This window comes from Oceanitalea stevensii (assembly GCF_014837105.1).
GTDB lineage: Bacteria > Actinomycetota > Actinomycetes > Actinomycetales > Actinomycetaceae > Oceanitalea > Oceanitalea stevensii.
In genome coordinates this window covers 1-57,671 of sequence record NZ_JACSPO010000009.1, presented here as the reverse complement: position 1 = coordinate 57,671, position 57,671 = coordinate 1, and the positions used below count along the sequence as shown (strand labels likewise).

Annotated in this window: 47 protein-coding genes and 1 pseudogene; 24 read left to right on the top strand and 24 right to left on the bottom strand. The window is 73.1% G+C overall.

Annotated elements, in window-relative coordinates:
• Positions 1-31: 31 nt before the first annotated feature.
• Entirely contained in the window at positions 32-1,570 is a 1,539-nt protein-coding gene (locus H9624_RS13325; protein ID WP_251840380.1) for a PH domain-containing protein, read from the bottom strand.
• Entirely contained in the window at positions 1,567-2,082 is a 516-nt protein-coding gene (locus tag H9624_RS16975; protein ID WP_251840379.1) for a PH domain-containing protein, read from the bottom strand. Before H9624_RS16975 ends, H9624_RS13325 begins: the two co-directional genes overlap by 4 nt.
• A 151-nt stretch (positions 2,083-2,233) precedes the next feature.
• Between H9624_RS16975 and H9624_RS13315 the strand changes: the two genes are divergently transcribed.
• Positions 2,234-2,998, top strand: coding sequence for a histidine phosphatase family protein (locus tag H9624_RS13315; RefSeq protein WP_251840378.1), 765 nt, complete (start codon positions 2,234-2,236; stop codon positions 2,996-2,998).
• On the top strand, positions 2,995-3,861 hold the full coding sequence (locus H9624_RS13310; RefSeq protein WP_251840377.1) for an NAD(P)H-hydrate dehydratase: 867 nt from the start codon (positions 2,995-2,997) through the stop codon (positions 3,859-3,861). Before H9624_RS13315 ends, H9624_RS13310 begins: the two co-directional genes overlap by 4 nt.
• 62 nt (positions 3,862-3,923) lie before the next feature.
• Here H9624_RS13310 and H9624_RS13305 read toward each other — a convergent pair whose 3' ends face one another.
• Both H9624_RS13305 and H9624_RS13300 read right to left on the bottom strand, forming a co-directional pair.
• On the bottom strand, positions 3,924-6,497 hold the full coding sequence (locus H9624_RS13305) for an MMPL family transporter (protein ID WP_251840376.1): 2,574 nt from the start codon (positions 6,495-6,497) through the stop codon (positions 3,924-3,926).
• 44 nt (positions 6,498-6,541) lie between these two features.
• Complete coding sequence (locus H9624_RS13300; RefSeq protein ID WP_251840375.1) at positions 6,542-7,153, bottom strand: TetR/AcrR family transcriptional regulator; 612 nt, start codon at positions 7,151-7,153, stop codon at positions 6,542-6,544.
• Positions 7,154-7,319: 166 nt separating this feature from the next.
• Between H9624_RS13300 and H9624_RS13295 the strand changes: the two genes are divergently transcribed.
• Positions 7,320-7,871 (top strand): AMIN-like domain-containing (lipo)protein, encoded by a 552-nt coding sequence (locus tag H9624_RS13295; RefSeq protein WP_251840374.1) that lies wholly within the window; start codon positions 7,320-7,322, stop codon positions 7,869-7,871.
• Positions 7,872-8,085: 214 nt separating this feature from the next.
• Entirely contained in the window at positions 8,086-10,755 is a 2,670-nt protein-coding gene (locus H9624_RS13290) for an HAD-IC family P-type ATPase (RefSeq protein WP_251840373.1), read from the top strand.
• A 2-nt stretch (positions 10,756-10,757) separates the two neighbouring features.
• On the opposite strand, the gene H9624_RS13285 is transcribed toward H9624_RS13290, so the two are convergent.
• Both H9624_RS13285 and H9624_RS13280 read right to left on the bottom strand, forming a co-directional pair.
• Complete coding sequence (locus H9624_RS13285) at positions 10,758-10,994, bottom strand: hypothetical protein (protein ID WP_251840372.1); 237 nt, start codon at positions 10,992-10,994, stop codon at positions 10,758-10,760.
• 12 nt (positions 10,995-11,006) lie between these two features.
• Complete coding sequence (locus H9624_RS13280; RefSeq protein WP_251840371.1) at positions 11,007-11,834, bottom strand: PhzF family phenazine biosynthesis protein; 828 nt, start codon at positions 11,832-11,834, stop codon at positions 11,007-11,009.
• 50 nt (positions 11,835-11,884) lie between these two features.
• On the opposite strand from H9624_RS13280, the gene H9624_RS13275 reads away from it, so the two are divergent.
• Positions 11,885-13,549 carry a bifunctional 3'-5' exonuclease/DNA polymerase gene (locus H9624_RS13275; RefSeq protein ID WP_251840370.1) on the top strand — a complete coding sequence of 555 codons (1,665 nt, stop codon included), beginning with the start codon at positions 11,885-11,887 and terminating at the stop codon, positions 13,547-13,549.
• A 96-nt stretch (positions 13,550-13,645) separates the two neighbouring features.
• On the opposite strand, the gene H9624_RS13270 is transcribed toward H9624_RS13275, so the two are convergent.
• Positions 13,646-14,356 carry a class I SAM-dependent methyltransferase gene (locus tag H9624_RS13270; protein WP_251840369.1) on the bottom strand — a complete coding sequence of 237 codons (711 nt, stop codon included), beginning with the start codon at positions 14,354-14,356 and terminating at the stop codon, positions 13,646-13,648.
• A gap of 210 nt (positions 14,357-14,566) precedes the next feature.
• On the opposite strand from H9624_RS13270, the gene H9624_RS13265 reads away from it, so the two are divergent.
• Entirely contained in the window at positions 14,567-16,090 is a 1,524-nt protein-coding gene (locus H9624_RS13265; RefSeq protein WP_251840368.1) for an ATP-dependent DNA ligase, read from the top strand.
• Here H9624_RS13265 and H9624_RS13260 read toward each other — a convergent pair whose 3' ends face one another.
• Positions 16,091-17,218, bottom strand: coding sequence for an MFS transporter (locus tag H9624_RS13260; protein ID WP_251840367.1), 1,128 nt, complete (start codon positions 17,216-17,218; stop codon positions 16,091-16,093).
• Between the two features lie 81 nt (positions 17,219-17,299).
• Between H9624_RS13260 and H9624_RS13255 the strand changes: the two genes are divergently transcribed.
• The 3 genes from H9624_RS13255 to H9624_RS13245 are packed head-to-tail and all read left to right on the top strand — an operon-like array spanning position 17,300 to position 18,605.
• Positions 17,300-17,881, top strand: a complete 582-nt coding sequence (locus tag H9624_RS13255) for a TetR/AcrR family transcriptional regulator (RefSeq protein WP_251840366.1) — start codon at positions 17,300-17,302, stop codon at positions 17,879-17,881.
• 32 nt (positions 17,882-17,913) lie between these two features.
• A complete protein-coding gene (locus H9624_RS13250; RefSeq protein ID WP_251840365.1) occupies positions 17,914-18,207 on the top strand; it encodes an ArsR/SmtB family transcription factor in 294 nt (97 codons plus the stop codon).
• Positions 18,204-18,605, top strand: a complete 402-nt coding sequence (locus H9624_RS13245) for a VOC family protein (protein WP_286011223.1) — start codon at positions 18,204-18,206, stop codon at positions 18,603-18,605. The genes H9624_RS13250 and H9624_RS13245 overlap by 4 nt, the downstream gene beginning before the upstream one ends.
• Here the strand turns inward: H9624_RS13245 and H9624_RS13240 are convergent.
• Entirely contained in the window at positions 18,602-20,059 is a 1,458-nt protein-coding gene (locus H9624_RS13240; RefSeq protein ID WP_251840364.1) for an alanine/glycine:cation symporter family protein, read from the bottom strand. The two genes, H9624_RS13245 and H9624_RS13240, sit on opposite strands and share 4 nt — an antisense overlap.
• Positions 20,060-20,155: 96 nt before the next feature.
• Complete coding sequence (locus tag H9624_RS13235; protein WP_251840363.1) at positions 20,156-21,985, bottom strand: S8 family serine peptidase; 1,830 nt, start codon at positions 21,983-21,985, stop codon at positions 20,156-20,158.
• Between the two features lie 136 nt (positions 21,986-22,121).
• Between H9624_RS13235 and H9624_RS13230 the strand changes: the two genes are divergently transcribed.
• From H9624_RS13230 to H9624_RS16970, 3 genes are read left to right on the top strand one after another with little or no spacing between them, the layout of a single operon-like run.
• A complete protein-coding gene (locus H9624_RS13230; RefSeq protein ID WP_372435148.1) occupies positions 22,122-24,779 on the top strand; it encodes a DEAD/DEAH box helicase in 2,658 nt (885 codons plus the stop codon).
• Positions 24,776-25,270, top strand: a complete 495-nt coding sequence (gene ybaK, locus H9624_RS13225; RefSeq protein ID WP_251840362.1) for a Cys-tRNA(Pro) deacylase — start codon at positions 24,776-24,778, stop codon at positions 25,268-25,270. Before H9624_RS13230 ends, ybaK begins: the two co-directional genes overlap by 4 nt.
• A complete protein-coding gene (locus H9624_RS16970) occupies positions 25,267-25,911 on the top strand; it encodes a pentapeptide repeat-containing protein (RefSeq protein WP_251840361.1) in 645 nt (214 codons plus the stop codon). The genes ybaK and H9624_RS16970 overlap by 4 nt, the downstream gene beginning before the upstream one ends.
• Before the next feature lie 95 nt (positions 25,912-26,006).
• Here the strand turns inward: H9624_RS16970 and H9624_RS16965 are convergent, their stop codons facing one another.
• Complete coding sequence (locus H9624_RS16965) at positions 26,007-27,281, bottom strand: glycosyltransferase (protein WP_251840360.1); 1,275 nt, start codon at positions 27,279-27,281, stop codon at positions 26,007-26,009.
• Between the two features lie 101 nt (positions 27,282-27,382).
• Entirely contained in the window at positions 27,383-31,468 is a 4,086-nt protein-coding gene (locus H9624_RS13210; RefSeq protein WP_251840359.1) for a glycoside hydrolase family 97 N-terminal domain-containing protein, read from the bottom strand.
• Positions 31,469-31,920: 452 nt separating this feature from the next.
• On the opposite strand from H9624_RS13210, the gene chvE reads away from it, so the two are divergent.
• The 4 genes from chvE to H9624_RS13190 all read left to right on the top strand — a co-directional run bounded on the left by chvE (position 31,921) and on the right by H9624_RS13190 (position 37,563).
• Positions 31,921-33,090 (top strand): multiple monosaccharide ABC transporter substrate-binding protein, encoded by a 1,170-nt coding sequence (gene chvE / locus H9624_RS13205; protein WP_504740259.1) that lies wholly within the window; start codon positions 31,921-31,923, stop codon positions 33,088-33,090.
• A 79-nt stretch (positions 33,091-33,169) separates the two neighbouring features.
• Positions 33,170-34,711 carry a multiple monosaccharide ABC transporter ATP-binding protein gene (gene mmsA, locus H9624_RS13200; protein WP_251840358.1) on the top strand — a complete coding sequence of 514 codons (1,542 nt, stop codon included), beginning with the start codon at positions 33,170-33,172 and terminating at the stop codon, positions 34,709-34,711.
• Complete coding sequence (gene mmsB / locus H9624_RS13195) at positions 34,708-35,883, top strand: multiple monosaccharide ABC transporter permease (protein WP_251840357.1); 1,176 nt, start codon at positions 34,708-34,710, stop codon at positions 35,881-35,883. Before mmsA ends, mmsB begins: the two co-directional genes overlap by 4 nt.
• Before the next feature lie 81 nt (positions 35,884-35,964).
• Positions 35,965-37,563, top strand: a complete 1,599-nt coding sequence (locus H9624_RS13190) for a xylulokinase (RefSeq protein WP_251840356.1) — start codon at positions 35,965-35,967, stop codon at positions 37,561-37,563.
• A 65-nt stretch (positions 37,564-37,628) separates the two neighbouring features.
• On the opposite strand, the gene H9624_RS13185 is transcribed toward H9624_RS13190, so the two are convergent.
• From H9624_RS13185 to H9624_RS13170, 4 genes are all read right to left on the bottom strand, one after another.
• The gene (locus tag H9624_RS13185; protein WP_504740260.1) at positions 37,629-38,612 is read right to left on the bottom strand and encodes an ABC transporter permease subunit; all 984 of its coding nucleotides are present in this window, start codon (positions 38,610-38,612) and stop codon (positions 37,629-37,631) included.
• Between the two features lie 86 nt (positions 38,613-38,698).
• Positions 38,699-39,763, bottom strand: a complete 1,065-nt coding sequence (locus H9624_RS13180; RefSeq protein ID WP_251840355.1) for an ABC transporter permease — start codon at positions 39,761-39,763, stop codon at positions 38,699-38,701.
• Positions 39,760-41,298 carry a sugar ABC transporter ATP-binding protein gene (locus H9624_RS13175; protein WP_251840354.1) on the bottom strand — a complete coding sequence of 513 codons (1,539 nt, stop codon included), beginning with the start codon at positions 41,296-41,298 and terminating at the stop codon, positions 39,760-39,762. Before H9624_RS13175 ends, H9624_RS13180 begins: the two co-directional genes overlap by 4 nt.
• A 95-nt stretch (positions 41,299-41,393) precedes the next feature.
• Complete coding sequence (locus H9624_RS13170; RefSeq protein WP_251840353.1) at positions 41,394-42,383, bottom strand: ABC transporter substrate-binding protein; 990 nt, start codon at positions 42,381-42,383, stop codon at positions 41,394-41,396.
• Between the two features lie 203 nt (positions 42,384-42,586).
• Between H9624_RS13170 and H9624_RS13165 the strand changes: the two genes are divergently transcribed.
• On the top strand, positions 42,587-43,612 hold the full coding sequence (locus H9624_RS13165) for a LacI family DNA-binding transcriptional regulator (RefSeq protein WP_251840352.1): 1,026 nt from the start codon (positions 42,587-42,589) through the stop codon (positions 43,610-43,612).
• Between the two features lie 66 nt (positions 43,613-43,678).
• Here the strand turns inward: H9624_RS13165 and araA are convergent, their stop codons facing one another.
• From araA to H9624_RS13135, 6 genes are all read right to left on the bottom strand, one after another.
• Entirely contained in the window at positions 43,679-45,187 is a 1,509-nt protein-coding gene (araA, locus tag H9624_RS13160; protein ID WP_251840351.1) for an L-arabinose isomerase, read from the bottom strand.
• 2 nt (positions 45,188-45,189) lie between these two features.
• The gene (locus H9624_RS13155; RefSeq protein WP_251840350.1) at positions 45,190-45,915 is read right to left on the bottom strand and encodes an L-ribulose-5-phosphate 4-epimerase; all 726 of its coding nucleotides are present in this window, start codon (positions 45,913-45,915) and stop codon (positions 45,190-45,192) included.
• A 188-nt stretch (positions 45,916-46,103) separates the two neighbouring features.
• Positions 46,104-48,014 carry a glycoside hydrolase family 127 protein gene (locus tag H9624_RS13150; protein ID WP_251840349.1) on the bottom strand — a complete coding sequence of 637 codons (1,911 nt, stop codon included), beginning with the start codon at positions 48,012-48,014 and terminating at the stop codon, positions 46,104-46,106.
• Between the two features lie 44 nt (positions 48,015-48,058).
• Positions 48,059-48,874, bottom strand: a complete 816-nt coding sequence (locus tag H9624_RS13145) for a carbohydrate ABC transporter permease (protein ID WP_251840348.1) — start codon at positions 48,872-48,874, stop codon at positions 48,059-48,061.
• Complete coding sequence (locus H9624_RS13140; RefSeq protein WP_251840347.1) at positions 48,871-49,806, bottom strand: carbohydrate ABC transporter permease; 936 nt, start codon at positions 49,804-49,806, stop codon at positions 48,871-48,873. The genes H9624_RS13145 and H9624_RS13140 overlap by 4 nt, the downstream gene beginning before the upstream one ends.
• A gap of 52 nt (positions 49,807-49,858) precedes the next feature.
• A complete protein-coding gene (locus H9624_RS13135) occupies positions 49,859-51,115 on the bottom strand; it encodes a sugar ABC transporter substrate-binding protein (RefSeq protein ID WP_251840346.1) in 1,257 nt (418 codons plus the stop codon).
• A gap of 153 nt (positions 51,116-51,268) precedes the next feature.
• On the opposite strand from H9624_RS13135, the gene H9624_RS13130 reads away from it, so the two are divergent.
• From H9624_RS13130 to H9624_RS13105, 6 genes are all read left to right on the top strand, one after another.
• Entirely contained in the window at positions 51,269-52,294 is a 1,026-nt protein-coding gene (locus H9624_RS13130; RefSeq protein ID WP_251840345.1) for a LacI family DNA-binding transcriptional regulator, read from the top strand.
• Between the two features lie 73 nt (positions 52,295-52,367).
• Positions 52,368-53,408: a LacI family DNA-binding transcriptional regulator gene (locus H9624_RS13125; protein WP_251840344.1), complete on the top strand. Its 1,041-nt coding sequence runs from the start codon at positions 52,368-52,370 to the stop codon at positions 53,406-53,408.
• A gap of 57 nt (positions 53,409-53,465) precedes the next feature.
• On the top strand, positions 53,466-54,041 hold the full coding sequence (locus H9624_RS13120; RefSeq protein WP_251840343.1) for a hypothetical protein: 576 nt from the start codon (positions 53,466-53,468) through the stop codon (positions 54,039-54,041).
• 42 nt (positions 54,042-54,083) lie between these two features.
• Positions 54,084-54,377, top strand: coding sequence for an antibiotic biosynthesis monooxygenase family protein (locus tag H9624_RS13115; RefSeq protein WP_251840342.1), 294 nt, complete (start codon positions 54,084-54,086; stop codon positions 54,375-54,377).
• Between the two features lie 122 nt (positions 54,378-54,499).
• The gene (locus tag H9624_RS13110) at positions 54,500-55,159 is read left to right on the top strand and encodes a hypothetical protein (protein WP_251840341.1); all 660 of its coding nucleotides are present in this window, start codon (positions 54,500-54,502) and stop codon (positions 55,157-55,159) included.
• The gene (locus tag H9624_RS13105; protein ID WP_251840340.1) at positions 55,159-55,401 is read left to right on the top strand and encodes a helix-turn-helix domain-containing protein; all 243 of its coding nucleotides are present in this window, start codon (positions 55,159-55,161) and stop codon (positions 55,399-55,401) included. Before H9624_RS13110 ends, H9624_RS13105 begins: the two co-directional genes overlap by 1 nt.
• Before the next feature lie 93 nt (positions 55,402-55,494).
• Here H9624_RS13105 and H9624_RS13100 read toward each other — a convergent pair whose 3' ends face one another.
• Positions 55,495-56,289 (bottom strand): sulfite exporter TauE/SafE family protein, encoded by a 795-nt coding sequence (locus tag H9624_RS13100; protein WP_251840339.1) that lies wholly within the window; start codon positions 56,287-56,289, stop codon positions 55,495-55,497.
• A 37-nt stretch (positions 56,290-56,326) separates the two neighbouring features.
• Positions 56,327-56,905 carry an HhH-GPD-type base excision DNA repair protein gene (locus H9624_RS13095; RefSeq protein WP_251840338.1) on the bottom strand — a complete coding sequence of 193 codons (579 nt, stop codon included), beginning with the start codon at positions 56,903-56,905 and terminating at the stop codon, positions 56,327-56,329.
• A 109-nt stretch (positions 56,906-57,014) separates the two neighbouring features.
• Here H9624_RS13095 and H9624_RS13090 point away from each other — a divergent pair.
• Positions 57,015-57,671 (top strand): annotated as a pseudogene (locus tag H9624_RS13090) (hypothetical protein); the annotation flags it as partial.

Genomic DNA, 57,671 nt, shown 5'->3' with positions numbered 1-57,671 from the left:
CAACTCAGCGCTCGGCGCGAAAGGGGGGCCGTCAGGCGACGACCCGCTCCTCCGTCACCGCCTCCGCGAGCGCCGCGGCGTCGCCGAGGGCCATGTCCACCCCGAGGTAGCCCTGCTCCCCCGCGGCGGTCGTCACCCGGAGGGTCGCCAGCCCGAGCAGCCGCTGGACCAGGGACTGCGTGACGTGCGCGCCGTTGATCCCGCGGACCTGGAGGGCGTCGGTCCGCCGGCTGAACCAGCCGCGCTGGAGGTAGAGGTACTCCCCGTCCAGGCGGTGGCCCAGCGCCCGGTAGTACCCGCGCCCGGCAACCACGCAGACCGGCACGAGCGTCGCCGGTACGAGCAGCAGCCAGGCGCTCCACCCGGCCCAGGCGACGCCGGCGCCGAGCCCGGTGGCCAGCACCGCCGTCGCGAGCAGGTACCGCACGACGGCCCGACGACGGGCGACGGGCGGGTGGGCGCGCAGCGGCCCGCCCACCGGGGCGACGTCGTCGTCCAGCACGGGGTGGCCGAGCAGGACGTTGGCGACCCGCACGGCGACGTCACGCGTGGTGGCCGGCAGCATCGAGGAGCTCTCGCTCATCATCTGCGCGAGGCTCACGCCGGTCATCACCGGGGAGAGCCGGGCGCCCCCGAGCAGCCGCGTGAGCAGGCCCCGGGACACGGTGACGCCGCGCAGGCGCTCCTGGTCTGCGGTGAAGGAGCGGGTGGTGAGCAGCCCGCGGGTGGCGAGGAAGCGGCCGCCGGGCTCGCGTACGAGCCGGTAGCCCCACCACGCCTCGGTGAAGGTGACGGCACCGGCCGCGATCCCCAGGAGCACGACGAGGACGAGGGAGGTGGCGGCCCACGCGGCCCACGGCACCCGGTCGACGACGCTCATCGCCTGCTCCCCGATCCACTCCTCCCGGCCGAACAGGGAGGCGAAGCCGTAGACGGTGCCGATCACCGAGACCGGCCCCGCGAGGAGCCACGCCCCGAACATCTGGTAGACGACCCAGCGCCGGCGCAGCGTCTGCACCTCCTCACCGCCGGCCTCCGCGAGGCGCGGGTCCACGGTGGAGGCGACGTCCTGCCCGCTGCGGCGCAGCAGCTCGGCGCGCAGGCGCAGCGCCGTGTCCCGCGGGAGCCCGTCGAGCGCGACCGTTCCCTCGCGGGTGAAGGAGTTGCCGCCCGTGCCCACCCGCAGCACGGCCAGCCCGAGGAGCCGGTTGCTCAGCGGCGCGGTGATGTCGACGGTGCGGATGCGGTGCAGGGCGATGCGGTTGCTGCGGCGCACGAGCAGCCCGGTCGTGTGCTGCAGCTCCTCGCCGGTGAGCCGGTAGCGGACCTTGAGGTAGTTGAGCGCCTGGTTCAGCGGGTTGAGCACCGCGAGGACGGCGAGCGCGACGACGGTGTACCGCGCGGTGTCGTTGTCGGTGTTGAAGAACCACCAGCCGGCGGCCGCCGGGACGAGCCGCACGAGCATCCGCAGGAGCGCCGCCGGGACGACCCGCAGGCTGAGCCGCTGCCACGGGACGTCGGTGGCGCCGTCGTCGTCGAGGACGTCCTCGTCGGTGAGCGCACCGGTCATGTCGCGTCCCCCTGGGTGCGGGCGACGGCGTCGGTGAGCTGGGTGACGAGATCCTCGGCCACCTCCGCCTGGAGCCCCTCGATCTGGACGGCGCCCTGCGCGGACCCGGTCGTCACCGAGACGGCGGCCAGCCCGAGCGCCCGGTGCAGGAGGTTGCGCTTGGCCTCGACCGTCTGCACGCGCGAGAGCGGCGCGATCCGCCACTCCCGGCCCAGCCACCCGGTGCGGGAGTAGACGGCGGTGCCGGTCGCCTCCCACCGGTGGGTGCGGTACCGCAGCCACGGCGCGAGGACGACGGCGGGGAGCAGCAGGACCGTGAGCGCGCCGGCCGCGACGAGCAGCCACGTCCGCCCGCCCTCCCACAGCGCGGCCGGGACGAGGGTGAGGACCCAGCCGACGACGAGGACGGTCGCGCGCGAGAGCAGCCAGTAGGTGCGTGCCCGCGGGGCGACTCGGTGGCGCGGAGGGCGGGGTGCGCCGGGCGCGGCGGGCGTGGTCTCGTGCTCGGGCACAGGGGCTCCTTGGTCCGGGGATCGGCCACCACACTAGAGAGGTCGCAGTGCCGCTCCATCAGCCTCAAGGCCAGGACGGGTCGTCCTCGAGGCTCGACCCGCGGCCCACCACCGCGAGCGGGCGGCGGACGGCTCGGTTACGTTGCCGCCCATGGGTGCTACCGAGCTGATACTCGTCCGCCACGGGGAGAGCCTGGGGAACGTCGCCGCCGCGCGGGCCCGGCAGACGGGCGCCGAGGTCATCGACGTCCCGGCTCGGGACGCCGACGTCGAGCTCTCGCCCACCGGCGTCGAGCAGGCCCAGGCGCTGGGCCGGTGGCTCGCCGAGCTCCCCGCCGCGGACCGCCCCGACGCCGTGTGGTCCTCCCCGTTCCGCCGCGCCCACGACACGGCGCTGACCGCGCTGGACGTCGCCGGCCTCGACGTGCCGGTGCGCCTCGACGAGCGGCTGCGCGACCGGGACCTCGGCATCACCGACACCCTCACGACCGCCGGCATCCGCAAGCGCTTCCCGGAGGAGGCCGAGCGCCGGGAGTGGCACGGGAAGTTCTACTACCGCCCCTCGGGCGGGGAGTCGTGGGCCGACATCGCCCTGCGCGTGCGCTCGCTCCTCGCCGACCTCGAGCGCCAGCGCCGCCACCGCCGCGTCCTCATCACCTGCCACGACGCCGTGCTCCTCGTCTTCCGCTACGTGTGCGAGGAGATGGACGAGGCGAGCGTCCTCGAGGTCAGCCGCACCCAGTTCGTGCGCAACGCCGCGGTCACCCGCCTCGTCCGCGAGGAGGACGAGGACCGCTGGACGCTCGCCGAGTTCAACTCCGCGGACCACCTCCGTGACCGGGGCGTCCCGGTGACCGCCCAGCACTCGCCGTCCGACGAGCAGGCCGTCGAGCACGAGGCGGGCGAGGTCCGGTGACGACCGAGCTCACGCCCGAGGTCCTGCGCGGGTGGCCGCTGCCCGAGCCGGGGCGCGGCAAGTACGCCCGCGGCGCGGTCGTCGTCGTCGGCGGCTCCCCGGGGTCCCCCGGCGCGGTCCTCCTCTCCGGGCTCGCGGCGCTGCGCGTGGGCGCCGGCAAGCTCTCGGTCGCCGTGGCCGCCTCGGTGGCGCCGGCCCTCGCCGTCGCCGTCCCGGAGGCGGGGGTGACCGCGCTCGAGGAGGACGACGGCGGGACGCTCACCGGCGGCGGGCTCGAGCCGCTGGAGCACAAGCTCGCCCGCGCGTCCGCCGTCCTCGCGGGCCCCGGTCTCAGCGACCCGGACAGCACGGTCACCCTGCTCACCGGGGTGCTCGAGCGCGTGGACGACGACGTCCCGCTCGTCCTCGACGCCTTCGCCGTCGGGGTCCTGCCGCGCCTGGAGGACCTCGCCCCGTCCCTGCGCGGCCGCCTCGTCCTCACGCCGAACGCCGACGAGATCGCCCACCTGCTCGACGTCGAGGACGTCCCCGACGACGACCTCCCGGGCGCCGTCCGCACCGTCACCGAGCGCTACGGCGCCGCGGTGACCTGCGAGGACGTCGTCGCCGCGGACGGGCGGCTGTGGCGCAAGGTGGCGGGCAACCGCGGGCTCGGCACCTCGGGCAGCGGTGACGTCCTCGCCGGCGCCGTCGCCGGGCTGCTCGCCCGCGGCGCCGAGCCGGGGCAGGCCGCCGCCTGGGGCACCCACCTCCACTCCGCGGCCGGGGACCGCGTCGCCGGCACGGTCGGCGGCGTCGGCTACCTGGCCCGCGAGCTCCTCGACGTCCTCCCCACCGTCCTCGAGGAGCTCGGCGGCACCTAGACCGCACGCGAAAGGGTGCGGACCCCGCCTCGGCGGGACCCGCACCCTCGACGAGCGGGGACCTAGACGGTCGCGCGCTCCTCCTGGACCACCTGACGCTCGAGCTTGGCGCCCTCGACGTCGACGTTCGGCAGAATCTTGTCGAGCCAGCGCGGCAGCCACCACGCCTTCTCCCCGAGGAGGCTGAGCACCGCCGGGGTGAGGGTCATCCGGACGAGGAAGGCGTCGATGAGGACGCCGAACGCGAGGCCGAAGCCGATCGGCCGGATCATCGCGAGGTGGGCGAAGATGAAGCCGCCGAAGACGGAGACCATGATGATCGCCGCGGCGGTGACCACCCGCGCGCTCTGGTTGAAGCCACGCACGACGGCGACGCGTGCGTCGGCCCCGTGGACGTGCGCCTCCCGCATCCCCGAGACGAGGAAGACCTGGTAGTCCATCGCCAGGCCGAAGAGCACCCCGATGAGGAGCACCGGCAGGAAGCTGAGGATCGGCCCCGCCTCGTTGACCCCGAACAGGTCGGAGAGGAACCCGAGCTGGTACACCGCGACGACGGCACCGAAGGATGCGACCACCGTGAGGAGGAAGCCCACGGAGGCGAGCAGCGGCACCCAGATCGAGCGGAACACGAGGAGCAGGAGGACGAGTGAGAGGCCGACGACGACGAGCAGGTAGATCGGCAGGGCGTCGGCCAGCTGGTCGGAGATGTCGATGTTCGCGACCGTCTGCCCGGTGTAGCCCATCTCGACGTCGTGCGCGGCCCCGAGCTCGTCCTCGCCGTCGAGCAGCGTGTTGACCAGCGCGACAGTCGACTCCTCGGAGGGGCCGTCGGCGGGCATGATCTGGAAGGCGAGGGTGTCGCCGTCCTCGCTCGTCCCGAAGGGCACGACGTACTGGACGCCGTCGACGGCGAGGAGGTCCTCGGCGATGTCGAGCTGGGTCTCGGTGAGGGCCGCCTCGTCCTGCGTCGGCTCCGCGAGCGTGGCGACGCCGATGATCGGGCCGTTCGCGCCCGCCCCGAAGTTGTCCCGGATGAGGTCGTAGGTGCGGTAGGCGGTCGAGCCAGCCGGCTCCTGGCTGCCGTCGGGCAGCCCGAGGCGGAGCTGGGTGGTGGGGATGGCGAGGAGGCCGGTGATGGCGACGACGCCGATGATCGCGAGCCACGGGTGCTGCTGGACCTTGTAGGCCCAGCCCCGGGAGTCCGCGCCGTTCTTGCGCTCGAGGCGCGTGCGCTGCTTCGCCGGCAGGACCCGCTCCCCGAGGAAGGACAGCAGCGCGGGGGTGAGCGTGACCGCCGCGAGGACGGCGACGACGACGGTGCCCGCGGCGACGTAGCCCATGACGCCGAGGAACGGGATGCCGGTGAGGCCGAGCGCGGCGAGCGCGATGACGACCGTCGCACCGGCGAAGGTGACCGCGTTGCCGGCGGTGCCGGTGGCGAGGGCGATCGAGTCCCGCACGCCCATGCCGTCGGCGAGCTGCATCCGGTGGCGGTTGAGGATGAACAGGGAGTAGTCGATGCCCACGGCCATGCCGAGCATGAGCGCGAGGGCGGGGGTCACGCTGGTCATCTCGACGACGCCACTCAGCGCGAGCGACGCCCCGACGCCGACACCGACGCCGACGAGCGCGGTGAGGAGCGGCAGACCCGCGGCGAGCAGGGAGCCGAGCAGGACGAGGAGGACGACGACGGCGACGACGACGCCCACGACCTCGGCCGGGCCGAGGATGGAGGAGATGTCGGAGACGATCTCCGCGCTGTAGTTCACCTCGATGCCCTCGTCGGCGAGCGTGTCACCGATCTCCTGCACCTGGGCGGTGACCTCGGGGTCGAGCTGACCGCCCGAGGACTCGAACTGCACCTGCGTCATGGCGACGGTGCCGTTCTCCGAGACCTGGCGCAGCCCGGAGGTGAGCTCGGCGAGCCGCTCGCCCTGGTCGAGCTGGGTCTCCCCCGCGGTGATCTCGGCCTCGGCGGCGGCGAGCTCCTCCTCGCCCGCCTCGAGCTCGGCGCGGCTGGCGGCGAGCTGCTCCTCGCCGGCGGCCAGCTCGGCCTCGGCGGCGGCGAGCTGCTCCTCGGCCCCGGCGGCCATGGCCGGCGGCATCATGTCGATGGAGGCCTCGAGCTCGGCGCGCTGGGCCTCGAGCTGCTCCCGGCCCGCGGCGAGCTCGGCCTCGGCGGCCTCGAGCTGCTCGCGCCCGGCGGCGAGCTCGGTGCGGCCCTCGTCGAGCTGCGCACGGCCCGCCTCGAGCTCGGCCCGGCCGGCCTCGATCTCGTCGAGGCTGCCGTCGAGCTGCTCCTGGGTGGCGAAGGGGTCCATCGACCCGACGACGCCGTCGAGCGCGCTCCACTGCTCGGTGACGTCGGCGACGGCGGCCTGCTGCTCGTCGGTGAAGCCGTCCTCGGCGGAGAAGGTGACCGTGCCGATGCCCGCGGCGGCCTCGGGGATCTCCTCCTGGAGGTCGTCGAGCACCACCTGGAACCGGCTGCCGGGGATGCTGAACTCGTCGCTCAGCGGCTCACTGAGCGTGGCGGCGCCCGTCGCGGCGAGCGCGATGACGACGAGCCACGTGATGACGGTCGCCCAGCGGTGCTGGGCGCTCCATCGTCCGAGGCGGTGCAGGAGTGAAGCCACAGGGGTTCCTTCCGGGATGTGGTGGTGCTGGGAGAAAGGGGACGTCAGGACGCGGGCCGGCGCCACCCGGCGTCGGCGTGGGCGAGGACCCGCAGGAGCGTGTCGTTGAAGGCGGCGACGGCGTCGCGCGGGTCGCGGCCGACGGCGGTCGGCAGCCAGGCCCGCTGGACGGTCTCGAAGAGCGCCATGACGGCGGCGGCGAGGGAGCGGACGCGCAGGTCGTCGCCCTCGCCGAGGCGCTCGCGCAGGACGTCGACGAGCCACTCCTCGTGGTGCTGCCACACCCGCAGCTGGAGCTCGCGGCCGCGCAGCGAGCTGCCCGGCGTCGTGGGCAGCCAGCCGAGGAGGATCTCCGCCCCGAGCGGTTCCTCGCGCAGGGCCGCGACGATGGCGACGAGCGGCTCCTCCTCCGCGGGGCGCCGGCGCAGCGCGTCGGCCATCCGCTCGAGCGGCTCGGCCAGGCCGGCGGCGACGACCGCCTCGATGCCGGAGAAGTAGTTGAAGAAGGTGCGCCGGGAGACACCGGCGCGGTCGGCGATGTCCTCGGCCGTCACGTCGTCGAGCCCGCGCTCACGGGCCAGCTCGCGCGCCGCGTCGACGAGGGCGAGCCGCGTGCGCGCCTTGTTGACCTCGCGTCGGCCGGTCGATTCGGACATAAAACCGAGTCTCAGTCGTCGATGCACTGCGTGCAACTTTGCCCGCTGTGCAGTTGCGCACACACTGCCCTTTCGGCCCTTCCGCCGGCCCGGCGTCGGGAGTAGGTTGCGCGCCACCACGAGCAGCACGCTGCCGCCCGCGGTACTCCCTGGAAAGGGGATCGCGATGAAGCGCTTGACCAGACTCCTCCTCGGACTCGTCCTCGGGTTGGCACTCGTCCTCCCGATGGGCGCCTCGGCTCAGGCCGCCCCCTACTGCGGCATCACGTGGGGCTCGCTCGCCAAGGCGCAGAGCCCCGGCTCCGCCCTCACGTCGATCACGAACGTCCGCGCGGGCGAGCACTCCTGCTACGACCGCATGGTCATCGACGTCCGCGGTGACGTGCGCGGCTACTCCGTCCGCTACGTCGACCAGGTGTACGCCGAGGGCAGCGGGGCGCGTGTCCCGCTGCGCGGCGGCGCCAAGCTCGAGGTCGTGGCGCACGCCCCGACCTACGACCCCGTGACGGGGCGCAGCACCTACACCCCGTCCAACCGCAAGGAGCTGCGCAACGTCAGCGGCTACTCGACCTTCCGCCAGATCGCCTCGGGCGGGAGCTTCGAGGGCCAGACGACGATCGGCCTGGGCGTGCGGGCCCGGCTGCCCTTCCGGGTGTTCGTCCTCGACGGCCCGGGCTCCGGCTCGCGACTCGTCATCGACGTCGCCCACCGCTGGTAGCGCACGACGGCGGGTGGCCGGGCATCTCGCCCGGTCACCCGCCGTCGGGAACTGCGCACAGGTTGGCGACACGCGCGCGACACGCCGGGACACCTGACGCTCACCGACACCTCGCGCGGACCTGTGCGCAGATCGGCGTCACCTGCCGGGACAGGCGGCGGCGACACGACGAGACTGGGACCGGCCGTACCGCCTCGCCGATGCGACAGGGACCATGACGCCACCCACCGAAGCCGCTCCCGCCCACGCCCGCGCCGTCGTCGACGTCCTCGCCCACCTCGGCGCCGGCGACCAGGGCCTGAGCCGCGAGGAGGCCGCCGCTCGTCTCGAGCGGCACGGCCCCAACCGGCTACCCGAGCCGGAGCGCGAGTCAGCGCTGCGGCGGCTGCTGCGCCAGCTCCGCGACCCGATGATCTACGTCCTCATTGCCGCCGCCGTGCTCACCGCGGTGCTCGGCGAGTGGGTCGACACGATCGTCATCGCGGCCGTCGTCCTCACCAACGCCGTCATCGGCTACGTCCAGGAGGGCAAGGCGGAGGACGCCCTCGAGGGCATCCGCCAGATGCTCTCGCTGGACGCGCAGGTGCGGCGCGAGGGCGCGTGGCAGACCGTCCCCGCCGAGGACCTCGTCCCCGGCGACCTCGTGCGCCTCTCCTCCGGGGACCGCGTGCCCGCCGACGTCCGGCTCACCCGCGCGAGCACGCTGCGCATCGAGGAGTCGGCGCTCACCGGTGAGTCCGTACCGGTGGACAAGGGCACCGACCCGGTCGCCCCGGACGCGGGCATCGGGGACCGGACCTCGATGGCCTTCTCGGGCACCGTCGTCGCCGCGGGCTCGGGCACCGGGGTCGTGACGGCCACCGGGCAGGACACCGAGATCGGGCACATCACGACGCTGCTCGAGGAGGTCGAGTCCCTCGAGACGCCCCTGACCCGGCAGATGAACGCCTTCGGGCGGGTGCTGTCGCTCGTCGTCGTCGTCCTCGCCGTCGTGATGTTCGCGCTGGGCGCGCTGCTGTACGACGACACGCTCGGCGAGCTCACCCTCGCGGCGATCGGCTTCGCGGTCGCCGCGATCCCCGAGGGCCTGCCCGCCGTCCTCACCATCACCCTCGCCCTGGGCGTGCAGACGATGGCGCGGCGCCACGCGATCACCCGGCGGATGAGCTCGGTGGAGACTCTCGGCTCGGTCACCGTCATCTGCAGCGACAAGACCGGCACGCTCACCCGCAACGAGATGACGGTCCGGACGGTCGTCGCGCCCGCCGCCCGCTTCGACGTCACCGGCACCGGGTACGCGCCCGAGGGCGAGATCCGCCCGGCCGGCGAGGCGACGACGACGGCGCAGCACCCGAGCGTCCTTGCCCTCGCGGAGGTCGCGGCGCGGGCCAACGACTCGACCGTCTCCCACCGTGGTGGGGAGTGGGTGCTGTCCGGTGAGCCGACCGACGGCGGGCTGCGCACCTTCGCGCTCAAGGCCGGCGTGGACGGCGACGACGACGCCCGGCTGGACGCCGTCCCCTTCGACTCCGCCTACAAGTACATGGCCACCCTGGACCGCACCGCGCAGGGCGCGGTCATCCACCTCAAGGGCGCGCCGGACCGGCTGCTGGACCGCTGCGACTCCCAGGGCACCGGGCTGGAGGACGCCGCGCCGCTGGACCGGGCGTTCTGGGAGGCGCAGATCGAGGAGCTCGGCGCCCGCGGGCTGCGGGTGCTGGCCGCCGCGGCCCGCCGCGCCGACGACGGCGCCACCTCGGTGAGCACCGAGGACGTCGACGCCGGCGGCTTCGTCCTCCTCGGTCTCTACGGCATCATCGACCCGCCCCGCGAGGAGGCCGTCGCCGCGATCCGCGCCTGCCGGCAGGCCGGCATCCGCGTCAAGATGATCACCGGCGACCACGCCGGCACCGCCACCGCCATCGCGCGGGAGATGGGGATCGGGGACTCGACCGTCACCGGCGCCGAGCTCGAGACCGCCACCGACGAGGAGCTGCGCATCATCGCGACCGAGCACGACGTCTTCGCCCGCACGAGCCCCGAGCACAAGCTCCGGCTGGTCCAGGCCCTGCAGGCGAACGGCGAGGTCGTGTCGATGACCGGCGACGGCGTCAACGACGCGCCGTCGCTCAAGCGGGCCGACGTCGGGGTCGCCATGGGGATCAAGGGGACGGAGGCGACGAAGGAGGCGGCCGACGTCGTCCTCGCCGACGACAACTTCGCCTCGATCGAGTCGGCCGTCGAGATGGGCCGCACGATCTACGACAACCTGCGCAAGGCCATCGTCTTCATCCTGCCGACCAACGGCGCGCAGGGGCTCGTCATTCTCGTCGCCGTCGTCCTCGGGCTCACGCTGCCGCTCACACCGGTCCAGGTGCTGTGGGTCAACACGATCACCGCGGTCACCCTCGCCCTCGCGCTGGCCTTCGAGCCCTCGGAGCCCGACATCATGCGCCGGCCGCCGCGCACGCCGGGCGGCTCGATCCTGCCGCGCTCGGGGCTGCTGCGGATCGGCTACGTCTCGGTGCTCATCGGCGGCGCGACGATCGCGGTCTTCCTCCTCGGCCAGGAGGCCGGGCGCGGTGTGGCGGAGTCGCGGACGGTCGCCGTCAACACCCTCGTCGTCGCCCAGATCTGCTACCTCTTCGCCAGCCGCTTCAGCCGCACGACGAGCCTGCGCCGCGAGCTCCTCACGACCAACCCGGTCTCATGGGTGTGCGTGGCCGTCATGCTCGCGCTGCAGCTGCTCTTCGTCTACGCGCCCTTCATGCACACGGCCTTCGGCTCCACCGCGGTGGGGCTGACCGACTGGCTGGTGCCGGTGGGCGTCGGGGTGGTGGTGTTCGCCGTCGTCGAGGTGGACAAGGCGCTGCGGCGCCGCTGAGCTCAGAGCGCGACGGTCCGGACCACGAGCGGGACGAGGAACGCGGCGAGGAGGAAGACCATCGCCCAGTCGCCGAGGCGCAGCGCCCCGACGAAGGTTCGCGTCCTCTCCCCCCACGTCACGGGCTCGGCGCCGGCGGCTCGGGCTCGGGCGAGCGCCAGCCACCAGGAGCTGCCGAGGAAGGTGCCCCCGACGACCAGCAGCGCCACCCACTGCACCCACAGCGGCCAGGAGTCCATGTCCACCCTCCGTCAGAGTGCGACGGTGCCGGCGATCGCCGTCGTCGTCCGCCCGCCCACCCACAGCCCGCCGTCGGGGGCGGTGACGTGGACCCGGCCTCCGCGGCCGAGCGCAGTGCCCTGCGCGGCCACGTACGGCACCGTGACCACGCCGGTGTCGGTGAGCCACTGCGCGAGGCCGGCGTTGAGGCTGCCCGTGACCGGGTCCTCGGAGAAGTCGGCACCGAACGCGCGGACCTCGACGGCGGTCCCGTCGCTGCCGGGCGCGGCGACGACGCCGAGGTGGAGGTCACCGAGGTCCGCGTAGCGTGGCCGCACGGCGAGGACGGTCTCCCGCGAGCGCAGCCGCAGCGCCAGCCACGGCGGGCCGTTGTCGAGCCAGGACGCGTCGACGACGTCGCCCGGGTCCAGCCCGAGGGCGTCGGTGGCGCGGGCGAGGGTCTCGTCGTCGGGCGCCTCGTAGCGGCGCAGGGCGGGGGCGGCGAAGGACCAGCGGCCACCGGACTCGCGCAGCTCGACGAGCCCGACGCCGCACTCCTGGACGAGCCGCCCCGCCGTCGCCGCGGTCCCGCCCGAGGCGAGCCACGCGTGGGCGGAGCCGAGGGTCGGGTGCCCGGCGAAGGGCAGCTCGGTGCCGGGGGTGAAGATCCGCACGCGGTAGTCCGCGGCGGGCTCGCTGGGCGGGAGGAGGAAGGTGGTCTCGGAGAGGTTGGTCCACGCCGCGAAGCGCTGCATCTGCTCGGTGGACAGGCCCTCCCCGTCGACGACGACGGCCACCGGGTTGCCCTCGTAGGGCTCCGCGCCGAACACGTCCACCTGGAGGAATCGCCGCTGCAGCATGCCCGCACCCTACGGCGCCCGGTGTCGGTGCGCCGCCGTAGGCTCGGTGCGTGGAGATCGTCGTGGCCGAGGAGACCGGCGGGGTCCGGCTCACCGTCCTCGACGACGGCGCCGCCCCGGCCGCGTCCGTCGTGCCCGCCGACGCGCTGGCCGCCCGGGTGGCGGAGCTCGAGGCCGCCTCGCGCCCGCGCTGGGTGTGGGCCGACACCGCGACCATCTACGCCCGGCTGCTGCGCGCCGGCGTGCGGGTGGAGCGCTGCTTCGACCTGCGCCTGTGCCGCACCATCCAGCGCCGCGCGGTCGACGCGCCACCGCCGTCGGACCTGTGGGACGACGTCGAGGAGCCGGAGGACCGGCCCGACGCCCCACCTACCCTCTTCGAGTCCCTCACCCTGCCCGCCGACGAGGTGCTCGCCGAGCGGCTGCGCCAGCGGGAGGCCGTGACGGCGAGCCGCGAGCCGGGGCGGCTCGCCACCCTGCTCGCGGCGGAGTCCGCCGGGGCGCTGCTCGCCGCGGAGATGCGCCACGACGGCCTGCCGTGGGACCGCGCCGCCCACGACCACCTGCTCACCGAGGTGCTCGGCCCGCGCCCGCCGCTCGGCGCGCGGCCGCCGGTGCTCGAGGCGCTGGCCGAGGACGTCCGCCGCGCGCTCGACGCACCGAGGCTCAACCCGGACTCCGGGCAGGCGCTGCTGCGCGCGCTGCACAGCGCGGGGATCTCCGTGCAGACCACCCGCAAGTGGGAGCTCGAGCAGGTCGACCACCCCGTCGTCCCGCCGCTCCTCGAGTACAAGAAGCTGTCCCGCCTCCACAGCGCCAACGGCTGGGTCTGGGCCGACGAGTGGGTGCGTCCCGGTCCGCCCGGCGCGGGCCGCGAGCGCTTCCACCCCGACTACGTCCCCGGCGGCGTCGTCACCGGCCGGTGGGCCACCCGCGGCGGCGGGGCGCTCCAGCTGCCCAAGCAGGTGCGCGGCGCCGTCGTCGCGGACCCGGGCTGGACGCTCGTCGTCGCCGACGTCGCCCAGCTCGAGCCGCGCGTGCTCGCCGCAATGGCCCGCGACGAGGCGATGGCGCGGGCCGCGCGCGGCGGGGACCTGTACCAGGGGCTCGTCGACCAGGGCGTCATCGACACCCGCGCGCACGCGAAGGTCGCCATGCTCGGCGCGCTGTACGGCGCGACCACCGGGGCGGCCGGGGACCTCGCGCCCCGCCTGCTGCGCGCCTTCCCGCGCGCCACCGCCGTCGTCGAGGGCGCCGCGATGCGCGGGGAGGTGGGCGGCACCGTCCGCACCTGGCTGGGCCGCACCTCCCCCGCTCCCCCGCCCGCGTGGAAGGCCGTGCAGGACCGGCAGCACGAGGGCGAGGCGACCGACGACGACCGCCGGCGCGCGCGCCGTCTGGCTCGCGACTGGGGCCGCTTCACCCGCAACTTCGTCGTCCAGGGCACCGCCGCGGAGTGGGCGCTGTGCTGGCTCGCGGACCTGCGCGCCCGCCTGCGGGTGATGGGCGGCGCCGGCGGCGCGGGCCACAGCCCGCACCTCGTCTTCTTCCTCCACGACGAGGTCATCGTCCACACCCCCGCGGTCCTGGCCGACGACGTCGCGACGGCGGTCCGCGAGTCCGCCGCCGGCGCCGGCCGGCTCCTCTTCGGTGACTTCCCCGTCGACTTCCCCCTCGACGTCTCCGTCGTCGACACCTACGCCGACGCCGAGTGACAGCCCCCGGCGCAGGTCCCACCCCGGCGCAGGGCCCACCCCCAGCGCCGACAGCTGGATTCCGCCCACCTCCTCCCGCCGGCAGGAGGACCGGGTCTAGAGTGCCGGCGCCTCGAGCACGAAGAAGAGGAAGCACAGGAAGGCGCTGCGCTCCCCGCTGACGATGCGCGGCGGGAGGAGCTCGGGCGGCGTGTCCGGCGACGGCTCCGGCTCCTCGACGAGCGAGATGGTGAAGCCCGCGTCGGTGAACGCCCGGGTCATCGCGCGCAGCGGGCGGTGCCAGAACGTCACCTCGGTCGGCTGGCCGTCGAGCTCGAGCGTCTCGACGTACTCCCGCGTGGCGAAGTAGTCCTCCTGCGGGAAGTTGAAGACGCGGACGTTGGGGTGGTTGACCGACAGGAGGAGCCGGCCGCCAGGCCGCAGCACCCGCCTGAGCTCGGCCAGCGGCGCGCTCCAGTCCTCGAGGTAGTGCAGGACGAGGGAGGCCACGACGTCGTCGAAGCTGTCGTCCGCGAAGGGCAGCGGCTCGGCGAGGTCCCCGACATGGAGGGGCACGTCGTCGCCGAGGCGCCGCCGGGCGAGCTCGACCATCGCGGGGCTCGCGTCCAGGCCGGTGACGACGGCGCCCCGCCGGAGCAGCTCGGCGGCCAGCGGACCCGAGCCGCACCCGGCGTCGAGGACCCGGCGGCCGCGCACCTCGCCCGCCAGCGACAGCATCGCCGGCCGCTCGTAGTGCGCGTTGAGCATGCTCGACGCGTTCTCGGCGTCGTACCGGGCGGCGAAAGCGTCGTACTGGGCAGCCTTCATGGGTCTCCTTCGGTGGACGGCCGTGCGAGGCGAACACCGCACGCTAGGTGCTCGAGTCCTGCGCACAGGTCGGCGACACGCGGACGACCCGCCGGGACAGGTGACGCCCACGCCCCTGGCCGCTGGACCTGTGCGCAGCTCCGGCGCACCCGGCCGAGGCCTGCCCACGGACACCGCGCGGCAGCCCGGCCGCGCTGCCACACTCGGCGCATGCTCTTCGCGCGCCTCGCCGAGACCTCCACGGCCGTCGCCGCCACGCGCTCCCGCCTGGAGAAGCGTGCTCTTCTCGCGGCGACGCTGCGGGAGGCCGAGGGGGACGAGATCGACGTCGTCGCCACCTACCTCTCCGGCCGCGTGCGTCAGCGCCGCACCGGCGTCGGGTGGCGCAGCCTCGCCCAGCTTCCGGAGCCCGCACCGGCCCCCTCGCTCACGCCCACCGACGTCGACGCGCAGCTCGAGGCGGTCTCCGCCCTGGCCGGCACCGGCTCCCAGGCCGGGCGCGCCACCGCCGTCGCGACCCTCTTCGGCGCGCTCACCGAGCCCGAGCAGCTCTTCCTGCGCGCCCTCATCCTCGGCGAGGTGCGCCAGGGCGCGCTCGACTCCCTCCTCATCGAGGCGATCGCCGACGCCACCGCCGTACCGGTCACCGCCGTCCGCCGTGCCGCGATGTTCAGCGCGTTCACCGGACCGGTCGCCCGCGCGGCGCTCACCGGCGGCGTCGACGCGCTCGAGGACTTCCGCCCGGCGGTGCTCCAGCCCGTCCGCCCCATGCTTGCCTCGCCCGCCCCCGACCTCACCGCCGCGCTCGCCAAGCTCCGCGACGACGACGGCGGCACCCCCGTCGCCGCCGACGGCAAGATCGACGGGATCCGGGTCCAGGTCCACAAGGCCGGTGACGAGGTCGCCGTCTTCACCCGCTCGCTGGACGACATCACCGAGCGGGTGCCGGAGATCGTCGACGTCGTGCGCGCGCTGCCCGCCGAGGAGCTCATCCTCGACGGCGAGGCGATCGCCCTGGGCCCGTCCGGCCGGCCCCGCCCCTTCCAGGAGACGGCCTCGCGCACCGGGAGCCACGACGGCGCCGCCGGCACCACCCCGCTCACCGTCTTCTTCTTCGACCTCCTCCACCGTAACGGGACCACGCTCGTCACCGCGCCCGCCCGGGAGCGCCTCGCCGCACTGGAGGAGGTCGTACCCGCCTCGGCGCTCGTCCCGCGCCGGGTCACCGCGGACCAGGCCGAGCTCGACGCCTTCTTCCGCGAGATCCTCGAGCTCGGCCACGAGGGCCTCGTCCTCAAGGACCTCACCGCCCCCTACGACGCCGGCCGCCGCGGCGCCGCGTGGGTCAAGGTCAAGCCGCGCCACACCCTCGACCTCGTCGTGCTCGCCGTCGAGTGGGGCAGCGGGCGGCGCCAGGGCACGCTGTCCAACATCCACCTCGGCGCCCGCGACGGCGACGGCTTCGTCATGCTCGGCAAGACCTTCAAGGGCATGACCGACGAGATGCTCGCCTGGCAGACCGAGCGCTTCCTCGAGCTCGAGACGCACCGCGACGGGCACGTCGTCCACGTCCGGCCCGAGCAGGTCGTCGAGATCGCCATCGACGGCGTGCAGCGCTCCCCCCGCTACCCGGGGGGAGTCGCGCTGCGCTTCGCGCGCGTGCTGCGCTACCGCGACGACAAGACACCCGCCGAGGCCGACACCCTCGACACCGTGCGCACGCTGGGCCCCTGATCAGCCCACCGCCGCCGCGGTCCGTCGCTCCCGCTGCATGACGACGACGAGGGTCGCGACCACGCCGACAGCACCGGCGACCGAGAAGGCAACGGCCGCCGAGGTGGCGCCGAGCAGCGCCCCGACGAGCACCGACCCCGCGGCCTGGCCGAGCGCCAGCGCGATGAACAGCACGACCGTCCCGGCGGCGGAGGACCGCGGCAGGACGCGGACGGCCCACACGATGAGGACCCCGGACATCGCGGTGTAGGTCGCCCCGAAGACCCCGACGGCGACGACGGCGGGCACGCCGGACGGCACCAGCCCGAGGGTCACCGTCGCGGCCGCCATCGCCCCGCACGTGAGGGCCCAGGCGGTGCGCAGGTCCCAGGTCTGGACGAGCGGGCCGGCGACCGCGCCGAGCACGCCGCACGCGCCGAGCACCATCCACGCGGCGATCGACCCGCCGTCGGAGGCCGACCCGGCCATGAGGGACCGGCCGAAGGTCCACACCGCGGCACTCGAGCACCCCGCCAGAACCGCGGCCGAGAGCGGCCTCGCGAGCTGGCCGAGCTCGCCCCGGGCAACGCCCGACGAGCGCTTCCGCTCACCGCCCCCGGCCCGGTCGGCGCGGAGGCTGGCGACCGTCGCGACCGCCGAGACGGCAGCGATGGCCACCCAGGCGAGGCGCCACTGGCTCCCCGCGACGAGCGCCATCCCACCGGCGAGGACGATCCCGGCCCCGGTGCCGGCGTTGACGATCGTCTGCGCGGTCTCCTGCCGCTCCGGGGCCACGTTGCGCTCGACCACCGAGACGAGACCCGGCGTCGCGAACCCGGCGCCCGCACCCGCGACGACGACGCTGAGCGCGAGGATCACGGCGCTCGGCGCGAGCGCGACACCGAGACTCCCGACGCACGCCGTGACGCCCGCCCACGCCACGACGGCGCGTGGCCGGCTCCCCATCCGCGACGCGGTCAGCGCGCACAGGCAGTACGCGAGGAAGCTGCCGGCCTGGACCGTCCCGGACACGGCCGGACCGAGGGTGAAGGCCTCCTCGAGCCGCGGGAGGAAGAGCCCGTACCCGAAGCGCGCGAGCCCGTACGTCGCCGCGATGAGAGCCATGCCGCTGAGCACCACACGTGCCATTCGTGCACCTCCTCGAATCGTAACGCTCGTTACGGTATGCCGAAACTGCCGTTCGTGCGGAACGGTCGTTACGGTAGGACCATGCCCACTCGCCCGTCCGCCCGCGACCGCCTCCTCGACGCCGCGGAGTCCGTCCTGTTCAGCAGCGGCATCCGCGCCACCCCCGTCGACGAGCTGCTCCGCCAGGCCGAGGTCTCGCCCGCCACGATGTACGCCCACTTCGGCAGCAAGGACGCGCTCGTCGCGCAGGCGCTGCGCCGGCGCCTCGCGGACTGGCAGCGGGTGTGGGACGCGCACGTCCTCGCGGCGGGCGACGACACGTCGCGGCTGCTGGCACTCTTCGACGCCCTCGCGGCCTACCGCGAGGACCGCACGACCCGCTGGTGCGCCTTCCTCGCGACCGCCGCCGAGCACACCGCGCAGGAGGGGGAGATCGCCGACGCCGTCGCGGCCGACACCGCCCTGCTCGCCGAGCGCCTCCTCCACCTCGCCGGCCCGATCGCCGGCGCGACGGCACAGGAGCTGGCCGACGAGGTCCTGCTCGTCTACAACGGGACCCTCGCGAGCTTCCTCCGCGGCGCCCCGGCCTCCGCCGTCGTCGTCGGCCGCCGGCTGGCCGAGTCGGCGGTGGAGGCGCACCGCAGTGCCGCCGAAAGGTCTTGACACGCAAGTAGTCACTTGCCTATAAAGGAGGGGTGGACGACGACGCCGTCCTGTTCAGGGCACTCAGCGACGCCACCCGGCGGACGATCCTCGACGAGCTGACCGAGCGTGACGGGCAGACCCTCTTCGAGATCTGCAGCCGGCTGGCCATGAAGCACGGCTCGACCTCCTCGCGGCAGGCCATCTCCCAGCACCTCGCGGTGCTGGAGGACGCGGGCCTGCTCCGTACCCGGCGGGAGGGCCGGTACAAGTTCCACCACATCGACACCCGGCCGCTGCGCTCGATCGCCGAGCGCTGGCCCACCCGAGAGGAACCCGTCCCATGATCCGCGTGACCGTGACCAGCGTGCTGGTCGATGACCAGGCCAAGGCCCTGGAGTTCTACACCGAGAAGCTCGGCTTCACGAAGAAGACCGACGTCCCCGCGGGTGAGGCCCGTTGGCTGACGGTCGTCTCCCCCGCCGACCCCGACGGCGTGGAGGTGCTGCTCGAGCCGGACGGCCACCCGGCGTCGAAGGTCTTCAAGGAGGCGCTCGTCGCCGACGGCATCCCCTGGACCCAGTTCGCCGTCGACGACGTCCACGCCGAGGTCGAGCGCCTCAAGGCCCTCGGGGTGCAGTTCACCCAGGAGGCGACGGACTACGGGCCGGTCGTCGTCGCCGTCCTCGACGACACGTGCGGCAACCTCATCCAGCTCGCCATGATGAAGCCCGCCGAGGGCTAGCTCGCCCGGTCCGCCGTCGGGACCTCCTCGCGCGAGACCCACACGTCGCCCGGCAGGTCGCCGGGCAGCAGCGGGTTGCCCCGGCCGAGGAAGACCCGCGCCCTGCCGCTGCGGGACTGCTCGAAGTCCCGCAGCGCGCCGAGCGCCCACTTCCCGAGGTGGAGGATCGCGACGAGGTTGACGATCGCCATGAGCCCCATGGCGATGTCCGCCACCGTCCACACGAGGGCGAGCTCGGCGAGCGCGCCGACGAGCACGGCGAGGGTGACGAGCGTGCGCAGCGCGATCGGCGCCCACCGGCGGCGGGCGAGGAAGTCGACGTTGACCTCCGCGTAGGAGAAGTTGCCGAGGATCGAGGAGAACGCGAAGACGAAGATGAGGATGGTCATCGGCAGCGTCCCCCAGTCCCCGAGCGACGCCGCGGCGGCCGACTGGGTGAGCGCGGCGCCCTGGTCCTCGGTCGTCTCGCCGGGCGTGTAGATGGACGGGCCGGCGAGCAGCACGATGAAGGCGGTCGCCGAGCACACGACGATCGTGTCGACGAAGACCCCGAGGGACTGGATGAGCCCCTGCTGCGCCGGGTGGCGGACCGTGGCGGTCGCTGCCGCGTTCGGGTCCGAGCCCATGCCGGCCTCGTTGGAGAACAGGCCGCGCCGCGCACCGTTGAGGACGGCCGCGAGCAGCCCGCCGCCGGTGCCGGCGAGCGCCTCGTCCAGCCCGAAGGCGCCCCGCACGATCATCCCGAACGCCTCGGGCAGCGCCCCGATGTTGAGGACGATGACGGCGAGCGCGACGAGGACGTAGACGGCGGCCATGAGGGGCGCGAGGAGCTCGGCGACCCGTGCCACCGCCCGGATCCCGCCGAAGACGACGGGCGCGGTGAGCAGGACGAGGAGAAGAGCGGAGACCCACGCCGGCACGCCGTGGCCCGAGTCGAGGGTGGCCGCGATCGTGTTGGCCTGGACCATCTCGAAGGCGAAGCCGAAGACGAAGATGAGCAGGACGGCGAAGACCGCGCCCCAGCCGCGCGAGCCCAGGCCCTGCTGGATGTAGAACGCCGGCCCGCCGCGGAAGGTCCCGTCACGCCAGCGCACCTTGTACATCTGGGCGAGCGTCGCCTCGATGAAGGCCGTGGCCATGCCGACGAGCGCGACCATCCACATCCAGAAGATCGCGCCGGGCCCGCCGAGGGCGAGCGCGATGGCGACACCGGCGATGTTGCCGGTGCCCACCCGCGAGCTGAGCCCGATGGCGAAGGCCTGGAAGGAGCTGATGCCGCCGTGGCTCTCGCCGCGCGACCGGGCGATGACGGCGATCATCCGCGGGAAGAGCCGGACCTGGACCGCCCGGGTGCGGACGGTGAAGTAGATGCCGGCCCCGACGAGCAGCGCGACGAGCACGTAGGTGTACAGGCCGTTGCTGACGTCTCCCAGCACGCTGTTGAGCGAGTCCACGTTCCACTCCCGACGGCGATGGTCACCCGGGCGGGCGATGCGACGCGCGCACGTTACTCCTCGTCGCGGACGACGGCGCGCGGGGGCACCGCCCGCTCACGGGCCGGTGTGGAGCTCGGCCGGCCGCTCGAGGACGACGGCGCGCACCACCTCCCTCAGCTGCTCGGGCAGCGTGTCGAGCGGCAGCGAGTCACCCCGCCCGCTGGTCCACCCGCCGTCGTCCGCGCGCACCGGCTCGGTGGCGAAGACCCGCGCGAACACGGCCGGCGGCGCGGCGATCGACAGGGTGGGGCCCGAGGCCGGGCCGACCGTGAACCCGACCCGCCGCAGCGCCGCAGCCACCTCCCGGACGGTGCCGGCAGCGGGCACCCACTCGCTGCTCGTCGCCGCGCGGAACGAGGCCGGCTCCTCACCCGACGGCGACCGGAGCATGACGAGCGCCACAGCCGTCCCGCCGGTCCCGGAGCCCTCCCCCAGCGCGGCGAGCGCCGCGGCGGCGTCCACGAGCCCGGGCCCGGTGGCGAGGTCCGGTCCCGGCCCGGCGGGCTCCCCGAACTCGGGGTGGTTGGTCCCGGCGGTGACGTCGCGCGCCGTCGCGGCGAGCACCTCCCGCACCCGGTCCGGCGCGGTCCCGGGTGCCGCCTGGGCGAGCAGTGCGCACACCCCGGCGAGCTGCGGGGCGGCCGCGGAGGTGCCGCTGAAGGCCGCCCACCCGTCGTCGGGCCCCGTCTCGTCGCCCTCGGGGTGGGTGCCGCCGGCGAGGTCGCGGTCGATGGCGCAGCCCGGCGGCACGGGGAGCATGAGGTACATCGCCGCGGGGAGCAGGCCGACCAGTCCGCTGACGTCCGGCACCCGCCGGCCCGGGTAGACACGGGAGACGAAGCCGCTGGAGTAGTCGGAGGCGCGCAGCTCGCCGCCGGGGCCCTGGTAGACGCCGCCGGCGGAGATGACGTCGGGGTGCTGCCCGGGGAAGCCCCAGGAGCCGTTGCCCGCGGAGAAGACGACGACGACGCCGTCGGCCACCGCCGCCGCGACCGCCGCCGCCAGCGCCTGGTTCGCGGCGCTGAGCGGCAGGCCGGGCTGGTCGGAGCCCCAGCTGTTCGTCACGACGTCCGGCCGCAGGGCCACCGCGGCCGTGAACGCGGCCGTGACGTTGACGAGCGCGCCGGAGGCCGTGGCCGCCTTGACCGGCAGCAGCGTGACGTCCGGGGCGGCGGCGAAGACGTTCGCCGCCTCGCCGGTGCCGTGCCCGTTCTCGTCGACCTCCGGGTCGGCCGTGCCGGGGCCCAGGACCGTGGGCTCCACCCGGTAGCCGCGGGAGGTGAAGAAGGGGTGGGACTGGAAGCCGGTGTCCACCATCGCCACCCGCACGCCCGCACCGGTCACGCCGTCGCGGTGCGGCCCGTCGGCCCGCAGCGCGGTGGCGAGCTGGTCCGGCAGCGTGAGGTGCCAGTAGTCCGCCGCCGGCGGGTCGGCCGACGGCACCGGCCCGGGCAGCACGGACGCCGGGTAGTACGGCTCCTCGATCGCCACGGCCGCGACGACGTCGGCGAGCGCGGAGCCCGCCGTCTCCAGCAGGCCGGGGACCGCGCCGCCCTCGGAGTCGATGAAGGTGCCCGTGCCCCGCACGGACCCCGGCTTGACGACCTCCCGCTCCTCCGTGTGGAGCCGCCGCCCGAAGACCTCCTCGAAGAGCTCCGGCGGACCGGCGACGTTGACGAGGAGCCGGGAGGTGTGGAGCACCTCGAAGCCGGCCTCCGTCAGCGCCGCGGCGGTGCGCGCGACGTCCTCCTCGGAGGCGTAGAACCGCTCCACCGTCCGGGCCGTCACCACCTGCCCCGGCGCGAAGAGCGAGGCCGGTGCCCCGCCTGGCTGGCAGAGCGCGTAGACGCGCTCCGGGAAGTCGCGACCGGTCATCGTCGCCATGGCTGCCCCCTCAGGTCGGTGCCTCGTTCCCGAGCGTAGGAGCGACCACCGACAACCGCCGCCGGTGAGGCCGCGGGCGGGACCCGGCTCCCGGCGGGAGGGGTGGCGTGTCGTCGCCCTCTGCGAGACTGGCGGCGTGACCACCCACGAGCTCAACGCCCTGCTGGACCGCCTCGAGGACGAGGCGGCCGCCGACGGCGCGCTCGACGCCGACGCGCTCTACGAGGGCTTCACCACCTGGGCGGAGGGCACCGGGCGCGCGCTCTACCCCCACCAGGAGGAGGCGCTGCTCGAGATCACCACCGGCTCCCACGTCATCGTCTCCACCCCCACCGGCTCGGGGAAGACGATGATCGCGCTCGCCGCGCACACCGTCGCCCTGGCCCGCGGCGAGCGCACGTACTACACCGCCCCGCTCAAGGCGCTCGTCTCGGAGAAGTTCTTCGACCTCGTCGCGCTCTTCGGCTCGCACAACGTCGGCATGGTCACCGGGGACTCCGCGATCAACCCCGAGGCGCCGATCATCTGCTGCACCGCGGAGATCCTCGCCAACCAGGCGCTGCGCGAGGGCGCCGGGCTGGACGTGGGCGTCGTCGTCATGGACGAGTTCCACTTCTACGCCGACCCCCAGCGCGGCTGGGCCTGGCAGGTGCCCCTGCTCGAGCTGACGAACACCCAGTTCGTCCTCATGTCCGGCACGCTCGGTGACGTCTCCTTCTTCGAGCGGGACCTCACCCGGCGCACGGGCCGCGAGGTGGCCGTCGTCTCGGGCGCCGAGCGTCCCGTCCCGCTCACCTTCGACTACTCCCTCGAGCCGATCCAGGACCTCCTCCAGCGGCTCGTCGAGCAGGGCCGCTCCCCCGTCTACGTCGTCCACTTCGCGCAGAAGGACGCCGTCGAGCGGGCCCAGTCGCTCACCTCCGTCACCGTCGCCTCCCGCGAGCGCCGCGACCAGATCGCGACGGCGATCGGCGACTTCCGCTTCGCCAAGGGCTTCGGCCAGACCCTGTCGCGGCTCCTGCGCCTGGGCATCGGCGTCCACCACGCCGGCATGCTCCCGCGCTACCGGCGGCTCGTCGAGCGGCTCACCCAGTCCGGCCTGCTCGCCGTCGTCTGCGGCACCGACACCCTCGGGGTGGGGATCAACGTGCCGATCCGCACCGTCGTCCTCACCTCGCTCACGAAGTTCGACGGCGAGCGCTCCCGCCACCTCACGGCCCGGGAGTTCCACCAGATCGCCGGTCGTGCCGGGCGGGCCGGCTACGACACCACCGGCGAGGTCGTCGTCCAGGCCCCCGAGCACGTCATCGAGAACGCCAAGGCGCTGGCCAAGGCCGGGGACGACGAGAAGAAGCGCCGCAAGATCGTCCGCAAGAAGGCCCCGTCCGGCGTCGTCAACTGGACCGACAAGACCTTCGAGCGCCTCCGTGACGCCGAGCCGGAGCCGCTGACCAGCCAGTTCTCCGTCACCCACACGATGGTGCTCTCGGTGCTCGCCCGCCCGGGCGACCCCGTCACGGCGATGTACCGGCTGCTCACCGACAACCACGAGCCGCCCACCACCTGGAACGCCCACCTGCGCCGCGCCGCGGAGATCTATCGCTCGCTGCGCACCGCGGGCGTCGTCGAGCACCGCGACGCCGCCTGGCGCCGCGCCCACCCCGGCGAGCCCTACGTCCACCTCACCGTGGACCTGCCGCGCGAGTTCGCCCTCAACGCCCCGCTGTCCCCCTTCGCGCTGGCCGCCATCGACCTCCTCGACGAGGACTCCCCCGACTTCGCCCTCGACGTCGTCTCCGTCATCGAGGCCACCCTCGAGGACCCGCGCCCGCTCCTGTACGGCCAGCAGCGCCACGCGCGCGGCGAGGCCATCGGGGCGATGAAGGCCGAGGGCATGGAGTACGAGGAGCGGATGGAGGCGCTGGAGGAGATCACCTGGCCGCGCCCCCTCGCCGAGATGCTCGAGCCGGCGCTCGCCACCTACCGCCAGACCAACCCGTGGGTCGGGGACCAGGAGCTCAAGCCGAAGTCCGTGGTGCGCGAGATGGTCGAGAACGCGATGACCTTCTCCGAGCTCGTCTCCCGCTACGACGTCGGGCGCAGCGAGGGCGTGGTCCTGCGCTACCTCACCGACGCCTACCGGGCGCTGCGCCAGGTCGTGCCCGAGCGCGCCCGCACCGAGGAGGTCGAGGAGATCATCGGCTGGCTCGGGGACCACATCCGCTCGGTCGACTCCAGCCTCCTCGACGAGTGGGAGTCCCTCATGGGCGCCGGCGAGCCCACCGCGCCGGCCGACTCCGCCGACGGCGTCGAGCGCCGCTTCGGGGAGGGCGAGGACGGCGAGCCGGTCGCCTTCACCCGCAACCGCCACGGCTTCCGGGTCACCATCCGCAAGGCGCTGTTCACGCGCGTGGAGCTCCTCGCCCGCGAGCACTACGAGCCGCTCGGCGCCATGCACGGCGCCGACGGCTGGGACGCGGAGCGCTGGGCGCAGGCGATGGACCCGTACTGGCAGGACTACGACTGGCTCGGCACCGACAACGCCGCCCGCGCCGCCGCGCTCGTCACGATCGACGAGCGCCCCTCCCGGGAGGACCTCCTCCGCGCCGGCCTGCCGGAGGATGACGACGCCGCCCTCGCGCTGGCGGGCGACGGCCGCCTGTGGCTCGTGCGCCAGACCCTGGACGACCCGCAGGGCGAGCACGACTGGGGCATCTGGGCCGTCGTCGACCTCGACGCGAGCGACGCGGCGCAGGGCGCCGTCGTCCGGGTGCTCGGGGTGGGGCCGCGGTGAGCCGCCGGGCCGCGCCGTCCGGCACGCCCGCACTCCGGGTCCTCCAGGAGGCCGGGGTGGTCCACACCGTGCGCGAGTACGTCCACGACCCGCGCAGCGAGCTGTCCTTCGGGATGGAGGCGGCCCAGGCGCTCGGCGTCGACCCCGCGCGCGTGCTCAAGACGCTGCTCGCCGAGGTGGACGGCGCGCTCGTCGTCGCCGTCGTCCCGGTCACCGGCGAGCTCGACCTCAAGGCCCTCGCCGCCGCCGTCGGCGGCAAGCGCGCCACCATGGCCGAGCCGGCCGCCGCGGAGCGGGCCACCGGGTACGTCGTCGGGGGCATCTCCCCGCTGGGCCAGCGCCGCCACCTCCCCACCGTCGTCGACGAGTCCGCGCTGGCGCACGACACCGTGCTCGTCAGCGCCGGCCGCCGCGGTGCCGACGTCGAGCTCGCCCCGGCGGACCTCGTCACCCTCACCGGTGCCACGACCGCGCGGGTGGGACGGCCGTGAGGCGCCCCCGGCACGCCGTGCCCGAGCCCGACGTCCCTCCGCACCTCGAGCCGGGCGACGTCACCACGCTCGACGACGCGACCACGGCCGGTGTCGACCTCACCGGCGCCGTCCTGCCCGGGCTCTCCGAGGCGCAGGTGGAGAACAGCGACCTGTCCCGCGCGCGGGCGGGCGGTGGCCAGTGGGAGCGGGTGACGCTCGCGGACTGCCTGCTGGACGGCGCGGACCTCGCCAACCTCGTGTGGCGCGACGGCTCGCTGCTGCGCTGCTCGCTGCGTGAGGTCCGGATGACCGGGGCCCTCCTCGCGGGGGTCCGGCTGCGCTCGGTGCTGCTCGAGGGGGTGCAGGGCACGCTGACGAGCTGGCACGGCGCCGAGCTGCGCGGGGTCGTCCTGCGCGGCTGCGACCTGTCCGAGGCCACCTTCACCGACACCGTCATGGACGGTGTGCTCCTCGAGGACTGCACCCTCACCGGCGCGCAGCTGTCCGGCCTGCGCTGCCGCGACGTCCAGCTGCGCGGCTGCCGGCTCGACGGCGTCGGCGGGGTCGGCGGGCTGCGCGGCGCGCGCGTCGCCGAGGAGGACGCGATCGCCCTGCTGCCCGCGCTGGCCCGCGAGCTCGGCATCACTCTCGGCGGCTGAGCCGCGTCGGCACGACCGTGCGCCCGTCGGGCTCACCGTGCGCCCGCCAGACCGGCCGCACGGTGGCACCAGGGGGGGCGCACGGACGTCGCGCGCTACCGCAAGTGCCCCTCGAGGAGGTCGGCGGCGGCGCGGGTGCCGCCGAGCGCGCGCAGCTCAGCCCCGAGGCGGCCCGCCGTCGCCCGGTACCGCGGGTCGGCGCTCACCGCGTCGCAGGCCGCGGCGACCGCGGCGGGACGCGGACGCCCCGTCCGCAGGTTGACCCCCGCGCCGTGCCAGCCGATCCGGGCGGCGATCTCCGGCTTGTCGAGGTCACCACAGGCGACGACGAGCGGGACCCCGTGCCGCAGCGCCTGCAGCACCCCGCCGAACCCACCGTTCGTCACCATGACGTCGGTGAGCGGCAGCAGGTGCGGGTAGGGGACCATCGGCGCGACGCGCACGTTCGCCGGCAGGCGCCCGGGCAGCGGCGGCGTGCGGTGGCCGAGCCCGACGACGACGAGGACGTCCCGGCCGGCCAGCGCCTCGACCGCCGGCAGGATGAGGTCGCGGGGGTCGACGTTCGCGGTGCCCTGGGTGACGTGGACGACCGGCACGGTGGCGCGGGTGACGTCCTCCCACCACTCCGGCAGCGGCCCGGGCGGGGGCGGCGCGCCGTCGTCCATGAGGTCCCCGACGAGGCGGATGTGCCCGGGCAGGTCGCTGCGGGGGTAGTCGAGGCCCGGTGAGCCGGCGCCGACGACCAGCTGCGGGGAGTACCACATCGTCGCGAAGGTCTCGCCGTCGCCGGCCAGCCCCACTCGCCGGCGGACCGCCTGGTAGCGCCGGGTCAGCACCCGGGTGCCCGCGCCGGCGACCGAGCCCAGCGCGAGGTCGCGCACACGTCCGAGCGGCCCGGTGGCCGGCGTGAGGCCGAGCCCGGTGGGCGGGATGCCGGGGCCCGGGAGCCAGACGGCGATCGGGGAGACCGTGGCCCAGCGCGAGCCGGTGCGCTCGGCGGCGAAGCGGGTGCCCAGGGCCATCGGGTCCCCGGCGAGCAGGTCCCAGGGCTCGGCGGCGTGGGCCCGCTCGAGGTCGCGCGCCTGCGCCGGCGCCGTGCCGAGGAAGAGGTCCTCGAGGTTGACGAGCACCTGCCGGAAGCCCTTGCGCCCCCGCAGCCGGGGGAAGGTGGCGGCGAGGTCCCGCTCGTCGAGGTCGGGAGCCTCCTGCCACGGCACCCCGCGGGCCCCGACCTCCTCGAAGAGCCCCGTGTAGGAGCGGCCGGTGTACACGCGCACGTCGTGGCCGCGCCGCACGAGCTCGCCCGCGACGGCACGGACCGGACGGGCGTGCCCGGCGAAGGGCATCGCCGTCAGCATGATCGAGGCCACGGCCCAGTCTCCCGCACCCCCGTCCCCGCCGACAGGGGCCGGGCGCGCGGAGCGCCGGCAGCCTGGCCCCGTGAGGAGCCGGGCTGCCGGCGCTCGCGGCGTCAGCCCCACTTGGCCGCGGCCGTCACCTCCTTGGTGGCCGGCGTGGCGAGCCGGCGGATGCCGAGGGTGTCGGTCCCGTTGCCGTCCCAGTCACCCACGTGCACCTCGTCGCCCTCGCGACCGAAGGTCAGCACGCGGTCCGCGTCCCCGCCACGCAGGGAGTTGTTGACGTGGAAGACCCGGCCACGCTGGATCGTCAGGGTGTCGGTGCCGTTGCCGTCCCAGTCACCGGCGAGGGTGACGTCGGCGGCCCGGCCGTAGGTGAACACCGTGTCGGCGTCCCCGCCACGCAGGGAGTTCTTCACGTGGTACGTCGCGGCCCGGCGCACCGCGAAGGTGTCCGTCCCGCTGCCGTCCCAGTCACCGACGAGCACGGCGTCGTTCTCGCGGCCGTAGGTGAACACGGCGTCCGCCTGCCCGCCGAGCAGCGAGTTCTTCACGTGGTACTCCGCCCCGCGGCGGACCGTGAAGGTGTCGGTGCCGTTCCCGTCCCAGTCACCGACAAGGATGACGTCGTCGGGCCGGCCGTAGCGGAGCACGACGTCGGCCTCCCCGCCGCGCTGGGCGTTGGACACGTGGAACTCGTTGGCGCGCCGCACCGCGATCGTGTCGGTCCCGTTGCCGTCCCAGTCACCGATGTACACCTCGTCGGCGAAGCGGCCGTACTGGAAGCGGACGTCCGTGGCCCCGCGCCAGGTGGTGGACAGGTGGAACTCCGCGCCCCGGCGGTCCGGCTGCGGGTCGGGGCCTGGCCCGGGCTGCCCGCCCTCGGCGGAGAACGTGTGGCTCCACCGCGCCTGTGCGCCCTCGGCGAGCACGAAGCCGTCCAGCGCACGCGCCGTCACCGTGACCGTCCCCGAGCCCGTGTGGCTCCCGGCGGGCACGACCTCACCGTCGACGACGTACTCGACGCCCTCGACCGCCGGGACCGTGTAGGCGTCGTCCTCGGTGCCGTCCTCGTCGGTGAAGGTCACCGCCGCGGGCGTCACCTCCACCGGCGGCGCCGCGATCGTGAAGCTCACGCTCCCCGCCTCGGACACGTTGCCGGCGACGTCGGTGGCCCGGTAGCTCACCGTGTGCGCGCCGGGCTCGTCCACGACGACGGGAGCGTCGTACGCGGCCCACTCCCCGCCGTCGACGGCGACCTCGACGACGTCGACGCCGGACCCCTCGTCCTCGGCCGTCACGGTGACCGTCACCGGGCCGACGTACTCCTCGCCGTCCCGCTCACCGCCAAGCTCGGCCGAGACGGTCGGCGCGGTGACGTCGGGCGGGCAGTCCGCGGCGAGCTCGAAGCTCTCGAAGGCCGCCTCCGTCGTGTGCTGCGCCCCGCCGCCGCTCACGGCGATGAGGCCGAGCCCCGCGCCGTCGAGGTAGGCGATGTCCGCCGGCCGTCCGAAGGGCCGGAAGGTCTCGCCGTCGGCGGAGTAGGACGCCGTCACGGTCTCGCCGTCGCTCGTCAGCCGCACCGAGTAGGTGTCGGGGAAGTCCGACGGCACGGTGAACCAGTCGTCCGCGGTGTAGCGTGGCGAGCCGTTCTCCTCGCGGACGAACTGAAAGCGCCGCTCGGTACCGCTGCGGGCGTTGAGGTTCACCGAGACGTAGTTGCCGCGGCCCTCGTAGATGACCAGACCGGCCTGCTGGAAGCCCGCGTTGAGGTCGGCCGTGATGCGCGCCGTCGCCTGCCAGCCGCCCTCGGGCATGTCCTGGAGGACGATGTTGCTCGCCGCGCCACCGGCGTAGAGGTCACCGGAGCGGGTGTCGATGCGCAGCGCGCCGTCCTCGACGCGCAGGTCCGCGGCGACCTCGCCCTCGACGCGCCAGCGGTCCCGGTCGAGGGCGTCGCCGGTGAAGTCGTCCGAGGCATCCTCGAGGAGGCACAGGGAGTCGCTGCCGGGCTCGACCCAGAAGGAGACGGGACCGGAGTACCCGACGTGGCCCTCGTCGTCGGTCGCCGCGGCGACCACCGAGTGCAGTCCCACGCCCGGGTCGGTCCACGTGGCCGTGTACGGGGCGTCGTCCACGGAGGCGACCGTCTCGCCGTCGACGAGGAAGTCCACCCGCACAACCTCGCCGTCGACGTCGTCCGCCTCCGCCGTCAGGGTGACGTCGGCGCCGCCGGTGACGACGTCGTCGGCCGCCGGGGCGGTGACGACGACCTGCGGCGGCAGGGCGAGGGCGGGCAGCTCGGCCGACTCCTCCGCCGTCGCCGGACGCAGGCGGACCGCGAGGCCGCCGTTGTCGGCGAGGCCGAGCGGCAGGACGGTGGTCGCGTCGACGAGACCGCTCGTCGCGGCGAGGGCCGGCTCGCCGTCGTCGTCGAGGCCGTCGCGGTAGACGTCGGCGACGTAGTCGCCCTCCCCGAGCATGTCGAGGGCCACCTCGCCGCGCATCGCGGCGGTGCCGCTGATGACGCCGAGGTACCAGTCCTCACCGGACCGGCGGGCGAGGGCGGCGTACTCGCTGGGACGGCCGGCGACGAGCTCCGTCCGATCCCACGTCGTCGGCAGCGCGGAGAGGAGCGGCAGCGCCGCGGCGTTCGCGCGGTAGCTCTCCGGGGAGTCGGCGAGGTGCTGCAGGGCCGACTCGAAGACGATGCCGGTGGCGAGCTCGTGCGCGAGCGTCGTCTGCCGGTTGCGCGTGGAGAACACGACGGGCGTGTAGTCCATGGAGCCGGTGACGTTGCGGGTGAAGACGAGGTCGACGTTGTGGCTGGCCGGGAAGGAGCCCCAGTACTGCTCCGCGCCCCACACGCCCTCCATCGTCATGAGGTGCGGCCACGTGCGCGACCAGCCCTGCTGGGAGGTCGAGCCGTGGTAGTTGAGGAGCAGCTCGTGCTCGGCGGTCTCCTCGAGGACCGTCTCGTAGAAGCTCATCCGCTCCTGCGTGTCGGCGTCCATGAAGTCGACCTTGATGCCGGCCACGCCCCAGGACTTCCACAGGGCGAGCTTCTCGTCGCGCTCGGCGGCGGTGTCCAGACCGGTCCAGTGGCTCCACAGGAGGATCTCGACGTCGCGCTCGGCGGCGTACTCGACGAGGCGCGGCACCCACTCGGCGCTCCAGCCCTCGTCGACGAGCACGTACTCCCAGCCCGTCTCGCCGGCGAAGTCGACGAACTCGCGCTGGCGCGCCTCGTCCCGCGGGCTGCCCGCGTTGGACCACCACGACCACGCGACGCGGCCGGGCTCGATCCAGCTCGTGTCCTCGACCCGCGACGGCGGGTTGAGGTCGAAGATGCGCGTCGACTCGACGACATCGGCGGCGTCGTCACCGAACATCGCCAGGCGCCACGGGGTCTGCCAGGGCAGGGTCGAGCTCACCGAGTCCTCCGGCAGGGTGAGGGCGAAGCGGCCCTCACCGGCGGAGGTGACGCGGCTGACGGCGAAGGTGTCGTCGACGGCGGCCTCGGAGAGCATCATCCAGCCGCCCGAGGCCTGCTCGACCATCATCGGGAAGCCGTACTCGCGGCCGGCCGGGACGTCGGAGACCGCGAGCTCCTCGTAGAAGCCCTCGTAGTTGTTGCGGTACGGCTGCAGCCACCCGGTCGCGCCCTCGGGCACGCGCAGCTCGGTGGCCTCGCCGGTCAGCTCGGCCTCACCCTCGCCGGGCAGGACGTAGCGGAAGGCGGCGGCGTCGTCGTAGGCCCGCACGACGAGCGCGAGCTCCGTGCCGCCCTCCCCCGCGAAGGTGAAGGTCGACTCGGTCGCGTGGTCGCGGGACGTGGAGGCCTTGCCGGTGAGGAGCTCGTAGGTCTCGTCCACGACGCGGTCCTCACGGCCGACGAGCTCGAGCCCGCTCGTGAGGTCCGCTCCGGTCAGCGTGACGCCGAGCGGCGCGGGGGCCAGCACCTCCTCCCCGTGGTGCTCGGCGTGGTAGCTCAGCGCCCCGGCGTCGTCCAGGCCGAGCGTCAACGTCACGTCGCCACCCGGCGACTCGACGCTCCACTCCTCGGTGGCGAGCGGCTCCGGTGCCTCGCCGGCGGCGGACGCGGCCGGCGCCACGGCGCCGAGCGACACGGTCGCCGCGGCGATCACGGCGGTGGCGGCCCTCCAGGCGCGCCCGTGCCGTGCTCTTGACTCGATCATCCTCGATCCCCATTCCACAGTCACAGCTGCTTCACGGTTCGCCCCCGAACGCGGACGACACCGTCCAACGGCTCGCACGGTACCCAGGTTGTTCGATATTGCCAACGCATGATCGGACGTGAGTGGAAGGTCCGGCGTCGGTCTCCGCCCGTTCCGCGCGCTACGTCGTGCGAACGTGGGGGCTTGTGATCGAGTGCGCGTGACGGCTACCGTGGCCGCGACGAGGTGAGACCCCGGCGCCCGACGCTCGTGGTGTTACCGAATCGCAACCCGGCCTAGGACCAAGGATGTGACATCCACCGCCTCGAAGGTTCAGAATGTTAGCGTGAACATTCGCCGCGACAGCGGCACCTGAGGGCGCAGCGGCCTCACCGCCCGACTACGCAGTCGGGCACAGACAGGGCCTGCCGTCCGGCGGGCCAGAACAACCTCCACTCTCGAAGGAGAGAACATTGCGCACACGGAAGTTCGCAGCAGTAGCAGCGGGGCTCACCATGACCTTCGCCCTGGCTGCCTGCGGTGGCGGCGGGGCCGGTAGCGGCGACGAGACCACCGAGCCCGCGGGCAACGGCGGCGACACCGCCGCCGCCGGCGACCAGACCATCGGCGTCGCCATGCCCACTCAGACCTCCGAGCGCTGGATCGCCGACGGTGACGCCGTCAAGAGCCAGCTCGAGGAGGCCGGCTACACGGTCGACCTGCAGTTCGCCAACGACGACATCCCCACGCAGACCCAGCAGATCGACCAGATGATCCTGCAGGAGGTCGACCTCCTCATCATCGCCTCGATCGACGGCACCGCGCTGACCAGCCAGCTCGACGCCGCCGGCGCCGCGGGCATCCCGGTCATCGCCTACGACCGCCTCATCAACGGCAGCGAGAACGTCGACTTCTACGTCACCTTCGACAACTACAACGTCGGCGTCCAGCAGGCCACCTCCCTCCTCGTGGGCCTGGGCCTCCTCAACGCGGACGGCTCGGAGAACCCCGACGCCCCCGAGGGCCCCTTCAACATCGAGCTCTTCGCCGGCTCGCCCGACGACAACAACGCGGGCTTCTTCTTCAACGGCGCGATGGACACCCTCAAGCCCTTCATCGACGCCGGCACGCTCGTCGTGCCCTCCGGCCAGACGGACTTCGACACCGTCGCCACGCTCCGCTGGAGCCAGGAGGCCGCCCAGCGCCGCATGGAGGACCTCCTCACCTCCACCTACACCGGTGGCGAGGAGCTCCACGGGGTGCTCTCGCCCTTCGACGGCATCTCCCGCGGCATCATCACCGCACTCCAGGGCGCGGGTTACGGCCCCACCCTCGAGGAGGGCCTGCCGGTCGTCTCCGGCCAGGACGCCGAGATCGCCTCGGTGACCCTCATCGACCAGGGCGTGCAGTTCGCGACGATCTTCAAGGACACCCGCAAGCTCGCCACCGAGTCCGTCCGTGCCGCGCAGGCGTTCCTCGAGGGCAACGAGCCCGAGGCGAACGACACCGACACGTACGACAACGGCGTCAAGGTCGTCCCGTCCTACCTCCTCGAGTCGGACATCGTCTACGCCGACAACATCACCGAGCTCCTCGTGGACACCGGCTACTACACCGCCGAGCAGGTCGAGCAGGGCTCCTGACCTGACGGTGCGGGGCCGGGCCACGCGCCCGGCCCCGTACCCCCCCTCCACACCGCACAACCACGAGAAGTGAGGCGGCATGACCGACAACATCTTGGAGATGCGCTCCATCACCAAGACGTTCCCCGGCGTCAAGGCGCTCCAGGACGTCACCCTGGAGGTCCGGCGGGGTGAGATCCACGCGATCTGCGGGGAGAACGGCGCCGGCAAGTCGACGCTGATGAAGGTCCTCTCGGGTGTCTACCCGCACGGCACCTACGAGGGCGAGATCCACTACGACGGCGCGGAGGTGCAGTTCGGCTCGATCAACGACTCCGAGGCCCACGGCGTCGTCATCATCCACCAGGAGCTGGCCCTCGTCCCGCACCTGTCCGTCGCCGAGAACATCTTCCTCGGCAACGAGGAGCGCGGCAGGGCCGGGCTGATCGACTGGAACGAGACGAACTCCCGCGCCGCCGAGCTCCTCGACCGCGTCGGCCTCGCCGAGAACCCGACCACCCCGGTCGGCCAGCTCGGCGTCGGCAAGCAGCAGCTCGTCGAGATCGCCAAGGCCCTGTCCAAGGACGTGCGCCTGCTCATCCTCGACGAGCCCACCGCGGCGCTCAACGACACCGACTCCGAGCACCTGCTCGGCCTGCTGCGCCAGCTCAACGCCCAGGGCATGAGCTGCATCATGATCTCCCACAAGCTCAACGAGATCGCCGACATCGCGCACCGCACCACGGTCATCCGTGACGGCCGCACGATCGAGACCCTCGACATGGCCTCCCCCGAGGCCACGCAGGACCGGATCATCCGCAGCATGGTGGGCCGCGACCTCGAGCACCGCTATCCCGAGCGCACGCCGGAGATCGGCGAGGAGGTGCTGCGGGTGGAGGACTGGACCGTCCACCACCCCACGCAGGCGGGACGCGTCGTCGTCGACAACGCGAGCTTCGACGTCCGGGCCGGTGAGGTCGTCGGCATCGCCGGCCTCATGGGTGCGGGCCGCACCGAGCTGGCGATGAGCCTGTTCGGGCGCAGCTACGGGCGCGACATCTCCGGGCGGGTCTTCCTCCACGGCAAGGAGATCAAGGTCCGCACGGTGAGCGAGGCGATCGAGAACGGCATCGCCTACGTGAGCGAGGACCGCAAGCGCTTCGGGCTCAACCTCATCGAGAACATCCGCCGCAACATCTCCGTCGCGGGCCTGCGCAAGCTGGCGCCCCGCGGCTGGGTGGACGCGAACGAGGAGCTCAAGGTCGCCGAGGAGTACCGGACCAACCTCAACATCAAGACGCCATCGGTGCTCGCCACCGTCGGCAACCTCTCCGGCGGCAACCAGCAGAAGGTCGCGCTGTCGAAGTGGCTCTACACCGAGCCGGAGGTCCTCATCCTCGACGAGCCGACCCGAGGCATCGACGTCGGCGCCAAGTACGAGATCTACACCATCATCAACCGCATGGTCGCGGCGGGGAAGGCGGTCGTCGTCATCTCCTCCGAGCTGCCCGAGCTCCTCGGCATCTGCGACCGCGTCTACACCCTGGCCTTCGGCCGCATCACCGGGCAGCTCCCGGTCGAGAAGGCGACGCAGGAAGAGCTCATGGCACTCATGACCATGGAGAAGGAAACGGCGAAATGACCGGCATCACGAACATCCGGGAGCTCATGTCCCGGAACATCCGACAGAGCGGCATCCTCATCGCCCTGGTGGCGCTCGTGGCGCTGTTCACGATCCTCAACCCGAGCTTCCTCAGCCCGGGCAACCTCACGAACATCGTCCTGCAGTACTCCTACATCCTCATCCTCGCCATCGGCATGGTCATCGTCATCATCGGTGGCCACATCGACCTGTCGGTCGGGTCGGTCGTCGCCCTCGCGGGCGCCGTCGCCGCGGTGCTCGTCGTCAAGAACGGGATGCCGTGGTGGGTCGGCGTCCTCGCCGCGATCGGCGTCGGCCTGGCGGTCGGCGTGTGGCAGGGCTTCTGGGTCGCCTACATCGGGATCCCGGCGTTCATCGTCACCCTGGCCGGCATGCTGCTCTTCCGCGGCATGACCTACCAGGTGCTCGACAACGTCTCCCTGTCCCCGTTCGGTGGCACGTACTACCAGATCGCCAACGGCTTCCAGAACGGTCTCCTCGGCGGCTACGGCTACGACGCGCTCACGCTCATCGTCTTCGGCCTGGCCGTGGCGGGCTACGCCTTCACCCAGGTCCGTGCCCGCCAGGGCGCCCTGCGCTACAAGCAGGCCGTTGAGGCCTTCCCGCTGTTCATCCTCAAGATCGTCGTCGTCGGCGCGGTCGTCATGTGGTTCGGCTACCAGCTGGCCACGAACCGCGGCCTGCCGAACGTCCTCGTCATCCTGGCGATCCTCATCATCGTCTACACGGTGATCACGCAGCGCTCGGTCTTCGGCCGTCACGTCTACGCGATCGGTGGCAACCTGCCGGCCGCGCAGCTGTCGGGCGTCAAGGTCAAGAAGGTCAACTTCATGATCTTCGTCAACATGGGCCTGCTCTCCGGCATCGCCGGCGTCGTGTACTCCTCGCGCATGAACAGCGCGCAGCCTGCTGCGGGCAACATGTTCGAGCTCGACGCGATCGCCGCCTGCTTCATCGGTGGCGCCGCCGTCACCGGTGGTGTCGGTCGCGTGACCGGAGCGATGATCGGCGCGCTGATCATGGCCGTCATGACCAACGGCATGCAGCTCATGGGCGTGCCCACCTCCACCCAGCAGATCGTCAAGGGTCTCGTGCTCCTCCTCGCCGTGGCCTTCGACGTCTACAACAAGCGCCGCGCCGGGGCTCGCTGAGCCCGCGCGCACACGAGGGGCCGTCCACCCGGGCGGCCCCTCGTCGCAGTTTCCGCCCCCGTACGCATGGAAGGACCACCGATGGACCACTCTCAGGACCTGGCCGACGCGATCCGTGAGGGCCGCACCTCGCTCGGCATCGAGCTCGGCTCGACCCGGATCAAGGCCTGCCTCGTGGGCCCCGACCCGACCCAGGTGCTGGCCGTCGGCTCCCACGAGTGGGAGAACGAGTTCTCGGGCCGCACGTGGACCTACTCGCTGGAGTCGGTGTGGGCGGGCCTGCAGGCCGCCTACGCCGACCTCGCCGCCGACGTCGAGCGCCGCTACGGCGTGCGTCCCACGACCTTCGGCGCGATGGGCGTCTCGGCGATGATGCACGGCTACCTCGCCTTCGACGGCGACGACGAGCTCCTCGTCCCCTTCCGCACGTGGCGCAACACGACCACCGGCCCGGCCGCCGCCGAGCTCTCGGAGCTGCTCGGCGTCAACATCCCGCTGCGCTGGTCCGTCGCGCACCTCCACCAGGCCGTGCTCGACGGCGAGGAGCACGTCCCGCAGATCCGCTTCCTCACGACGCTGGCCGGGTACGTCCACTGGCGCCTCACCGGGCAGCGCGTGCTCGGCGTCGGCGACGCCTCGGGCATGTTCCCCATCGACCCGGCCACCGGCACCTACGACGCCGGCATGCTCGAGCGCCTCGACACGCTCCTCGCGGGCCGGCTGCCCGTCGCGCACGCCGTCGAGCTGCTCCCCGAGGTGCTCGCCGCCGGCCGGCCCGCCGGTGCGCTCACCGCCGACGGCGCCGCGCTCCTCGACCCGTCCGGCACCCTCCAGGCCGGGGTGCCGCTGTGCCCGCCCGAGGGCGACGCCGGCACCGGGATGGTCGCGACGAACGCCGTCGCCCCCCGCACCGGCAACGTGAGCGCGGGCACGAGCATCTTCTCCATGGTCGTCCTCGAGCGGCCGCTGGAGGGGATGCACCACGAGATCGACCTCGTCACCACGCCGGCCGGGGACCCGGTCGCGATGGTCCACTGCAACAACGGGGCCAGCGAGCTCGGCGCGTGGGCCGGCCTGTTCGGCCGCTTCGCCGAGGCGGCGGGCACCCCGATGAGCGGCGACGCCGTCTTCGCCACCCTCCTGTCCGAGGCGCTCGACGGCGAGGCGGACGCGGGCGGGCTGCTCGCCTACAACTACCTCGCCGGGGAGCCGATCTCGGGTCTCGACGAGGGCCGCCCGCTCGTCCTGCGCACGCCGGACAGCCGCCTCACCCTGGCGAACTTCGTCCGCGCCCAGGTCTACGGCGTCTTCGGCACGCTGAGCATGGGGATGCAGGTCCTCGCCGGTCAGGGCGTGGAGATCGACCGGATGCTCGCCCACGGCGGGATGTTCCGGACCGCCGGCGTCGCCCAGCGCTTCCTCGCGGGGGCGCTCGACGCGCCCGTGTCCGTCGGGGAGACGGCGTCCGAGGGCGGGGCGTGGGGCATTGCGGTCCTCGCCTCCTACCTCGGTGCTGCGGAGAGCACCGACCTCGCCGGCTACCTCGACGGGCAGGTCTTCGCCGGGGCCTCCTTCGACACCGCGCAGCCCGACCCGCAGGACGTCGCCGGCTACGCGGCCTTCCTCGAGCGCTACCGCGCCGGGCTCGCGGCCGTGGGGGCCGCCGTCGAGGCGCTCTGACCCGAGCACACGGAAGGGGGCCGGCCCCGGGGGGGGGGGCCCTTCCGCGTACCTACTGGGTGGGGTCAGCTCTTGCGTCGCACCGAGATCGCGCGCTGCAGGATGACGAAGGCGAGCAGGACGATCCCGATGAACACGCGGGTCCACCACGAGTCGAGCCCCTCGCGGGCGATGAGCACCTGGATGAGGCCGTAGACGAGCACGCCGACGCCGGTGCCGAGCACGAAGCCCACGCCGCCGGCGAGGAGCGTGCCACCGATGACGACGGCCGCGATCGCGTCCAGCTCCATCCCGATGCCGGTGAGGTTGAACCCCGAGCGGGTGTAGAAGGCGAAGAGGATGCCCGCGATGCCGGCGCACGTGCCGCTGATGACGTAGACGAGGATCCGCGTCCGCTCCCCGCGCAGCCCCATGAGCCGGACGGCCGAGCCGTCGTCCCCGCTGCCCAGCCCGTAGACGGTGCGGCCGAAGCGCGTGTAGTGGAGCAGGTAGAACGCGAGGAGCAGGACGACGACGGCGACGACCATGCTCGAGTTGATCCGCCAGAGGCTGCTGCCCTCACCGAACTGGATGCTCCAGGAGGCGAGCGCGGCGAAGCCGGGGTCGTCGATGGCGAGCGACTGCACGCTGACGACGTTGGCGAGCCCGCGCGCGAGGAACATGACCGCGAGCGAGGCGATGAAGGGTTGGATGTCGAACACCTGGACCATGACGCCGATGAGCAGGCCGCACAGGGTGCCGATGAGGACGCCGACCGCGAGGACGACGGGCAGCGGCACCCCGGTGATGAACAGCTGCGCGACGGTGAGCCCGACGAGGGCGACGACGGCCCCGACCGACAGGTCGATCCCCCCGGTGAGGATGACGAAGGTCATCCCGACGGCGAGGACGAGCAGGTAGGAGTTGTCGACGAGCAGGTTGGAGAACAGCCGCATGCTGACGAAGCTCGCGTTGTCCGTGCTGTACCTCGCCTGGCCGACGCCGAGCATGACGACCAGCGTGGCGACCGTGCCCACCACCGGGAGGAAGCGCCGGTCCAGCCGGCCCATGCGTGCCCGCAGCGACGCGCCGGCCGCGGGGGGCGTGGCGTTCGGTCCCGCCGTCGTCGTCGCCCGGGTCTTCGTCTGTGATCGCATCACGCTGCCACCTTCTCGGGGTTGACGTCTGCCCGGGCCCGCCGCAGCTGCGCGCGGTCGCGCAGGATCGGCGACGCCGCGACCGTGACGGCGATGAGGACGATCGCCTTGAACAGCGGGGTCGTCTCGGAGGGCAGCTGGAAGATGATGACGGCCCGCTCGATGGTGCTGAGGATCAGTGCACCGACGACGACACCGCCGAGGTAGAAGCGGCCGCCGGAGAGCTTGGTGCCGCCGAGGACGACGACCATGATCGCGTCGAGCTCCCGCATGAGGCCGATGTTGTTCGCGTCGGCCGCCATCGTCGGGGCGCCGTAGACGATGCCCGCGAGCCCGGCGAGGAAGCCGGCGATGACGTAGACGATCCACGTCGTGCTCCGCGCCTTGACGCCGGAGAGGCGGGAGGCCTCCCCGTTGATGCCGATGGACTCGAGGAACATGCCGAGCGCGGTCCGCCGGACCACCAGGCTGAGCAGCACGAACACCGCGAGCGCGATGACCACCGGGGTCGGGATCCCGAGCACGAAGCCCGAGCCGATCGACTTGAAGGGCGGACTGGTCACCGTGGTGATCTGTCCCTGGGTGATGAGCATCGCGATGCCGCGCCCGGCCACCATGAGGATGAGCGTCGCGATGAAGGGTTGGATGCCCAGGACGGTGACGAGGAAGCCGTTGAAGACGCCGACCAGGGTGGCGACGAGCAGGCCGAGGCCGACGGCGGTGACCGCCGTGGCGACGCCGGGGTCCGCTGCGCCGTCGATGTACTCGAGGGAGACGGCGAGCGAGATCGCCATGACCGCACCGACCGAGAGGTCGATGCCGCCGGTGGCGATGACGAGACACATGCCCAGGGCGAGCAGGAGCGGCGTCGCGCTGTTGCGTGCGATGTCGACGAGCTGGCCGAACAGGTGCCCGTCCCGGACGGTGATCTCGAGGAAGCCGGGGCTGCGCAGCCCGCAGGCGAGGACGAGGAGGACGAGGGCCACGACGGGCCAGAACATCCCGTGGCTGGAGACGTCCCGGAGCAGGGAGCGCCCGGTCCGTCGGTCGGTGGACGCGGTCATGACTCCTGCGCTCCGCTCGTGGCGATGGTCTCGAGGATTGCTCCGGGGGTGACGTCGTCGTCGTTGGCGACCTCCGCGATGACCTGGCGGTCACGGAGCACGAGGATCCGCTCGCTCAGGCGCACCACCTCCTCGAGCTCGGAGGAGATGAAGACGACGGACATGCCGTCCCGGGAGAGGTCGGCGACGAGCTTCTGGATCTCGGCCTTGGCCCCGATGTCGATGCCGCGGGTGGGCTCGTCGAGGACGAGCAGCCGCGGGGAGGTGGCGAGCCAGCGCGCGAGGAGCACCTTCTGCTGGTTGCCGCCGGAGAGGTTCTTGATGAGGGCGTTCGGGTTGGGCGGGTTGATGTCGAGCGCCGCGATGTACTTGGCGACGATCGCGTCGAGCTCCTTGCGCGGGATGGGGCGCCAGGTGCCCCGGCCGGCCTGGATCGCCAGCGCGATGTTCTCCCGGACGGTGAGGTCGCCGACGATGCCCTCCTTCTTCCGGTCCTCGGTGGAGAAGGCGATGTCGTGGCCGAGGGCCACCCGCGGGGAGCTGAGCCGCACGGGCTTGCCGTCGACCTCGACGCTGCCGTGGTCGGCCCGGTCGACGCCGGCGAGCAGCCGGCCCGCCTCCGTGCGCCCGGACCCCAGCAGCCCCGCCATGCCGACGATCTCCCCGGCGTGCAGCTCGAGGTCGAAGGGCTCGATCGAGCCGTCCTTGCCCAGGCCGACGACCCGCATGAGCGGCGTGCCGCCGCTGAGGTCGCGGGCGGCGACCTGGCGGGCCTCCTGCTCGATGTCCTCGAAGGCGTCGCTGGCGCGGCCGATCATCTTGGAGATGAGCTCGAGGCGCGGGAGGTCGGCGGTGCGGTGCTCGCCGACGAGCCGGCCGTTGCGCAGCACGGTCATCCGGTCGGAGATCTCGTAGACCTGCTCGAGGAAGTGCGAGACGAACAGGACCGCGACGCCGTTGTCCCGCAGCTGGCGGATCACCCGGAAGAGCTCGGCGACCTCGGCCTTGTCCAGGCTGGAGGTCGGCTCGTCGAGGATGAGGACCTTGGCGTCGACGACGATCGCGCGGGCGATGGCGCACAGCTGCTGGACGGCGATGGTGTGGGACGCGAGCGGCGAGCGCGGGTCGATGGAGAGGTTGAGCTCGCCGAGGTGGCGGGCCGCCTCCCGGTGGGTGGCACGCCAGTTGATGAAGGGGCCGGTGCGCACCTCGTGCCCGAGCATGACGTTCTCACCGACGGTGAGGTTCGCGCAGAGGTTGACCTCCTGGTAGACGGTGCTGATCCCCGCCGCCTTTGCCGCGCCGGGGTCGCTGAAGCGCTGCTCGTGGCCGGCGACGACGACCCGGCCGGCGTCGATGCCGTAGACGCCGGTCAGCGCCTTGATGAGGGTGGACTTCCCGGCGCCGTTCTCCCCCATGAGGGCGTGGACCTCACCGGGGAACAGCCTGAAGTCGACGGCGTCGAGCGCCTTGACGCCGGGGAACGTGATGGTGATCCCGGTCATCTCGACGACCGGGGTGGGTGCAGCGGACATCGCCGACCTTCCGTGTGGGGGTGGGTGACTGACGCCGGCCCGCCACCGTGGCGGGCCGGCGGTCGGCGCCGGGAGGCTCCCGGCGCCGGCCTGCGTCAGTACGGCCGCTCGTCCACGAACTCCTGCGTGATGGTCTGGTCGAAGGCGCTCTCCTCGACGAAGGTCTGCTCGGGGACCTCCTCGCCGGCGTGGACCTGGTTGATGAGCTCGGCGAGCTGGTCGCCGAACACCGGGTTGCACTCGACGACGAAGTTGAACTTGCCGTCGACGAGGGCCTGGAGGCCGTCCTTGACGGCGTCGACGGTGACGATGGTGATGTCCTCGCCGGGCGTCATGCCGGCGGCCTCGATGGCCTCGATGGCGCCGAGCCCCATGTCGTCGTTGTGGGAGAAGATGAGGTCCAGGTCGGGGTAGGCCTGGAGCGCCGCCTCGACGGCCGTGCGGCCCTCGGCGCGGGTGAAGTTGCCGCTGGCCTCGCCGATGATCTGGTCACCGACGATCTCGCGGAAGCCCTCCTGGCGGTCGACCTGCGCGCCGGAGCCCATCGTGCCCTGGAGCTCGAAGATCTGGGCGTCGGGGTGGTTCTCGGCCACCCACTCCCCCGCGGTCACGCCCTCGGCCCGGAAGTCCGAGCCGATCCACGTGACGAAGGGGTCCTCGACCGTCGTCTCGACGGTGCGGTCGACGAGGACGACGGGGATCCCGGCGTCCTTGATCTCCTGGAGGACCTGGTCCCAGCCCGTCTCGATGACCGGCGAGAACGCGATGACGTCCATGTCCTGCGAGACGAAGTCCCGCAGGGCCCGGATCTGGTTCTCCTGCTTCTGCTGGGCGTCGACGAAGGTGAGGTCGATGCCGTTCTCCTCGCTCAGGCTGGCCTGGACCGACTCGGTGTTGGCGGTACGCCACCCGCTCTCGGCGCCGAGCTGGGAGAAGCCGACGCGGATGAGCTCGTCACCCCCGCCACCGGTCGCGCCGTCGTCGCCACCGTCGCCGTTCCCTCCGCCACAGCCGGCCAGGGCCAGCATGGCGGCCGTTGCCAGTGCCGCAGTCGCCCGCAGGCGTGCGCCTCTGCTACTGAACATGTCTCCTCCTCGAGAGCATCGACTTCGATGCCTGTCGCACCTAGTGTGCGTGTCAGTGTGTTAGCGCTCTCATTGTGGGCGCTAACATTTGCGTCGGTCAAGGGGTTCGGCGGAGGTACTCGGTCGAGGCAGACCGGTGAGCCGCCACCCCGCCCGGACCTGAGCAGTCGCCGCAGACACCGCTCTGACCTGCAGAGGTAACGATGAACGCACCACTGACGCCACGCCGTCCCCCCGTCATGGCGGACGTCGCCGCGCGCGCCGGGGTGTCCCACCAGACAGTCTCCCGCGTGCTCAACTCACCGGCGCTGGTGCGGCCGGCGACGCGTGACCGGGTGCGCCGGGCGATCGCCGAGCTCGGCTACCGGCGCAACCTGTCCGCGCGGGCGCTGGCGACGAACCGGAGCCAGCTCATCGGCGTCGTCACCCCCGGGGTGACGCTCTTCGGCCCGAGCCACGCGACGACGGCGATCCAGCACGCCGCCCGCGCCGCCGGGTACGCCAGCGTGACCGCCGCGATCGAGGACGCGGCGACGAGCCCGCACGAGGTGCTCGAGTTCTTCCTCGACCTGCGCGTCGACGGGATCGTCGTCGTCGCCCCGACCGTCGGGACCGCGGAGGCGGCGCACGGGCTGGCCGTCTCGCTGCCCGTCGTCATGATCTCCGCCGACCAGCCGGCCGCGGGGCCCCTGCACGTCGTCACCATCGACCACCGCCAGGGCGCGCGGGACGCGACCGCCCACCTCGTCGCGCTCGGGCACCGGCACGTCGCGCACGTCGCCGGTCCGGCCGAGTGGTTCGACGCCCGCGCCCGCGTCGAGGGCTGGCGCTCCCAGCTCCTCGACGCGGGGCTGCCCGTCCCGGACGTCGTCGAGGGCGGGTGGGACGCGGGCCAGGGGTACGCGGCCGGGCGGCGTCTCCTCGCGCAGCGCGAGGTCCCGACGGCGGTCTTCGCCGCGAACGACCAGCTCGCCCTCGGGCTGCTGCGGGCCTTCGACGACGCCGGGCTGCGCGTCCCCGACGACGTCGCCGTGGTCGGCTACGACGACGTCCCGGGCTCGGCCTTCTACGGGCCACCCCTGACGACGGTGCGCCAGCCCTTCGACGACGTCGGCCGCCAGGCGATCGACACGCTCGTGGCGGTCCTCGCGGGCGAGACCCCCGCCGCCGCGTCGAGCCGGCCGGAGCTGGTGGTCCGCGCGTCCTCGGGGCGGCACGTCACGCGCTGAGAGCGCCCGGTCAACGCGAGAGGGGCCGGCCCCGCCCGGGCCGGCCCCTCTCTGACTGCGGTCGCGCTACAGGCCCTGGGCCAGGCGGTAGTACGCGAGGTTGAGGCGCAGCTCGTCGCGGAACGCCCGCGCCGAGGTGTCCTCGTCGATGACGGCGAGCTCGATGCCGGCGATGGTGGCGAGGTCGTCGAAGACCTCGATGCCCAGCGCCGTCGACATCACGGTGTGGTGGGCTCCCCCGGCGGTGAGCCAGCACTCCGCGGAGGTCGCGAAGTCCGGGCGCGGCTCCCACACGGCGCAGGCGACGGGCAGGTTCGGCAGGTCCTCGTCCGGCTCGACGACGTCGACGACGTTCGCGGTGAGACGGAAGCGCTCGCGCAGGTCGGCGAGGGAGACGAGGACGGCCGGGCCGGGGTCCGCGGTGAACTTGAGGCGGACCGGGTCCTCACGGTCCCCGATGCCGAGCGGGTGGATCTCCAGGGAGGGCCGGTCCTCGGTGAGGCTCGGGCAGATCTCGAGCATGTGCGCGCCGAGGATCTTCTCCCGGCCCGGGGTCAGCTCGTAGGTGTAGTCCTCCATGAGGGAGGCGCCGCCGGGCAGGCCGTAGCCCATGACCTTGGCCGCGCGCACGAGGACCGAGGTCTTCCAGTCGCCCTCGGCGCCGAAGCCGTAGCCGTCGGCCATGAGCCGCTGGACGGCCAGGCCGGGCAGCTGGCGCAGCCCGCCGAGGTCCTGGAAGTTCGTCGTGAAGGCGGTGAAGCCGCCCTCCTCGAGGAAGGCGCGCAGGGCGAGCTCCTGGCGGGCGCCGTAGCGCAGGGACTCGCGGCGCTCACCGCCGGCCCTGAGCTCGGGCGCGACGTCGTACAGCTCGTCGTACTCGGCGACGAGCGCGTCGATCGCGGACTCCTCGACGGCCTCGACCTTCTCGACGAGGTCGTTGACGCCCCAGGTGTTGATCGAGACGCCGAGGGCGATCTCCGCCTCGGTCTTGTCGCCCTCGGTGACGGCGACGTCGCGCATGTTGTCCCCGAAGCGGGCCACGCGCATGTGCTGCAGCGCGTCCCAGCCGGCGGCGGCGCGGGCCCAGGTGGCGATCTTGTCGCGCACCGGCTCGTGGCTCGCGTGCCCGACGACGGTCTTGCGGGCCACGCCCATCCGGGTGGCGAGGTAGGCGAACTCCCGGTCCCCGTGCGCTGCCTGGTTGAGGTTCATGAAGTCCATGTCGATCGTGGACCACGGCAGCGCGAGGTTGGCCTGGGTGTGGAGGTGGAGGATCGGCTTGTCCAGCGCGTCCAGGCCGAGGATCCACATCTTCGCCGGGGAGAAGGTGTGCATCCACACGACGACGCCGAGGCAGCGCGGGTCGGCGTTCGCGGCGCGGGCGGTGTCGCGGATCGTGTCGCGGTCCTTCATCGTGCCCTTGAGCACGATGCGGACGGGGATCTGCGCGGCCTCGTTCAGCGTCGCGACGATCTGCGCCGACTGCTCGGCCACCTGGGCCAGGGTGTCCTCGCCGTAGAGGTCCTGGCTCCCGGTGAGGAACCAGATCTCCTTGCCCTCGAAGGGGTTGTCCATGTTCAGCTCTCCTGCTCGTCGTCGTCGGCGTGCTGGCCGTAGACGTTCTGGTAACGGTCGTAGAGGCGGTCGATGTCGGCCTGGTCCATCGGGATCGGCGTGCCGAGCTGGCGGGCCAGGAACGTCGTCCGGGCCACCTCCTCGACCATGACGGCGGCCTTGACGGCGGCGCGGGCGTCCTTGCCGATGGTGAAGGGTCCGTGGTTCTGCATGAGCACCGCCGGGGAGCGCGAGTCGCGCAGCGTCTCGACGATGCCGCGGCCGATCGAGTCGTCACCGATGAGCGCGAAGGGGCCGATCGGCACCGGGCCGCCGAACTCGTCGGCCATCATCGTCAGCGTGCACGGCACCGGCTCGCCCACCGCCGCCCACGCCGTGGCGTAGGGCGAGTGGGTGTGGACGACGCCGCCGACCTCGGGCATGTGGCGGTAGACGTAGGCGTGCGCGGCGGTGTCGGACGAGGGCTGCAGGTGGGCCGCGGTGCCGTCGTCGATCTTCGTGCCGTCCAGCTCGCACACGACCATGACGTCCGGGGCGAGCTGGTCGTAGGACACGCCGGAGGGCTTGATGACGAACAGGTCGGTGCCGGGCACGCGCTGGGAGACGTTGCCGGCGGTCCACACGACGAGCCCGTTGCGCGGGAGCTCGGCGTGGAGGGCGGCGACGATGCCGCGCGTGTTGGCCACGGCCTCCTGCTGCTCGGCCGTGAGATCGGTCAGCGCTCTCATCGCGCGTCCTCCCTCGTGCCGGTGACGGAGGGGGTTGTCCTGGGGCTCATGCGTGTCCTCACGTTTCGTCGTCATCGACCCATCGCCGACGATGTTACCGCTCACATCGCGATTTGCCGAGTACGCACACCCGGTCACTGCACACGCCCCGGGGCGGGCGTGCGGGTGACCGGGTGTGCGTCCCTGGCTCAGGCCTGCGGGATCCAGACGCGCATCGTCGAGGGCCCGCGGTTGCCCCAACGGTGGTAGGGCACGAGCGGGACGAGCCCGGCGTCCGCCACCGTGTCCGGGTGGGCCGGCTCGGCGGGGAAGGGCCAGTCGCGCTCGGTGGGCGCCGCGGTGCGGACCCGGACGAGCACCTGGCCGTCACGCTCCACCGGCGCCGCCTCGACGTCGACGGCGGCGAGGTTGACGTCCTCGCCCAGGTCCGTGGACTCCAGGGCCATGACGAGCGGCCCGCGCTCGACGGCCACCTGGCCGCGCACGGCGTCCACGCGCGGGTCGGCCCACGTCCAGCGGGCACGCACGGGCAGGTCGAGCTCGACGACGTCGCCCGCCCGGAAGGCGCGGCGCACCTCGGCGTAGCCCGGCAGGACGGTCGTCTCCTCCCCGTCGACGCGCAGGACGGCGCCGGCGGTGGCCCAGCCGGGCACGCGCACGCGCAGGGTCCAGGGCCGGGTGGCGTCCTCGCGGACGGTGACGCGCACCCGCCCGTCGTGGGGGTAGTCCGTCTCGACGTCCAGGGCGACGGGGCAGCCGTCGGGCAGCGTGGTGCGGACCTCGGCGGTGGCGAGCTGCTGGAGCTGGACGCCGTCGTCGTCGGCCGTGGCCACGTAGGTGCCGAAGGAGGCGACCGTGCGGGCGACGTTCGTCGGGCAGCACGAGACCGCGAACCAGGGCGCCCGCAGGCTCGAGGCGGCACGAGCGGCGACCTCGTCGGTGGCCGCGGTGGTGCCCGGCTCCCGCTGGTGGAGGGTGTTGGTGTAGAAGAAGCCGTGCCCGTCCTCGGACGGGGAGGTGGCGACGACGTTGAGCAGCACCCGCTCGACGAGGTCGGCGTGGACGGGGTCGCCGGTGGCGAGGAGCAGCCGCTCCCCCACCATCGCGGCGCCGACGCCGGCGCAGGTCTCGGAGTAGGCGCGGTCCGACGGGAGCTCGAAGTCGTCGCCGAAGGCCTCGCCCTCGTGGTGGGCGCCCATGCCGCCGGTGAGGTAGGTCCGGCGGGCGACGGTCCGGCTCATCTGGCGGGTGACCGCGCCGATCAGCTCCTCGTCGCCGGTCTCCACGGCGACGTCGATCGCGCCGGCGGCGAGGTAGAGCGCCCGCACGGCGTGACCGCGCAGCACCTCGGCCTCGCGCACCGGGACGTCCTCCTGGAAGTACTCCGGGCCGAACCAGATCTCCCCGAGGCGCCCGTGGCCGCGGCGCTCGACGAACAGGCGTGCCTGGTCGAGGTACTTGCGCTCCCCCGTGTAGCGGGCGAGCTCGGCCAGGGCCGGCTCGATCTCGGGGTGCCCGCAGATCGTGTCGAGCCCGTCGGGGCCGAAGGTCTCGCACACGTGGTCGGCGGCGCGGATGGCGATCTCGACGAAGCGGTCACGCCCGTGCGTGCGGCCGCGGGCGACACCGGCCTGGATGAGGTGGCCGAAGCAGTAGAGCTCGTGGCCCCACTCCATGTCGCTGTAGCGCGGCTGCTGGCCGGGCCGGCCGAAGTGGGTGTTGAGGTAGCCGTCCTCCTCCTGGACCGGCTCGATGCGGTCGACGAGCGCCTGGAAGCGGGCCTCGAGCTCGGCGTCGCCGGTGCGCCCGATCTCCCAGGCCATCGCCTCCATGAGCTTGTAGACGTCGGAGTCGGCGAACTCCCGGCCCTGCCGGTCGGCGGGCAGCCGACCCTCGACGGCCGCGTCGAAGTTCCCGATCCACCCGACCCGCTCCATCCAGTCCTCGGCGTGGCGGATCATCACCGTGGCGTTGAGCTGCTGGAAGTCGCTCCAGAACCCGCCGGTGACGCGGACCTCGTGCAGGTCGAGCGGACGCAGGGCGCCGGTCGAGGGGGAGACGGGCAGCGCGCGGACCTGCGCGTCGTGGCCTGTGGGCATGGCGGAACCAACTCCTTGTGAGAAGGGGCGTGCAGCGGGTGGGGCTACTTGACGGCGCCGACGGTGAGGCCGTCGCGGAGCAGGCGGTAGCTGAGGGCGTAGACGACGAGGATCGGCAGGGACGTGAGGACGGCCAGCGCCATGAGGCCGGGCCAGTCGATCCCGAAGGCGCCGACCTGCTGCGCGACGAGCGCGCTCAGCGGGTAGGTGCCCGGGGAGAGGAACAGGTTGACGGCGTAGAGGAACTCCCCCCACGCGAGCATGAAGACGAGCGTGCCCGTCGTCGCGACACCGTTGCGGGCCACGGGCAGGACGATCCGCCCAAAGGTGCGCAGCAGGTTCGCGCCGTCCAGCGAGGCCGCCTCCTCCAGGGAGACGGGCACGGCCCGGAAGAACGGGCGCATGAGCATGACGGCGAAGGGCGTGAGGAGCGCGGTGTCGGCGATGATGACGCCGAGCGTGCTGTCGAGCAGCCCCCAGCTGCCGAAGACCTGGAACAGCGGGATGACGTTGGCCGTCTGCGGGAGCATCTGCAGGACGATGAGCAGGGCGAGGCCGACGGAGGTGATGAACCCGCTCGTGCGAGCCAGTGCGTAGGCCGCCGGGATCCCGATGAGGAGGACGAGCGCCGTCGTCCCGACCGCGATGATCACCGACTGGCGCAGCGCGACCGCCAGGTCCGGGCCCAGCACGTTGACGTACGCCTCGGTGACGGGACGGAACAGGAGGGTGGCGTCGCTGCTGAAGACGTCCCCGCTGGACTTGAAGGACGTGAGGACGATCCACACGAGCGGGATGCCGTACAGCAGCGCGAGGAGGATCTTGATGCCGGTGGTGACCGGACCTGCCTTCATGCTCATGACTCGCTCTCCTCCCGGCGGATGCTGCGGACGTAGACGAGGGCCAGGACGACGACGAGGAGCACGGTGATGACCGACGTCGCCGATCCCAGGCCGAAGTCGTAGCGCCCGAAGGCCTGGAGGTAGCCCAGGAAGGGCAGGGTGGTCGTCGCCGAGCCCGGCCCGCCGTAGGTCATGACGTAGATGTAGTCGAAGCTGCGGAAGCCGAAGACGATGGTGAGGACGAGCAGCACCATGGCCGTGGGGCGGGCGGCGGGGATCATGATGTGGCGGATCTCCTGCCACCTGTTCGCGCCGTCGAGCGAGGCGGCCTCGAAGACCTCCGGGGAGATGTTCATCAGCGCGGCTCGGAAGACGAGGGCGTTGAACGGGATGACGGCCCAGGCGTTGACGAAGGCCACCGCCCACAGCGCCCACTGCGGGTCGTAGAGGAAGGGCAGGGCCGTCTCCGTGAGCCCGAGCGCGCGGGCCGCCATGTTGACGAGGCCGGCGTCGGCGAGGAGGAACTTCCACACGCTGCCGTTGACGACCGGCGGCAGCGCCCAGACGAAGACCATGACGGCAAGGACCGCCGCGGACCACCAGCCGGTGGTCCGCAGCGCGATCGCCGCGGCAAGGCCGCCGACCATGCCGACCACCGTGACGAAGAGGACGAAGACGAGCGTGCGCAGCAGGGCGGCGGTCGTCTCGCCCGACTCGAAGCCGGCGCGGAAGTTCTCCAGGCCGCTGAACACCCAGTCGGTGTTGAGCGTCGCCGACGTGACGTCGCTCAGGCTCATCGACACGAGCGTGACCAGCGGGTAGATCGAGAACAGGGCGAAGAAGATCGCCGCGGGGACGAGGAAGGCGTACCGCGTGTTCCGCACCCGCGCGGGCCGCGCGGAGGTGCGGCCACGGCGGCGGGGAGGCGCCGGTACCGGGGTGATCGTCATGTCAGTCCATGCCTCTCACGTGTTGTTGTCGACATCAGCGCCTCCCCCTCCGTCAGCCGATGAGGCCCTGGAGCTGGCCGACGACCTGCGCCGCGGCCGCCTCGGGGGCGGTCTGCCCGGCGAGCGCCGCGCTCCAGGCCTGGCCCACGGCCGCCTGGACGTCGGCGACGGCCTCCGGCGGGATGACCTGGGCCGGGTAGTTCGTGCCCATGTCGGCGAGCGTCTGGGCGAAGGGCTGGAGCAGCGGGTCGCTCGTCACGCCCTCCTCCTGGGAGGCGTCGGCGCGGGAGGGGATGGAGCCGACGTTCTCCTGCGCGATGAGCTGACCGTCGTAGTCGAGGTAGGTCGACTGGAGGTACTCCCAGGCGAGGTCGGGGTTCTGGGCGTTGGCGCCGATGGCCTGCCCCTCACCACCGAGGTACACCTGGCCACCCTCGTCGAGGGGCAGCGGGACGACGCCGTACTCGAAGTCGGCGTCCGCCGCGGCGGCACCCATCTGCCAGTTGCCGTTCTCCGCAAAGGCGACGCCACCGGCGGTGAACTGCTGGAAGGGGACGGTCTGGTCCCAGGTGACGGCCTCCTGGGAGAGGTAGCCCTCCTCGATCCAGCCGCGGACGCGGCCGAAGCCCTCGGCGAGGGCGGCCTCGTCGAGGTTCTCGTAGTCGAACCCGGCGCTGCTCAGCCAGGGGTAGGCCTGCCACTCGCCCTGCGACTGCGGGAGGGCGGACAGCGTGATGCCGCGGTGGCCGGCCTCGACGGCGGCGGCCATGGCGGACTCGAGCTCCTCCATCGTCGTGGGCGGCTCGACGCCGATCTCCGCGAGGATGTCGGCGTTGTACCAGAGGCCGAGGAGGTTGACGTAGCCCTGGACGGCGTAGGTGGACCCGTCCATGCCGTGGAGGACGGCGTCGGGGAACTGGTCGGCGCCCTCGAAGTCGGCCCAGTAGTCGTCGAGCGGGGCGAGCGCGCCGGCCATCGCCAGGGTGCTCCACTCCGCGCCGTTGAAGACGATGACGTCGGGGCCCTGCCCGGCACCGGCGGCGGAGACGACCTTGGAGTTCATCTGGTCGTAGGGCTGGAACACGTTGTTGACGGTGACGCCCTCGTGCTCCGCCTCGAACTTCTCCGCGTACGCGTCCATCAGCGCGACCTGGTTGTCCTCGCTGAAGTAGTGCCACACGGTGAGCTCGTTCGAGCCACCACCGGTGGCCGCGTCGTCGGCGTCCTCGCCGCCGCCGCACGCCGCCAGGGTCAGTGCCAGGACAGCGGTGGCCCCCACCATCGCGCGCCTCGTGAACTGGGTCGTCATTGCACCCTCTCCTCCTCCGGGCGCTGTGGCCCGGATCCCATGTGGGGTCGGTACGGAAACGTACCGAAATGGTTTTCGGGTGCACCGTAGCACGAGACCTGGGTCCGAATTCAAGGCTAGGATGACGACGGTTTCATCCCGTGAGGAGGCGAAATGGACGATGGGGACGGTACGCGCTCACGCAACGTGACGCTCAAGGACGTCGCGCGGCTGGCGGGCGTCTCGGTCGCGACCGCGTCCAAGGCGCTCAACGGGCGGGCGAACGTCCACCCCGACACCCGACGCCGGGTGGTCGAGACGGCCGAGCGGCTCTCCTTCACGCCGAACACGCTCGCGCAGAACCTGCTGAGCGGGCAGAGCGGCACCGTGGGCCTGGTGACGAACGACCTCGAGGGCCGCTTCTCCATCCCCATCCTCATGGGCGCGGAGGACGCCTTCGGCGCCGGGAAGACCTCGATCTTCCTGTGCGACGCCCGCGAGGACCCGATCCGCGAGTCCTACCACCTCCAGGCGCTCCTGGGGCGCCGGGTGGACGGGCTCATCGTCGTCGGGAGCCGGACCGACCCGCGGCCCCCGGTTCCGGACGTGCCGGTCCCCGTCGTCTACGTCTACGCCCCCTCGGAGGATCCCGCGGACCTCTCCTTCGTCCCGGACAACGTCGGTGCCGGGCGGCAGGCCGCCGAGCACCTCATCACGCTGGGCCGACGGCGGATCGCGCACATCGCCGGTGACCCCACCTACGCCGCGGCGCGTGACCGCGTCCAGGGCGTCGACGAGGCGATGGCCGCCGCCGGCCTCGAGCTCGTCGACGGCCGCGCCGTCCACGGGACGTGGTCGGAGTCGTGGGGGCGGGCCGCCACCCGCACGGTCCTGGACCGCTCCCCCGACGTCGACGCCATCGTCTGCGGCAGCGACCAGATCGCCCGCGGGGTCCTCGACACGCTGCGCGACCTCGGCCGGGACGTGCCGCGCGACGTCGCCGTCGTCAGCTTCGACAACTGGGAGATCCTCGCGACCGGTGCGCGGCCCCAGCTCACCAGCGTCGACATGAGCTTCGAGCGGCTCGGTCGCCGCGCGGCGCAGGCGATCTTCGACGCGATCGACGGCAAGGCGGCGTCGGGCGTCCACACCGAGCCGTGCCGCCTCGTCGTCCGTGGCTCCTCCCTCGAGGGGGCCTGACACGCCGGCTGTCGCACCGAAGCGGTGGCCGTAGACGGCACAATGTGCCGAGAACCCGATAGGAGAATCCCCAGTGGACAACGTCGTGCCAGGGAAGGCCAGACGACTGCCGGTGATGGCGGACGTCGCCGCGCGTGCGGGCGTCTCCCACCAGACCGTCTCTCGCGTCCTCAACTCCCCCGACCTCGTGCGGCCCGCCACCCGCCTGCGGGTGGAGGAGGCGATCGAGGCGCTCGGCTACCGCCGCAACATGTCGGCCCGCGCACTCGCCACCCGCCGCTCCCACCTCATCGGCGTCGTGACCCCGGCGGTGACGCTGTTCGGGCCCAGCCACATGAGCCTCGCCATCCAGGAGGCCGCCCTCGACTTCGGCTACGCGACGATCAGCGCGGCCACCGAGACGGCGCGCACCAGCCCCACCGAGGTCCTCGACTTCTTCCTCACCCTCGGCGTGGACGGCATCATCGTCGTCGCGCCGACGATGCAGACCGCCGTCGAGGCGCAGCGGCTCGCCGGCACGCTGCCCGTCGTCGCCATCGCCACCGACATGCCCGACCCCGGCCCGCTCCACGTCGTGGCCATCGACAACGAGCAGGGCGCGCGGGACGCGACGGCGCACCTCATCTCCCTGGGCCACGAGCGCATCGCGCACATCGCCGGCCCGTTCGAGTGGTTCGACGCGCGGGCGCGCGTCGTGGGCTGGCAGGCCGAGCTTGCCGACGCCGGGCTGCCCGTGCTCGAGCCGGTGAGCGGCGGCTGGGAGGGCGCCGACGGCTACGCGGGCGCCCAGCAGCTGCTCGCCCAGCGCGAGCGGCCCACCGCCGTCTTCGCCGCGAACGACTACATGGCGCTCGGCGCGATGCGGGCCTTCCACCAGGTGGGGCTGCGGATCCCCGAGGACATCGCCGTCGTCGGCTACGACGACGTCGCCGGCTGCGAGTTCTACGAGCCGCCGCTCACCACGGTCCGCCAGCCCTTCGAGGCGCTCGGCCGGCACGCCATCGACACGCTGTTCGCGGCGCTCGAGGGGCGCAGCGGGGACCCGGAGCCGAACCGGCCCGAGCTCGTGGTCCGCGAGTCCTGCGGCGCGCGGCGGGGAGAGCCCGTCGGCTGACCGGGTGTCCGCCGAAAGGTTGACGCGGCCGCCGGGAGCGCCCGGCAGGGTGGATCCGTGGCACGGGAGAGAGCAGGGGACGGCAGCGCGCTGCGGCCGGTGCGCGGGTGGCAGGCGCTGTGGCGCGGGGTGTTCGGCACCGAGCACGCCGGGGCGCGGTGGGACGTCGAGGTCGACTACCTCGACTGGGACGAGAAGGTCCACCTCTACCGCGACGGCGTGCAGGAGCGGGTGCAGCGCGGCACCTCGTCGTTCACGCTCGACGACGGCGCGCGCCTCGAGGTCGCGTGGAGCCTCCTCGGCCTGCGGCGCGTCCACCTCGTGCGCCCCGACGGCACCGCGGCGCAGCTGGTCCCGGCGCCGGGTACCGCGGAGCGGTGGCGCGCGGACCTCGACCGCGACCGTCCCACGCTGAGCCGGCGCCTGGCCGCGGCCTCGTGGGCGGTCCTCACCCTCGCCCTGCTCGTCCAGGTGCCCCAGCTCCTCGAGCTCGGTGCGCGCGTCACGGGCTGGTACGACTTCACCGCACCGGTCACGCTGCCGGCCTCGCTCAACACGCCGCTGTCCGTCGCCGCCCTGCTCGCGGGCCTGGAGCGGGCGCTGCGGCTGCGCTACCACTGGCTCCTGGACTGAGCCCTCCTACGATCGGGGCACGACCACACCGAGGGAGACAGCATGTCCGTCGTCAAGATCAACGCCATCTCCGTGCCCGAGGGCTCCGGCGCGGAGCTCGAGGCGCGGTTCTCCGCCCGCAAGCACGCCGTCGACTCCGCCCCCGGCTTCGAGGGCTTCCAGCTGCTGCGCCCGGTGGCCGGGGAGGAGCGCTACTTCGTCGTGACGACGTGGGCGAGCCAGGCCGACTTCGAGGCCTGGCGCGACTCCCAGGAGTTCCAGCACGGTCACGGCGGCGGCCGTCCGGTGGCGAGCGGCGCCGAGCTCCTCGAGTTCGAGGTCGTCGAGCTGTCCTGACGACGACGGTGGGCCACCCCGCCCGCCGGCTCACCCGCCGACGCGACGGCCGTTGACAGCGGCACGGCCGCGGCCTACCTTAACGACAGTCGTTATTAACGACTCTCGATAAGGAGGCGACGATGAACGCTGTGCCCCCGCCCGTGGACGAGCGGCCGGTCATGTCCCGCACGGACCGCTTCGCACTGGGCGCGACGGCCGCCCTGGCCGGCCTGGTGGCCCTGGGCGCCGCCGTCGGCGGCGTGCTGTCCGTGGTCCAGGCCGTGCGCGACGACCCGCTGACGATCAGCGGCTTCGAGCTGGTCAACGCCCGCGCGCCCGAGGTCACTGAGCCCGTCGAGCAGGTGACCGCAGCCTGGTACGACTCGGCCACGCTCAGCGTCGCCAACCTGCCGGACTCCGCGCGGTGGCTCTTCGCCGGGCACTCGGCGGTGATGGCGCTGTCCGTCGTCGGCGTCAGTCTTGCGCTGCTCTGGCTCGCCCTGCGGGTGCTGCGCACCCGCCCCTTCGGGCGCTCGGTGACCGCCGCGCTCGTCACGAGCGCCCTCCTCATCATCATCGGCGGCACCGCCGCCCAGCTGCTCGAGGCCGCCGGGAGGGCGGCCGTCGTCGACCACCTCGGCCCCGCGGTCACCGGCGGCGCCGGCTCGGGCGAGAGCCTCCTGGCCTTCGGCCTCTCGGTCGACCTCGCGCCGATCAGCGTGGGGATGGCGCTGGCCGTGGTCGCTCTCGCCTTCCAGATCGGCGCCCGGATGCAGCGGGACACCGAGGGCCTGGTCTGATGGCGCGCGCCAAGGCTGCGGAGGAGGACGCCCCCACCGGCGTCCACTGCCGCCTCGACGAGCTGCTCGCCGAGCGCGGCATGACCCTCACCCGCCTGAGCGAGCTCGTGGGGATGAGCATCGTCAACCTCTCGGTGCTCAAGAACGACCGCGCCCGCGCGATCCGCTTCTCCACCCTCATCGCGATCTGCCAGGCACTGGACTGCGAGATCGGCGAGCTGCTCGTCCGAGCGGACCGGTAGGAGCGGCCAGGGGAGCGCGCCACCGACTCCTCCCCGCCCAGCGCTGAGCCGTTCCTGGCACGGCGCGGGCGGCTTGAGGGCCTGTGCCGGGCCCTACCCGGCGAGGAGCGCGGGGACGGCCTGGACACCGGTGACGACGGCGACGGCGAGGAGGAGCAGCGCGAAGAGCAGGCTCAGCGTGCGTGGCCTGGCACGCGCGGAGAAGCGCCCCGCGAGGAGGCCGCCGAGCATCGAGGTGACGGCGAAGGCCGCGACGACGGGCCAGTCGACGGTGAGGTCCTGCCCCACGCGGCCCACGAGCCCGAGGACGGCGTTGACGACGATGACGAGCAGCGAGGTCCCCACCGCCAGGCGCATGTCCACCCGCATGACGAGCAGCAGGGCCGGGACGACGATGAAGCCGCCGCCCACCCCGAAGAAGCCGGTGAGCAGACCGACGAACGAGGCGACGATGACCGTGACCAGCCCTGTGACGACCCGGCTCGACGACGACGGCGCCGGGGCTCCGTCGTCGCCGCGCCGCCGGTCCATGAGGGAGCGGCGGAGCATGACGGCGGAGACGACGAGGAGCAGGCCGGCGAGCAGTGCCATGAGGAGGTCGGCGTCGACGAGCGCCGCGAGCCGCGCTCCCCCGACGGCACCCACCGCGCCGAGGAGGCCGAAGACGAGCCCCCGGCGCCACTGGACGTTGCCGCGCCGCGCGTGCGGCACGAGGGACACGACTGACGTCGCCCCGACGATGACGAGCGAGGCGGTCGCCGCGGCGTGAGGGTCCTGGCCGAGGACGTAGACGAGGATCGGGAGGCTGAGGATCCCGCCGCCCGCGCCGAGGGTGCCGACGACGACGCCGACGAGCAACCCGACACCCGCAGCGATCGCGACGTTCATCGCCGCACGCTCGGTTGGATGGCCGCTGGCCGCACGCTCAGTCCTTCTTCTTGGCCGCCGCCTTCATCGCGCGCTTCGTCTCGCGGACCTGGAGCAGCGTGTCCTCGTCGACGACGTCGGCGATCGACCGGCGCGCACCCTCCTCGCCGTAGTTCCCCGCCGCCTCTCGCCAGCCCGGCGCTTCGAGGCCGCACTGCTTGCCAAGGAGAGCGAGGAAGATCTTCGCCTTCTGCTCCCCGTAGCCGGGCAGCTTCTTGAGGCGGCGCAGGATCTCGGCGCCGTCGGGGTCGCCGTCGGTCCACAGGCGCGAGACGTCGCCGTCGTAGTCCTCGACGACGGCGGCGCTCAGCGCGACGATCCGCTTCGCCATCGAGCCCGGGTAGCGGTGGACGGCCGGGGTCTGGCGCATGACCTCGGTGAGCTCGTCGGGGTCCATGGCCGCGAGGCGGGCGGCGTCGAAGCCACCGAGGCGCTCGTGGAGCTTGTGGGGGCCGGCGAAGGCGGTCTCCATCGGAACCTGCTGGTCGAGGAGCATGCCGATGAGGAGGGCCAGCGGGTCGGTGGACAGCAGCTGGTCGGCGGCGGCGTCACCGGTGAAGTGCAGGTCGTGGTCCATAGTCCGATCCTCTCACCGGCGCGCGCGATGCGGCCGGCGAGTCTTCTCCACACCCCTTCCCGTTCGAACGTGCGTTCGATATGATAGGTGGTACGAGGAGGTGCCGCCGATGGACCGCGACGACAAGGAGCCAGAGACCGCGGCCGGCAGTGCGCCTACCGACCCGGCCGAGGACCCGTCGGCCGGCCTGGTCGTCCCCTACCTCGAGAGCCTCGAGCTCCACGCCCCTGGCGAGGACGAGCCGATCCGTATCGACATCTCCCGCCCCACCGGCCCGGAGCAGTCACCGCCGCTGGAGTGGGTGCAGTTCGGCCTGCCGACCTACCGTGAGGGCGAGCCGGCGGGGTGGCCGCGCAGTGTGCTGGCCGAGCTCCTCCCCCAGCCCGGTGCGCTGGGTGACTTCCTGGAGCACCTGCCCCCGGGTCTGCGCCTAGCGCGAATCCTGGAGGAGATCGACCCCGCCGACGTGGACGACTTCTCCCTCGTCGAGTTGGTCGCCGCCCACAAGCGCATGGAGGCCTGGTCCGCAGGCAGAGCAGCCCGCGCCGCCGCCGTGCTCGCCGAGCGCGACTCGGTGAACCCCACCTGGCCCGGTGACGTCCCCGGCCGCACCCGCGGGGAGTGTGTCGTGGGCCAGGAGCTGTCCATGCGGCTGCGGATCACCAAGCAGGCCGCCGTCAAGATCGCCACCTGCGGCCGCGCCTTCGGTGGCATGTTCGAACCCACCGGCGAGCTCCTCGACCGCGGTCTCATCGACTGGCCCCGA

Coding starts and splice junctions, on each gene's coding strand:
- H9624_RS13325 (WP_251840380.1), bottom strand. CDS start 1,570: ATGACCGGTGCGCTCACCGACGAGGACGTCCTCGACGACGACGGCGCC.
- H9624_RS13315 (WP_251840378.1), top strand. CDS start 2,234: ATGGGTGCTACCGAGCTGATACTCGTCCGCCACGGGGAGAGCCTGGGG.
- H9624_RS13300 (WP_251840375.1), bottom strand. CDS start 7,153: ATGTCCGAATCGACCGGCCGACGCGAGGTCAACAAGGCGCGCACGCGG.
- H9624_RS13295 (WP_251840374.1), top strand. CDS start 7,320: ATGAAGCGCTTGACCAGACTCCTCCTCGGACTCGTCCTCGGGTTGGCA.
- H9624_RS13290 (WP_251840373.1), top strand. CDS start 8,086: ATGACGCCACCCACCGAAGCCGCTCCCGCCCACGCCCGCGCCGTCGTC.
- H9624_RS13285 (WP_251840372.1), bottom strand. CDS start 10,994: ATGGACTCCTGGCCGCTGTGGGTGCAGTGGGTGGCGCTGCTGGTCGTC.
- H9624_RS13280 (WP_251840371.1), bottom strand. CDS start 11,834: ATGCTGCAGCGGCGATTCCTCCAGGTGGACGTGTTCGGCGCGGAGCCC.
- H9624_RS13270 (WP_251840369.1), bottom strand. CDS start 14,356: ATGAAGGCTGCCCAGTACGACGCTTTCGCCGCCCGGTACGACGCCGAG.
- H9624_RS13265 (WP_251840368.1), top strand. CDS start 14,567: ATGCTCTTCGCGCGCCTCGCCGAGACCTCCACGGCCGTCGCCGCCACG.
- H9624_RS13260 (WP_251840367.1), bottom strand. CDS start 17,218: ATGGCACGTGTGGTGCTCAGCGGCATGGCTCTCATCGCGGCGACGTAC.
- H9624_RS13255 (WP_251840366.1), top strand. CDS start 17,300: ATGCCCACTCGCCCGTCCGCCCGCGACCGCCTCCTCGACGCCGCGGAG.
- H9624_RS13245 (WP_286011223.1), top strand. CDS start 18,204: ATGATCCGCGTGACCGTGACCAGCGTGCTGGTCGATGACCAGGCCAAG.
- H9624_RS13235 (WP_251840363.1), bottom strand. CDS start 21,985: ATGGCGACGATGACCGGTCGCGACTTCCCGGAGCGCGTCTACGCGCTC.
- H9624_RS13210 (WP_251840359.1), bottom strand. CDS start 31,468: ATGATCGAGTCAAGAGCACGGCACGGGCGCGCCTGGAGGGCCGCCACC.
- mmsA (WP_251840358.1), top strand. CDS start 33,170: ATGACCGACAACATCTTGGAGATGCGCTCCATCACCAAGACGTTCCCC.
- mmsB (WP_251840357.1), top strand. CDS start 34,708: ATGACCGGCATCACGAACATCCGGGAGCTCATGTCCCGGAACATCCGA.
- H9624_RS13190 (WP_251840356.1), top strand. CDS start 35,965: ATGGACCACTCTCAGGACCTGGCCGACGCGATCCGTGAGGGCCGCACC.
- H9624_RS13185 (WP_504740260.1), bottom strand. CDS start 38,612: ATGGGCCGGCTGGACCGGCGCTTCCTCCCGGTGGTGGGCACGGTCGCC.
- H9624_RS13180 (WP_251840355.1), bottom strand. CDS start 39,763: ATGACCGCGTCCACCGACCGACGGACCGGGCGCTCCCTGCTCCGGGAC.
- H9624_RS13175 (WP_251840354.1), bottom strand. CDS start 41,298: ATGTCCGCTGCACCCACCCCGGTCGTCGAGATGACCGGGATCACCATC.
- H9624_RS13170 (WP_251840353.1), bottom strand. CDS start 42,383: ATGTTCAGTAGCAGAGGCGCACGCCTGCGGGCGACTGCGGCACTGGCA.
- H9624_RS13165 (WP_251840352.1), top strand. CDS start 42,587: ATGAACGCACCACTGACGCCACGCCGTCCCCCCGTCATGGCGGACGTC.
- araA (WP_251840351.1), bottom strand. CDS start 45,187: ATGGACAACCCCTTCGAGGGCAAGGAGATCTGGTTCCTCACCGGGAGC.
- H9624_RS13155 (WP_251840350.1), bottom strand. CDS start 45,915: ATGAGAGCGCTGACCGATCTCACGGCCGAGCAGCAGGAGGCCGTGGCC.
- H9624_RS13150 (WP_251840349.1), bottom strand. CDS start 48,014: ATGCCCACAGGCCACGACGCGCAGGTCCGCGCGCTGCCCGTCTCCCCC.
- H9624_RS13145 (WP_251840348.1), bottom strand. CDS start 48,874: ATGAGCATGAAGGCAGGTCCGGTCACCACCGGCATCAAGATCCTCCTC.
- H9624_RS13140 (WP_251840347.1), bottom strand. CDS start 49,806: ATGACGATCACCCCGGTACCGGCGCCTCCCCGCCGCCGTGGCCGCACC.
- H9624_RS13135 (WP_251840346.1), bottom strand. CDS start 51,115: ATGACGACCCAGTTCACGAGGCGCGCGATGGTGGGGGCCACCGCTGTC.
- H9624_RS13130 (WP_251840345.1), top strand. CDS start 51,269: ATGGACGATGGGGACGGTACGCGCTCACGCAACGTGACGCTCAAGGAC.
- H9624_RS13115 (WP_251840342.1), top strand. CDS start 54,084: ATGTCCGTCGTCAAGATCAACGCCATCTCCGTGCCCGAGGGCTCCGGC.
- H9624_RS13110 (WP_251840341.1), top strand. CDS start 54,500: ATGAACGCTGTGCCCCCGCCCGTGGACGAGCGGCCGGTCATGTCCCGC.
- H9624_RS13105 (WP_251840340.1), top strand. CDS start 55,159: ATGGCGCGCGCCAAGGCTGCGGAGGAGGACGCCCCCACCGGCGTCCAC.
- H9624_RS13100 (WP_251840339.1), bottom strand. CDS start 56,289: ATGAACGTCGCGATCGCTGCGGGTGTCGGGTTGCTCGTCGGCGTCGTC.
- H9624_RS13095 (WP_251840338.1), bottom strand. CDS start 56,905: ATGGACCACGACCTGCACTTCACCGGTGACGCCGCCGCCGACCAGCTG.